Source organism: Pseudorhodoferax sp. LjRoot39, assembly GCF_964253035.1.
Classification (GTDB): Bacteria; Pseudomonadota; Gammaproteobacteria; order Burkholderiales; family Burkholderiaceae_C; genus Pseudorhodoferax.
On record NZ_CAXUQL020000001.1, the window covers coordinates 5995912 to 6053444 of the forward strand.

Consider the following 57533-nt stretch of genomic DNA (forward strand, 5'->3'; position numbering starts at 1 on the left):
GATCCGCCGCATGCTGCATCTGCTGGAGAACGAGCTCATGAGCACGATCCGCTGGCCCGACGAGGACCAGCTGGCCATGCTGCGCCAGCTCAACGAGGGCATGCGCAGGAGCGCTGCAGCCGGCGACGTGCGCAGCCTGATCGAGCTGAACCGGCAGTTCCACTTCCGCATGTTCAGCCTGTCGCCGAACAACCTGATCCTGGAAGAGGTGCGGCGGCTGTGGGCCATGGCCGAGCCGCTGATGTGGAACAAGTACGAGCGCGCCGACGACCGCGCGCGCACGCTGGACGAGCACGCCCGGCTGCTCGACGCGCTGGCCGCGCGCGACCGCGCACGCGCCGTCGCCGAGATGGAGAAGCACCGCTACAGCGCCGAGGCCGGCGTGCCGATCGAGCTGCCCGGTGCCGGGCCGGACCTGCCGGCCCGCGCGCGGGTTCAGCCAGCCTCGTAGAGCCGGCGCAGTTCGCGCTTGAGCAGCTTGCCGCTGGGGTTCTTGGGCAGCGCGTCGACGAAGTGCACGCGCTTGGGCACCTTGAAGTGCGCCAGCCGCGCGGAGGCCGCCGCGATCAGGCCCGCTTCGTCCAGTTCGCTGCCCGGGCGGCGCACGACCACGGCCGTCACGGCCTCGATCCACTTCGGGTCGGACAGGCCGATCACGGCAACCTCGGACACGCCCTCGATGGTGTAGAGCACCTCCTCCACCTCGCGGCTGGCCACGTTCTCGCCGCCGGTCTTGATCATGTCCTTCTTGCGGTCCACCACGGTGAGGTAGCCCTCTTCGTCGAGCACGCCGAGGTCGCCGCTGTGGAACCAGCCGCCCTCGAAGGCGGCGGCCGTGCGCTCGGGGTCGCGGTAGTAGCCGCTGAGCAGCTGCGGCGAGCGGTGCACGATCTCGCCGACCTGGCCGACCGCCACGTCCTGCATGGCGTCGTCGACCACGCGCGTCTCCACGTTCAGCGTGGCGCGGCCGGCCGAGCCGGCCTTGCGCAGCTGGTCCTCGGGCGACAGCACCGTGGCCACAGGCGCGATCTCGGTCTGGCCGTACAGGTTCCACAGCCGCGTGCCGGGCAGGCGGCGCAGGATCTCCTTGAGCACCTCCACCGGCATGATGGACGCGCCGTAGTAGCCCTTGGCCAGCGCCGACAGGTCGGTGGCATCGAACTGCGGCGCGCGCAGCAGGCCGATCCAGACCGTGGGCGGCGCGAAGAACGAGGTGATGCGCTCGCGCGCCATCAGCGCGAGCAGGTTGTCGGGCGTGGGCTTGCCCGTGATCACGTTGGTCGCGCCCACGTAGATGCAGGGGCCCAGGAACACGTCGAGCTGGGCGCAGTGGTACAGCGGCAGCGCATGCAGCACGCGGTCGCCCTGGGCGATCTCGGCGTCCACGAGGCAGCTCACGTACTCGGCGATCACGGCCGCGTGCGTGAGCATCGCGCCCTTGGGCCGCGACTCGGTGCCGCTGGTGTAGATGATCTGGGCCAGCGCATCGGGCTCCAGCGCCGGCTCCACCAGGGCCGCGGCGTCGGCCAGCAGCGCATCGAACGGCAGCAGGCCCGGCACGGCGTCGGACGCGTCCTCGGCCGGCAGCCAGACCCGGTGGCGCACGGCCGTGCCCTCGGCGGCCTGCAGCGCGACCGCGGCCGAGGCCGTGTCCACGCACAGCACGCTGGCGCCGGCATGGTCCAGGATGTAGCGCACCTCCTCGGCGTTCAGCATGAAGTTGACGGGCACCAGCACCGCGCCCAGCCGCGCCACCGCGTAGCGCAGCGCGGCGAAGGCGTGCGAGTTGCGCGAGACCACCGCGATGCGGTCGCCCGTGGCCACGCCCAGGCCGGCCAGACCGGCGGCCAGGTGGCTGCAAACGTCGTCGAACTGCGCATAAGTCCACGCCACCGCGCCGCAGCGGATGGCGGTGCGCTCGGGGTAGCGCCGGCGCGTGCGCCGCAACAGGTCGGCGATCGTGTGGCGGCGTGGGGAAATGGCGGGCATCGGCATGGGTCTCCTCGGAATGTGGGCGCCTGGGGCACCCGGTTTGAAAATCGGATGCTATTTTGAATTCAATTTCGCACGGCGGGCGCGCTCGACGGGTCCCCCGTAAGATCATCCGATGAGCACTACCCCTCTCGAGGTCCTGCCGCGCGACCTCTCAGCCTACCGCCAGGGCAACACCGGCGTCGACTACGTGCACCGCTTCGACTCGGGCAAGCCCGGCCCGCACGTGCTCATCAACGCGCTCACGCACGGCAACGAGATCTGCGGCATGGTGGCCGCCACGCACTTGCTGGACACCGGCGTGCGGCCGAAGATCGGCACGCTGACGGTGAGCTTCGCCAACGTGGCGGCCTATGAGAGCTTCGACATCGAGCGCCCTTTCGACAGCCGCCAGCTCGTGCACAACATGAACCGCATCTGGTCCAGCGACTGGCTGGACGGCGCCGAAGACAGCCCCGAGCTGCAGCGGGCCCGCGCGCTGCGCGGCGTGGTCGAGGCGGCCGACCACATCCTGGACATCCACTCCACGAGCCAGGCCGTGCCGCCGTTCTGGGTCTATCCGTCCTTCTCGCGCAATGCCGCCGTGGCGCTGGCCATCGGCTGTCCGGCCCTGCACCTGGTCATGCCGCGCGGCCTGGGCTCGGGCACGCCGCTGATCCAGTACGGCCCGCACGGCAGCGAAGGCCCGGGACCCGGCGTTGCGCTGGTGGCCGAATGCGGCCAGCACTTCCAGCAGGCCTCGTCCGACCTGGCAACCGCCGTGACGCTGGACTTCCTCGCGCATTTCGGCCTGGTCGATGCACCGGCCACGGCGCCGGCGCAGCCGCAGCTGCGCTTCGAGCTGCTGGAGACGCACCTGGTGCGCACCACCGACTTCCATTTCACGCGGCCACTGATCGGGCTGGAGAGCTTCGCGCAAGGCGAACTCATCGCCACCGACGGGCCGCACGCCATCGTCGCGCCCTGCAACGACTGCACGGTCTTCATGCCCACGCGCGAGCCCATCGTGGGGCGCGAGGCGGTCTACCTGACCAAGCCGCTGGACTGACGCGGCTAGCCAGCCAGGCCGACGAACAGGTTCTGCACGTCGTCGTTGGCGTCGATGGCGGCCAGGAAGGCCTCGACCTCTTCGAGCTCCGCGGCCGACAGGCTGGCCGGATCGATCGGGTTCTTGGCCTTGTAGCCGAGCTTGGCCGACAGCACCGTGAAGCCCTGGGCCGGCAGTGCGCGGCTGACCAGGTCCAGGTCGCCCGGGTCGGTCAGGAACAGCGTACTGCCCTCCTCGTGGCCCGGCTCGAAGTCCTGTGCACCAGCCTCGATGGCGGCCAGCTCGGGGTCGGCGCCGGGGGTGGCCGGTTCGGCCTCGACCATGCCCACATGGTCGAAGTCCCAGGACACCGAGCCCGAGGTGCCGAGCTGGCCCTTGCGGAACAGCACGCGCATCTCGGGCGCGGTGCGGTTCACGTTGTCGGTCAGGCACTCGACCATCACAGGCACGCGGTGCGGCGCGAAACCTTCATAGATCACATGGTCGAAGTGCACGGCCTCGCCGGTCAGGCCCGCGCCCTTCTTGATCGCACGGTCCAGCGTGTCCTTGGGCATGGAGGCCTTGCGCGCCTGCTCCACCACCAGCCGCAGCTTGGAATTGCCGGCCGGGTCGGCGCCGGCGCGTGCGGCCAGCATGATGTCCTTGGCGAGCTTGCTGAACAGCTTGCCCTTGGCGTTGGCGACGAGCTCCTTGCCCTTCGATTTCCACTGTGCGCCCATGTCGCATCTCCTTCAGGTTGGCGCATGCCGGCCTGACGCGGCATGCGAAAGCCCGCTATTAGGCCATGACCGGGGCCTCGTCCGGCTTTCAGCCCCGTTTCAGTTTCGCGCGGGCGGCCTCGGGATAATCCCTTGCAACGAGGACACCCCATGCGACTGCTTCTGGTCGAAGACGACACCATGATCGGCGAGACCGTGCTCGACCTGCTGCGGGCCGAGCACTTCGCCGTGGACTGGGTGCGCGACGGCGAGATGGCCGACACCGCGCTCAAGGCCGAGCGCTACGACCTCGTGCTGCTGGACCTGGGCCTGCCCCGGCGCGACGGCCTGGAGGTGCTGCGCGCGCTGCGTGCGCGCCAGGACACGGTGCCGGTGCTGATCGTGACCGCGCGCGACGCCGTGGCCGAGCGCGTGGCCGGCCTGAACGCCGGTGCCGACGACTACGTGCTCAAGCCCTACGATCTGGACGAACTGCTGGCCCGCATCCACGCGCTGATCCGCCGCGCCCACGGCCGCGCCGACCCCGTGGTGCGCTACCAGGACGTGGCGCTCAACCTGGTCACGCGCGAGGCCAGCAAGGCCGGCGAGCCCATCGTGCTGTCGGCGCGCGAATGGGCCGTGCTGGAGACGCTGATGGCCCGGCCCGGCGTGGTGTTCTCGCGCGCGCAACTCGAGGAAAAGCTCTACGGCTGGAAGGACGACATCAGCTCCAACGCGGTGGAGGTCTACGTCCACGGCCTGCGCAAGAAACTCGGGGCCGGCCTGATCCAGAACGTGCGCGGGCTGGGCTACCTGATGCCCAAGGAATGAACACCGCACGCCATTCGCTCCAACGCCGGCTGCTGGCCACCGTGATGACCGTCATCGTGCTGGCCGCCGCCGTGCTGGCCGGCACGGCCTGGCGCAGCGCGCTGCGCCAGGCCGACGAGATGTTCGACTACCACCTGCAGCAGATGGCCCACGCGCTGCGCGGCGGCCTGCCGCTGGCGCCGCCCGCGCAGGACGTGGACGGCAGTGACGAATACCTGGTGCAGATCTGGGGCCCGGACGGCGTGCAGCTGTTCCGCTCCGTGCCCACGCCCTTGCCGCCGCGTGCGGTGCTGGGTTTCTCCGACGCGCGGCTCGATGGCGTGCACTACCGCGTCTACAGCGTGCAGAGCCCCTACCAGACCGTCCAGATCGCCCAGAACCTGGACGCGCGCCAGGCCCGCGCGCGCGCGCTGGCCCTGCGCGCCACGCTGCCGATGGCGCTGATGGCGCCGCCGCTGATGCTGCTGGCCTGGTGGGGCATCCGCCGTTCGCTGGCGCCGCTGGCGCGCACGCGCGCCGAGGTCGCGGTGCGCGCGGCCGACGACCTCTCGCCGCTGCAGGGCACCGGCCTGCCCGACGAGGTGCTGCCGCTGGTGGACGAGATCAACGCGCTGTTCGGCCGGCTCGACCAGGCCTTCGCGGCGCAGCGGGCCTTCGTGGCCAATGCCGCGCACGAGCTGCGCTCGCCGCTGGCCGCGCTCAAGCTGCAGGCCCAGGCCGTGGAGCGCGCCGCCGACGACAGTGCCCGCGCCACCGCGCTGGCACGGCTGCAGCTGGGCATCGACCGCGCGATCCGGCTCATGCAGCAGCTGCTGCTGCTGGCGCGCCAGGAGGCCGCCGTGCAGGACGGCGCCCTGTTGCCGCCGCTGGCCCTGGCGCCGCTGGCGCGCCAGGCTGTGACGGACGCCCTGCCGCAGGCCCAGGCGCGCGGCATCGACCTGGGCCTGGAGACCGAGGGCGACGAGGCCACGCAGCCCACCGTGCGCGGCGACGCCGACGCGCTGGCCATCCTGCTGCGCAATCTGCTGGACAACGCCATCAAGTACACCCCCGAGGGCGGCCGCATCGACCTGGTGCTGGGCCCGCACGGCGTGGCCGTGCACGACAGCGGCCCCGGCATCGCGCCGGCCGAGCGCGCCCGCGTGTTCGAGCGCTTCTACCGCAGCCCCGATGCGGCGGCCGGCGGCAGCGGGCTGGGCCTGACCATCGCCCAGGCCATCGCCGAGCGCCACGGTGCGACACTGCGGCTGGACTCCTCCCCGCGCCTGGGCGGCCTGGCCGCCACGCTGCGCTTCGCGCCCGACCCCACCCCTGCATGACCGATACCGCTGCCGCGCCCCTGCCCTACGCCAACATCCGCATCGTCGAGTTCACCCACATGGTCATGGGGCCGACCTGCGGCATGCTGCTGGGCGACCTGGGCGCCGAGGTCATCAAGGTCGAGCCGCTGGAGGGCGACAACACGCGCCGGCTGCTTGGCGCGGGCGCCGGCTTCTTCCCTGCCTTCAACCGCAACAAGAAGAGCATCGCGCTGGACTTGAAGCAGCCCGAAGGCCGCGAGGCTGCGCTGCGCCTGGTGGCCACGGCCGACATCGTGAGCGAGAACTTCAAGCCCGGCACCATGGCCAAGCTCGGACTGGACTACGCCAGCGTGAAGAAGCTCAACCCGGGCGTGGTCTACGTGAGCCACAAGGGCTTCCTGCCCGGCCCCTATGCGCAGCGCACGGCGCTGGACGAGGTGGTTCAGATGATGGGCGGCCTGGCCTACATGACCGGCCGCAGCGGCGACCCGCTGCGCGCGGGCAGCAGCGTCAACGACATCATGGGCGGCATGTTCGGCGCCATCGGCGCCATGGCCGCGCTGCGCCAGCGCGAGCAGACCGGCCAGGGCTGCGAGGTGCAGTCCGCGCTGTTCGAGAACAACGTGTTCCTGGTCATGCAGCACATGATGCAGTTCGCCGCCACCGGCCGCGCGGCCGACCCCATGCCCAGCCGCATCTCGGCCTGGGCCGTGTACGACGTGTTCACGGTCAAGGACGGCGCGCAGATCTTCCTGGCCGTCGTCAGCGACAAGCAGTGGACGGTGTTCTGCCAGGCCTTCGGCCTGTCCGAGCTGCTGGCCGATCCGCGCCTGGCCAGCAACAACGACCGCGTGCTGGCGCGCGACTGGCTGATGCCCATCCTGCGCACGCATCTGGCCGGCCACAGCGCGGCCGAACTGGCGGCAGTGTTCGAGGCCCACGAACTGCCGTTCGCGCCGATCACCAAGCCGCAGGAGCTGTTCGACGATCCGCACCTGAACGCCAGCGGTGGTTTCGGCGAATTGCGCATGAACGACGGCCAGATGGCCAAGGTGCCGCTGCTGCCGCTCACGCTGGACGGGCAGCGGCCCGGCATCCGGCTGCAGCCGCCGGCCATCGGCGAGCATGGCGAGGCGCTGCTGCGCGAACTGGGCTACGGCGAAGCCGAGATCGCGGACCTGCGCGCGCGCCGCATCACGGCGGGCTGACGAACGCGCCCTGGCGCACCACGACGAAGTGCAGCGGCCGCCTGCTGTCGCCGAAGCGGTCGATGGCGATGGTGTGCTGCAGGCCCTGGTAGGGGCCGTGGCGCAGCACGGCGTCCTTGAGCGATTCGCCCTTCTCGGCGCGTGCCATGGCCTCGGCCAGCACGGTCACGGCGTCGTAGGCGCCGAGCGCACCGAAACCGGGCGCGCGGCCGTAGCGCGCCTGGTGCTCGCGGTAGAACGCCTGGTAGCGCGCCGAACGGTCGGACGGATCGTAGGGCAGGGCCGTCAGCAGGCCCTCGACCGCCTGGCCGCCCAGCTCGATCAGCGACTCGGTGGCGGCCCACTCGGTCGCGGCCATCGGCAGGCTGGAGCCCTGCAGGCGCACCTGCTGCGCCAGCCGCGCGGCGTCCGCGCCGCGGCCGATGAACAGCAGCGCATCGGCGGGGCGCCGCAGCAGGCTGCCGACCACGGCGGTGTACGAAAGCTCCGGGCCGGACACGAAGCCGGTCTCGGCCACCACCTGGCCGCCGCGGGCTTGCAGGCTGGTCCGCAAGGCACCCAGCCAGGGGCCGGAGTAGGCCAGGTTGGTCTCGTCGAAGGCCACGGCCACGCGCCGCTGGCCACGGCCGACCAGCACCTCGGCATAGGCGGCGGCCGAATCGGACAGCGCGCTGTTGAGCCGCACGAAGTGGTCGTCGCGCCCACCGAGTTCGGGCGCGTTGGCTGTGGGGCTCACCAGCAGCGTGCCGGCCGCGTCGGCCTGCGCCAGCACGGCCAGCACCTGGGTGCTCGTGAACGGGCCGATCATGGCCTCGGCCTGGACCGCGCGCAGCACCTCGGCCATGGCCTGCGACTGCGCCTTCTCGTACGGGATCTCGCGCACCACGAGCTCCAGCATGCGTCCGCGCACGCCGCCGGCGCGGTTGATGGCCTCGACAGCCAGCTGCGCGCCATTGCGCCCGTCCTCGCTGACGTTGAAGCCCTGGGCCGCCACGCCGCCGAGAAAGCCGATGCGGATCGGCGGCTGGGGACCGCAGCCCGCCAGGGCCGCACAGGCCAGCGCCAGGGCAGCGCTCGCCCGGCGCAATGGGTTCATGCCGGTTGCCATGGCGTTGGAGTGTCGTCGCAAGCGCTGTCCGGCAGGCGCAGCGCCGCGTTCGACGAGGCGAGCGCCTCGCTGCGCAGCGCCATCCCGTGACCCGGGGCCCTCATGCGGCAGCACCCGCGTGGCCGCCGCCCGGCCGTGGTCCCGGCGTGCCCGTGCGCGGCGCCACCTCGGGCAGGCGCAGCTCGAAGCAGGCGCCGACGCCCTCGGTGCTCCGCACCGTGAGCGTGCCGCCCAGCAGCTCGACCACGGCGTTCTGGCTGATGTGCAGGCCCAGCCCGGTGCCGCCGCGTCCCATGCGGGTGGTCATGAAGGGCTCGAAGATGCGGCCGATGTGCTCGGCCGCGATGCCGCGCCCGTCGTCGGCCACGCGCAGCCAGATCCGCCCGTCCTGGCCGCGTCCCGCCGTGATGCGCACCGTGCCGTGCGCGCGGCCTTCAAAGCCGTGCAGGACGGCGTTGTGGATCAGGTTGCCCAGCACCTGGCCCAGCGCGCCGGGATAGCTGTCCAGCCGCAGCCCGCTGGCCGCAACGTCGGTCTCGATCTGCCAGGCCTGGCCCGCGAAACTGGGCTTGAGCGTCACCACCATCTCGTGCACCACCTCGCCGAGCTCGAAGCTGCGCCGCTGCGCGCTCGTCTGGTCGACCGCCACCTGCTTGAAGCTGTGCACGAGTTCGGCCGCGCAGCGCAGCTTGCGTTCGGCCAGGTCCGTGCCCTGCGCCAGGCTGTCCACCAGTTGCTGCAGGTCGCCGCGGCGCACGCCGGACTGCGTCGCGGCCTGGAAGCTGCGCACGGCATCGGCCATGGCGTCGACCGCCGCCATGCCGTGGCCCAGCGGTGCGTTGAGTTCGGACGCCACGCCGGCCACCAGGCCGCCGAGCGCGGCCATCTTGTCGGCGCGCACGAGTTCGCCCTGGGCCGTGCGCAGCTGCCGCACCGTCTGCGACAGTTCGGCGTTGGCCTGCGCCAGGTCCGCCGTGCGCCGCTGCACGCGTTCCTCGAGCTGCTGGTTGAGCTCGCGCAGCTCCTGCTCGGCACGCCGCAGCGGCCCCACGTCCACCGAAGCCCAGATGCTGCGCAGGCCACTGGGCAGCTGCGCCAGCTTCGCATGCAGATGCACCTGCGTGGTCGTGCCGTCGCTGCGCCGCAGCCAGGCTTCGCCCATGCTCTCGCCCCGCTCCGCACTGCGGCGCAGCGCAGCCTCGTCCTTGCGCTCGACCAGCAGATCGAGTTCCGCGCCGGTGCGCCCGAGCACGTCCTCACGCCGGAAGCCGAACTCCTCGCACCAGGCCTGGTTGACATCGAGGATGCGGAAGTCGTCGGCCACATCGGTCACCCCCATCGGCACCGGCGAGGCATGGAAGATCGCCTGCGACTTGCGCTCGCGGGCGTGCACGGCGGCGGTCAGCGAACCCAGTTCATCGGCCAGCCGGTTGAACTCGGCCACGGAGCTGCGCGGCCAGGGCAGCGCGGCGTCGTCGCCGCTGGCGCTGCGGTCGGCCCGCGCGATGATGCGGTCCAGTGGCCGCGCAATGCGGCGCGCCCACAGGGGCGCGATCAGCAGCGCCACCACCAGCGCGCCGGCCCCGCCCACGGTGGCCGACAGCACGGTGTCGCGCACCTCGGGGTTGGCCCAGCCCGAAGGCACCCGGCCGATGAAGAACCAGCCGAGTGCCGGCGAGTACGACACCGTGGCGTGGAACCAGGTGCCTTCCAGGCGCATGCGCTCGGCCGGTGCCTGCCCCTGCAGCAGGGCCTGCATCAGCGGCAGGTCGTGGATGTTCAGCCTGCCGATGTCCACGCCGCCACGGCTGTCGGCCACCAGCGCACCGGTACGGTCCACCACCCAGATCGTGGACGAACGCGCCTCGGCCACGACCTGGATGGCGTCGAGCAGCGCGGCCAGCGGCAACTCGGCGATCAGCACGTCGCCGTGCGCATCGCGCTGGGCCACCGCCGCCGAGGGTTCGCCATTGAGCAAGGAGGGGTAGAGCACACTCCAGGACGCGTCCACCGGCCCGTTCAATGCCTGCAACAGCGGGTTGCCGGACATGTCGTTGCCCAGCAGGTCCTCGCGCTGTGGCCGCAACGGCGGCGGCAGGCCCACGGCCGTGATGCGGCCCTGGGCCGAGACGCGGTAGAGCGCGCGCAGCACGCCGCTGTCGCCACTGGCGCCAATGCCGCTGTCCAGAACGGCGGTGGCATCCGCTTGCGGCGCTGCGTCGATCACCTGTTCCAGCAGCGACAGCCGGCCGCGGTGGCGCTGCAGCAGCGATTCCAGGCGCTTGCGCATGGCCTCGACCGCGTGGGCCTGGGCGAGCCGGCTTTCGGCCTCGATGCCCGGTATGCGGTAAGCCAGCAAGGCCACCGCGACAAGTGCGAAGCTCAGCAGCGTGGCGGTCACCAGCATCGCAGCCAGGTGGCTGCGCAGGCGCAGGATGGGGCGGCGCCACGGTCCGGGCATGCGGCGTGTCATGGTGTCGTCTCGAAGCGCCCGTTGCGCACGATGCGGTGGAAGGCCTGGCGGTTGGCATCGCCGTAGCGGTCGAAGACGATGCTCTGCTGCACCCCCTGGTAGGGACCACAGCGCAGCATCGCGTCGCGCAGGGGTTCGTCGGGCGCGGCGCGCTGCAGCGTCTGCACGAGCACCGACACCGCGTCGTGCGCGGCGATGCTGCGGTAGCTCGGCAGCGTGCCGAAGCGCTTGCCATAGGCTCGGTGAAAGGCGAGGTAGCGCTCCGAGGTGTCGCCCACATCGGAGGCCGAGGCGACCAGCATGCCTTCCACCGCGCGCCCGCCGACCTCGAACAGGGCCGGGGTGTCGGCCCAGTCGGGTGCCGCCATCGGCAGACCCGCGCCGAGCTTGAGCGCCTGCTGGGCCAGGCGCGCGGCGTCCACGCCGCTGCAGGCGAACACCAGCCCGTCCGGCTGCGCCGCCAGCAGCTGGCGCACCAGCGCATGCGCCGTCGGCTGCGCGGACGCGCCGAACTCGGCATCGGCCACCACTTTCCCGCCGAGCCGGGCAAACGCAGCGCGCAGCAGCCCGCGCCAGGCGTCGCCGGCCCGGCTGCGCGTGTCGGTGGCCAGGGCCAGGCGGCGCAGGCCGCGCCCGTGCAGCCACTGGGCATAGTCGACCGCGCTGTCGCGCGTGCTGCGGTTCAGCCGCAGCAGGTGGTCGTCGCGCCCGGTGAGCGCCATGTCGGTGGAGATGGGGCACAACAACACCACCCGCGCCGCGTCGAACAGCGGCGCGATGCGGCCTGCCACGATGCTGGAGAAGGGCCCGATCACCAGGTCCACGCCCTCGGCCAACAGGGCCGCGGCCACTGCGTCCGCCTGCGCGGCGACGCCACGGGTGTCGCGCACCAGCATGTCCAGCCGGCGCCCCTGCACGCCACCGGCCTGGTTGGCCTGCTCGACGCCCAGCAGCACGCCGTTGGCACCGTCCTCGTTCAACCGGCCGAAGCGACCGCTCAGATCGAGCAGCACGCCGACGCGCACCGCGCGCCGGGGGCCGCAGCCGGCCAGCACCCACGGCGCGGCCGCGGCCGCGGCGAGCCAGGCACGGCGGCTTGCGCCAGCTGGCGGGGCGGTGGGCCTGCGCTGCCTCATGGGAGATCCACCACCTCGGATCCGGCCGGGCGCGGCGCCTGGACAGGCAGCCGCATCGCGAAGCAGGCCCCCTGGCCCAGCACGCTGTCCACCGTGAGGGTGCCGCCCAGCAGGTTGACGATGGCGTTGTAGCTGATGTGCAGGCCCAGGCCCGTGCCACCGCGCCCCATCCTGGTCGTCATGAAGGGGTCGAAGATGCGGTTCAGGTGCTCGGCCGCGATGCCGCGCCCGTTGTCGACCACGTGCAGCCAGATGCGCTGGTCGGACAGGGCCCCGGCCGTGATCCGCACCGTGCCGTGGCTGCGGCCGTCGAAGCCGTGCAGCACCGCGTTCTGGATCAGGTTGCCCAGGGCCTGGCCCAGCGCACCGGGATAGCTGTCCATGCGCAGGCCGGTGGCGGGCACGTCGACCTCGACGCGCCAGGGCTGGCGTGCGAACGTGGGCTGCAGGCTCACCACCATCTCGTGCACCACCTCGGCGAGTTCGAAGCTGCGCCGCTGCGCGCCGGCCTGGTCCGCCGCGGCCTGCCTGAAGCTGTGCACGAGTTCCGCGGCACGGCGCAGGTTGCGCCCGGCGATGTCGGTGCCCTGTGCGATGCTGTCGACCAGCTGGCGCAGGTCGTCGCGGCGCAACCCGGACTGCAACGCGGCCTGGAAGCTCCGCGTGGCATCGCCCATGGCGCTGACGGCCATCACGCCATTGCCCAGTGGCGTGTTGAGCTCGTGCGCCACACCCGCCACCAGGCTGCCGAGCGCGGCCATCTTCTCCGCCCGCACCAGCTCGCTGCGGGCCGAGCGCAGCTGCTCCACGGTCTGCGACAGCTCGGCATTGGCGCGCGCCAGCGCCGTGGTGCGACGTTGCACGCGTTCTTCGAGCTGCTGGTTCAGCGCGCGCAACTGCTGCGCCACGCGCCGGATCGGCCCGATGTCGATCAAGGCCCAGATCAGCCAGCGCTCGCCCGCCACTTCGAAGCGCTGGCCGAAGAACTGGGTCTGCATGCGCTCGCCATTGGCACGCCGCACCGTGCCTTCGCTGACGGTGCGGCTGCCCTGGCTCTGCCGGGCCAGCGCGTCACGCTCTGCTGCGGTGAACAGCCGCAGCTCGACGCCGGAGCGACCGATGGCATCCTCGCGGCGGAACTGCAGGGCCTGGCACCAGGCGTCGTTGACGTGCAACAGGCGGTAGCCCCGGTCGGCGTCGGTCACCGCCATCGGCACGGGCGAGGCGTTGAAGATCGCCAGGAACTCCAGCTCGCGTTCGCGCATGGCGGTGGCCATGCGGACCAGGTGGTGCGAAAGACGGTTGATCTCGGCCACCGATCCCTGCGGCCAGACCGTGTGGGTGGACTCGCCGCGCAGTGCGCCGGCAGCGCGCGCGACGATGTCCCGCAGCGGCCGGCCCAGGTAGCCGGCCCAGAATGGGGTCATCAGCAGCCCGATGCCCAGGCCGGCCAGGAAGGCCGCGCCCACCGCCAGCACCAGGCCGCGGATCTGCGGGTCCGCCAGCCCGGTGGGCGCATGGCCGACGAAGTACCAGCCCAGCGACGGCGAATGCGCGAACGCGACACGCATCCGACCGTCCGGGAACGCGAAGCTGCGCCCACCGGCCTGGCCCTGAACCACCGCCTGCATGAGCGGGCTGTTGCGGATGTTGACCTTGCCGACGTCCCGGCCTCCACCTGTGTCGGCGATCACCTCGCCGGCCTGGTCGACGATCCAGATCGCCGACGCCCCCGCGCCAGCGGCGGTCTCCACGGTGTCCAGCAGCATGCGAAAGGGCACCTCCGCGACCAGCAGCTCACCGCTCTGCGTGCGCAGTGCCAGGCCGGCCGTGAGCTGGCCGCTCAGCACCGAGAGGTAGCGGCCGCTCCAGGCCACGCCGGCGCGGTGGGCGAGCGCGCGGTACAGGCTGCTGGACGACAGATCGCTGCCCAGCAGGTCGGCGCGCCGCGGCCGCAGCGCGGGCGGCAGGCCGGCCGCCACCACCCGCCCCTCCCGCGACAGCCGGTAGGCCACGCTCAGCACGTCGCCCGCGCCCACCCCCTGGTCCAGCAGCGCATCGGGAGGCAGCGTCGTACCCCCTTCCAGCAGCGCGGCCAGCGCTTGCAGCCTGGCCTGCCGGTTGCCCAGCAGCACCTCCATGCGCGCCGCCATCTCGCCCACCTCGTGCTGCAGCGCCTGCCGGCTGGCGCTGTCGATGCGCGGAATGCGCCAGAGCAGCACGGCGCTGCCGGCCAGGACCAGCGTCAGCAGCATGCTCAGCATCAGCAGCACCGACAGATGGCTGCGCAGGGACCAGACCCCCCAACGACCGTGGACCAGCATCACAGGGGCTCGAAGCGGCCGTTGCGCACGACGCTGAAGAAGGCAGGCCGCGTACCGTCGCCGAAGCCGTCGAAGCGGACCGCGCCCTGCACGCCCTGGTAGGGCTGGTAGCGCAGCACGGCGTCGCGCGCCGATTCGCCGCGTCCGGCCTGGGCCATGGCCTGCGCCAGCACCAGCACCGCGTCGTAGGAGGCGATGGCGCTGTAGCCGGGCTGGCGGCCGAAGCGCGCCTGGTAGGCGTCGACGAAGCTGCGAAAACGCGGCGAGCTGTCGGCCCGGTCGTAGGCCTGCGCCACCAGCATGCCCTCGACGGCGCCGCCACCGAGTTCGAGCAGTGCATCGCTGGCAGCGATGGCGGCCATGGGCACGGGCCGCGGCTGCTTGGCCATCTGCTGTGCGATGAGCGCGGCGTCCATGCTGCTGGTGACGGCCACCAGGCCGTCGGGTGCGGCCGCGAGCGCCGTGCGCACCACGCCGTCGAGCGGGGCATGGGATGCCGGGCTGAATTCGGCATCGGCCACCACGCGGCCACCGAGCGCCGTGAACGCGGTGCGAAAGTCGTCGCGCCAGGCCACGTAGTAGGCGCGGTTGCCGGTGTCGGTGGCCAGCGCCAGGCGCCGGTGGCCGCGCAGGAGGAGCATGGCGGCGAGCGCCTGCGCGTTCTCGCGGGTGGTGCGGCTCAGGCGCACGAGGCCGTCGTCGCGCCCGGCCAGCGCGACCGAGGTGGCGACCGGGCTCAGCACCAGCACGTGCGCGGCGTCGATGGCCGGCAGCAGCGCCACCGCGGCCTCGCTCGCATAGGGGCCGATCACGGCGTCCACCGACATGCCCACGAGCGCCTGGAAGGCCTGCGTGGCCTGCTCGGCGCTGCTGCCATGGTCCTGCACGACGAGTTCGAGCGGGCGACCGCCGACGCCGCCGGCCTGGTTGCGCTGTTCGATGGCCAGCATGGCGCCGTTGCGTCCCTCCTCGCTGAAGCTGGCGACACGGCTTGTCAGCCCACCCAGGAAGCCGATACGGATGGCCGGCTTGGGCCCGCAGCCGGCCACGCACAGCGCGGCCAGCAGCGCTGCGAGCCGGTGGCAGGTCGTGCCGCCGCCCATCAGTGGCCTCCCCGTGCCAGCCGCCAGACGCCCAATGGATCGAAAGTCTTCATCGCGCCCACCACTGGTCATGCGGCCCACGGCTGCTCCTCCCGCGCGCGCGGTGCCCGCACTGGCAGGCGCAGCTCGAAGCAGGCCCCCTCGCCCGGCACGCTCTGCACGGTCAGCGTGCCGCCGAGCAGCGTCGTCACGGCGTTGTGGCTGATGTGCAGGCCCAGGCCGGTGCCGCCGCGGCCCATGCGGGTGGTCATGAAGGGGTCGAACACGCGCGCGATGTGCTCGGGCGCGATGCCCTTGCCATCGTCCGCCACGCGCAGCCAGACCGACTGGTCCTCGCCACGCCCGGCCGTGATGCGCACCGTGCCGGCGTCGCGGCCCTCGAAGCCATGCACGATCGCGTTCTGGATCAGGTTGCCCAGCACCTGTCCCAGCGCACCGGGGTAGCTGTCCAGCCGCAGGCCTTCGGCCGGCACGTCCACCTCGATGCGCCAGGGCTTGCGTGAAAAACTGGGCTTCAGGCTCACCACCATCTCGTGCACCACCTCGCCGAGCTCGAAACTGCGCCGCTGCGCGCTGGTGCGGTCCACCGCGACCTGCTTGAAGCTGTGCACCAGGTCGGCGGCCCGGTGCAGGTTGCGCTGGGCGATGTCGATGCCCTGCTCCACGCTGTCCAGCAGCTGCAGCAGCTCGCTGCGCCGGATGCCGGCGGCCATGCCGGCTTGGAAGCGGTGCACCGCATCGGCCACGGCGCTGACCGCCATGACGCCGTTGCCCAGCGGGGTGTTGAGCTCGTGGGCCACGCCGGCCACCAGGCCGCCCAGCGCGGCCATCTTCTCGGTGCGCACCAGCTCTTCCTGCGCCGCGCGCAGCTGCGCCACGGTGGCCGCCAGTTCGGTGTTGGACGCGGCCAGCGCCTCGGTGCGCTGCGCCACGCGCGCGCCGAGCTGCTGGTTGAGTTCGCGCAGCTGCTGCTCGACCCGGCGCAGCGGCCCGATGTCGACCGTGGCCCACAGCATCAGCTCCTGCGTCGCCAGCACCAGGCGCTGTGCGAACACCTTCACCTGGATCGGCGTGCCATCGCCGCGCCGCAGCACCGTCTCGTTCTGCAGGCGCGGCTGCTGCAGGCGCACCTGCAGGGCGTCGCCCTGCGCCGTCGACACCATGCCGATGTCCATGCCCGTGCGGCCCAGCACCTGCTCGCGGCGGTAGCGGAACTCGCGACACCAGGCCTCGTTCACATCCAGCAGGATGTAGCCGCGGCGTGCGTCGGTGACGCTCATCGGCACCGGTGCCGCGTTGAAGATCGCCAGGAACTTGTGCTCGCGCTCCATCAAGGCATTGGCCATCAGTTCCAGATCGCCGGACAGCTGGTTGAACTCCGCCACCCGGCCACGCGGCCAGGCGGCCTCGCCAGCCTCGCCGCGGGTCGCCTGCGCGGTGCGCTGCAGGATGCGCCGCAAGGGCCGTGTCAGCCGCTCGGACCAGAACGGCGCGACCAGCAAGCCCACCAACAGGCAGCCGGCGAAGGACAGGCCCAGGTAGGACACCAGCTGCTGCACCCGCGGATTGGCCCAGCCCTGCGGCGCGTGGCCGACGAAGTACCAGTCCAGCGCGCCGGAGTGTGCGATGGCCGCATGGTGCGTGCGGCCGCGGTGCACGAATGCGACCGCCCCTGCGCCGCCCGTCGGCTGCGTCTGCATGAGCGGCCAGTCGCGGATGTTCAACCGGTCCTGTTCGCGTCCACCGTCGGTGTCGACCAGCACGTCGCCGTGGCGGTCGACGATCCAGACCGAGGAGGCCCTGCGTCCAGCCGCGACCTGCACCGCGCGCAGCAGCGCCTGCGGGGACACTTCGGCGATCAGCACCTGCCCTTCTTCGTCGCGCACCGCCAGCCCCAAGGCGCGCAGGCCGGTCAGCACCGAACGGTAGCGCCCGCTCCAGAGCGGGCCGGAGCGTTGCGAAACCTCCTGGAACAGGCTGTTGGACGACAGGTCGCTGCCGACCAGGTCGGGCCGGCGGAACTGCCATTCGTCCAACAGGCCGGCGGCCTGCACCACCCCGGCGGGCGAGAGTTGGTAGACCGCCTCGAAGCGCAGGCCCGCGCGCAAGCCTTCGTCCAGCAGTGCATTGGCGGGGCCGGTCTCGACGCCGTGCACCAGCGCGTTCAGCAGCGCGAGCCGGCTTTGCGCGGTGCCCAGCAGCAGCTCCAGGCGCGCGGCGAGCTGCTCCACCTCGGCCTGCAGGTCGGCCTGGCTGTCGCGCTCGATGACGGGCAGCCGCGTGACCAGGATCGCCGAGCCGACCACGGCCACCGTCAGCAGCATGGTGGCGACCAGCAGCGCCGACAGCTGGGTGCGCATGCGCCAGGTGCGCGGGAGCGAGGCGGTCGTCACAGGGCCACCTCGGATTCGGTGGTCGTCGCGGTGCGCGGTGCCACCGATGCCAGCCGCATCTCGAACACGGTGCCTTGCCCCGGTGCGCTGTCCACCGTCAGCGTGCCGCCGAGCAGCTGGACGACGGCGTTGTAGCTGATGTGCAGGCCGAGCCCGGTGCCGCCCCGGCCCTTCTTGGTGGTCATGAAGGGATCGAAGATGCGGCCGATGAGCTCGGGCGGGATGCCGACGCCGTCGTCGGCCACGCGCAGCCGGATCGTCTGGCCCTCGCCGCGCTCGGCGGTGATGTGCACAGTGCCATGGTCGCGGCCGTCGAAGCCGTGGCGCACGGCGTTCTGGATCAGGTTGGCAAGGGCCTGACCCAGGGGGCCGGGGTAGCTGTCCAGCCGCAGGCCGTGCGCGGGCACGTCCACGACGATGCGGTAGGGGGTGCGCGAGAAGGTGGGGCGCAGGCTCACCACCAGCTCGTGCACGACCTCGCCGAGCTCGAAGCTGCGCCGCTGCGAACTGGTCTGGTCCACCGCCACCTGCTTGAAGTTGTGCACCAGGTCGGCCGCGCGGCGCAGGTTGCGCCCGGCGATGTCGCAGCCCTGCTCCAGGCCGTCGATCCAGTCCTGCAGCTGGACCCGGCGCAGGCCGGCCAGCATCGCTGCGCGGAAGCGGCGCGTCTCGTCGGCCACCGCGCTGACCGCCATGACGCCGTTGCCCAGCGGGGTGTTCAGCTCGTGCGCCACGCCTGCCACCAGCCCCCCCAGCGCGGCCATCTTCTCGGTCTGCACCAGTTCGGTCTGGGCCGAGCGCAGCTGCGCCAGCGTGTCGGACAGTTCCTCGTTGGCCGTGGCCAGCGCATCGGCACGCTGGGCCACGCGCGCCTCCAGGTCGTGGTTGAGCGCGCGCAACTCCTGTTCGACCGCGCGCAGCGGCCCGATGTTGATGCTGCCCCACACGACCAGGTTCTGGTCCTTGAAGCGCACCACGCGCCCGAAGGACTGGTAGAGCTTGACCTCGCCGCTCTTGCAGATGACCTCGGCCTCGCCGGCGAAGCTGCCATCCTCCAGCGTGCGCAGCAGCGCCTCGTTCCGCTGCGTCGAACTCCACATGCCCAGCTCCATCGAGTTGAGCCCGACCGCCTCGGCGCGGCTGTAACCCATCTCTTCGCACCACACGTTGTTGACGTCCAGGAAGCTGTGGGCGTCGTCCATGTCCGTCAGCACCATCGGCACCGGCGCCACGTTGAACAGGGCCTGGAGCTTGCGTTCGCGCTCCTGCACGGCATGGCCCATGGCTTCCAGGTCGCCGGACAGCCGGTTGAACTCGGCCACCGGCCCGCGCGGCCAGGGGCTGCCGCCTGCGCGGCCAGCCGTGTTCAGCGCGGCCCGCGTCACGATGGCGCGCAAGGGCCGCACCAGCCGGCCGGCCCAGAACGGCGCGACCGACAGGCCGACCAGCAGGCAGCCCAGGAAGCCGGCGCCGGCATACAGCGCCGTGCTGCGCACCTCGGGATGGCCCCAGCCGCGCGGCATGCTGGCGATCACATACCAGCCCAACGTCGGTGCCGGCGCCAGCGCCGCCTGCATGGGGCGCCGCTCGAACTCGAAGTCGGCAGGCACTGGCCGGCCCTGCAACGCGGCCTGCAGCAGCGGCCAGTTGTGCAGGTTCAGCCGGCCCATGTAGCGGCCCTCGGTGTCGGCGAGCACCTCGCCGCTGCCATCGACCACCCAGACCATCGCAGCGTCCTCGCCGGCGACCGAACGCAGGTCGTCCAGCAGCACCGCCGGGGGCACCTCGCCGATCAGCACGCGGCCGTTCGCGTCGCGGTGCGCCACCCCGACGACCAGGGCGCCGGACAGGGCCGACAGCAGGCGCCCGCTCCAGGCCGTGGGCTGCCCCGCGCTGACGGCCTTGAACAAGGCGTTGGACGACAGGTCGCTCCCCACGAAGTCCTGCGCGCGGCCACCGGCCTGCGGCGCCAGGCCGACCGCCTCGACCCGTCCGCGCGGCGACACCAGGTAGACGGCGCGGAACAGCCGGTCGCCGCGCAGGTTGGCCGCCAGCAGGTTGCCCGCCTGCTCCGGCGTGCGGCCGCGCAGACGGCTGGCCATCAATTCCAGCCTGGCCTGGCGCGCCCCCAGCAGCAGCTCCAGCCGTTCGGCCACGTCGTGCACCTCGTTGCTCAGGGCCTGCAGGCTGGCGCGCTCGATCTGCGGCACGCGCCAGAACACCATCACGGCGCTGACCACGGCGAAGGTCAGCACCATGGTCGTCAGCAGCAGCGCGAACAGGTGGTAGCGCAGGCTCCAGACCCGCCCGGAGCGCATCACAGCGGCTCGAAACGGCCGCCGCGCACGACGACGAAGTACGGACGGCGCACCATGTCGCCGAACCGGTCGAGCACGATGGGCTGCTGCAACCCGTCGTAAGGCCCGTGGCGCAGCACGGCCTGCTTGAGCGGCTCGCCTCTGCTGCGGCGCGCCTGCGCCTGCACCAGCACGGTGACGGCATCGTGCGAGAGCACGGCGTGGTAGCCCGGCTGGCGGCCGAAGCGGGCCTGGTAGGCATCGACGAAGCCGAGGTAGCGCGGCGCACGGCTGCTGCGGTCGTGCAGCTGGCCGACCACGATGCCCTCCACCGCCTGGCCGCCCAGCGCAATGAGGGCCTCGCCTCCGGCCCCCTCGGCCACGGCGACCGGCAGTTCAGCGGCCTGCTTGCGCGCCTGCACGGCCAGACGCACGGCGTCCACGCTGCCGCAGGCGAAGACCATGCCGTCGGGTTGGCTGTCCAGCAGCGCACGCACGACGTCGCCGTAGGCGGTGGACGCGTCGGAGGCGAAGCCCTGTTGCGCCGTCAGCACGCCGCCCAGGGCCAGGAAGGCGGCGCTGAAACCGTCGCGCCAGGCCATGGCGTACAGGCCGTTGCGTGTGTCCGTGGCGGTGGCGACGGCCAGCCGGCGCTGGCCGCGCTTCCACAACAGTTCGGCGTAAGCGCGCGTGAGTTCGCGCGTGGATGGGCTGAGCATCACGAAGGCATCGTCCTGGCGCGTCAGCACCGAGGCCGTGGCGGTGGGACTGAGCATCAGCACGCCGGCCGTCTCGGCCAGCGGCAGCAGCTCCTGCACGACCTGGCTGGAGAACGGCCCGATGGTGGCCTGCACCCCGGCCGCCACCAGCGCCTGCAGGGCACTGCGGGCGGCCTGCGCATCGTCGCCGTTGTCCTGCACCAGCAGTTCCAGCAGTTGGCCGCCGATGCCACCGGCCAGGTTGGCCTGCTCCACGGCCAGCATGGTGCCGTTGCGCCCGTCCTCGCTGGTGACCGCAGCGCGCCCCGACAGGCCCGCCAGGAAGCCGAGCTTGATCGGCACCGGGCGGCTGCAGCCGCCCAGCGTGGCCATCGCGCCCATGCCGGCGAGCAGGGTGCGGCGTCTCACGCCCCGCCTTGGCGTTCGCCCAGCCAGGCGGTGAAGGCGTCCAGCGGCATGGGCTTGCCGTACAGGTAGCCCTGCACCTCGTCGCAGCCGAGCTGGAGCAGGGCCTGGGCCTGCGATGCGGTCTCCACGCCCTCGGCCAGCACCTGCATGCCCAGGCGGTGGCCCAGCGGCACGATCATCTCGGCGATGCGGGCGGTGGCGTCGCCCGAATCCAGTGCAGTGATGAAGGCCCGGTCGATCTTGAGCCGGTCGGCCGGCAGCCGGTCCAGGTAGGACAGCGAGGAGAAGCCCGTGCCGAAGTCGTCGATCGCCACCGCGATGCCGCGCGCCTTGATCTGCTCCAGCAGGGCCGAGACACGCTCGATGCCCATCACGGCGACCGATTCGGTGATCTCCAGCTCCAGGCTGTCGGCGGGCAGCGCAGCCTCGCGCAGCGCGGCGTCGACCCCGGCCAGAAACTGTGGCTGCGCGAACTGCAGCGGCGAGACATTGACCGCCATGCGCAAATCGGCCTGGTCCTGGCGCAGGCGCGCCAGCGCGCGCAGCGCCGTGCGCAGCACCCAGTGGCCGATCGGCACGATCAGGCCGGACTGCTCGGCGACCGGAATGAACTCGGCCGGCGAAATGAAGCGCCCATCCTCGGTGCGCCAGCGCATCAGCGCCTCGGCACCGACCACGCGGCCGCTGGCCAACGCCAGCTGCGGCTGGTAGACGACGAACAGGTTCTCGCGGTCGAAAGCCTGCTGCAGGCCGTGCAGCAGCCGCGTGCGCTCGCGCGTGGCCACGCCGACCTCGGCGGTGTAGGTGTGGATGTGGCCCTGGCCGGCGCTCTTGGACTGCTTGAGCGCGATCAGGGCGTTCTTGAACATGTCCTGGCCGCTGCCGGTGTCGGCATCGCTCGGCGCCAGGCCGATGGAGAAGGACACGGGCCGCGCCACGCCTTCGACCGCGTACGCCGGCTCCAGCAGCGCAGCCAGCCGGGCCGGCTCCAGTGCCGCGCGCGCGCCCCAGATGCCGAACGTGTCCCCGGCCACGCGCGCCAGCAGGCATTGCTGCGGCAGGCCCTGCGCGAGCCGCCGCGCGATGGCCTGCAGCAGCAGGTCGCCGTAGGCGTAGCCGAACATGTCGTTGGTCTCGGCGAAGCGGTCGATGTCCAGCAAGGCCAGCACCTGGCCCGCGCCGTGACCCGCGCGAACCTCCCGGTCGATGTGCTGCAGCAGCGCGAGCCGGTTGGGCATGTCCAGCAGCCGGTCCTTGAAGGCGTACTCGCGCAGGCGCGCCAACAGGTCGATGTTCGAAGCCGACAGCGCGATGTTGGCGCAGAACACCTGGAGCAGCCGCGCATCCACGTCGCGCAGCGGCGTGCCGGCGCGCACGAAGGCAGCGAAGTCGTTGCCGTCGCGGCCCGCGAAGAACAGCGTCAGGTGGTGCGGCTCCAACACGTTGCTGCGCTCGGCCAGTGCACGGGCCAGGCTGTCGGCGACCACGCGGTCGCCGATGTCGGCGATGTCCCGGTCCATCAGCTCGGCGAAGGCACCGGCGGCCGCGATCACGGTGTGGTGCGTTGCCGCGTCGTCGTCGGCCGTGCGGCGCGAAGCGCAGACCAGGCCCTCGGGCTGCACGCCGATCAGGCTCGCGATCTGCGTGATCACGCCCTCGGCAAAGGTGCGCAGGCCCTGCTCGGCCAGGAACTGGTTGCTGGCCTCGATGATCTTCTCCAGCCCGCGACGGCTGGCGTCCAGCCGCCGCAACTGGTCGTAGGAGCGGATCGCCGCCGTCAGCGCCGTGTAGAGCTTGACGCGCGTGAGTTCGCTCTTGGTCTTGTAGTCGTTGATGTCGTAGCGCCGGATGGTGTCGATCTCGGGCGCATGGCCAGGCTGGCCGGTGCGCAACACGATGCGCACATGGTCCAGGCCGAGCTCGCCCCGGATCCGGCCCACCGTCGCCAGGCCCGCCTCCTCGCTTTCCATGACCACGTCGAGCAGGATCACCGCGATGTCGTGCTCACGCGCGAGCAGTGCAACCGATTCCGCCCCGGAGTAGGCATGCAGCAGTTGCAGCGGCCGGCCCTCGATCTCCATGCCACGCAGGCCGAAGGCCGTGCTCTCGTGCACATCGGCATCGTCGTCGACGACGAGGATGCGCCAGGGTGTGGCGTCCTGTGGTGTCTCCGGCGCGGACGGGGCACCGTCCTCCACGAATTCCAGTAGTTCTTGATCGTTCATGTCAGGCCTTGCACAGGGTACACAGGCGTACTGCTTTGCAACAAAGTGCACGATTGCATCAAGACTCCTTGATACACGTCAGCTGCTAGTTCTGACAGTAAGGACATGAAACGGTACACAAGCCGTTTAAGCCTGAACTAAGGCTGGGTCCTCATCATTTCGGACATCCCCAACCCACCTGAAGGATGGACACCATGGACCCGAGATTCAGCCAGTTTTCCGTGAAAAATTCCCGCCTTGTGCTGGCCCTGTTGGCCGCCGGAGCCATCGGTGGCGCCGGTGTCGGCTTGGTCCGCACCGAAACGGCGCATGCAGCCGCAACACCAATAGTTACAACTGCAACACCTGTATCTGTTGCGCTTCCGGACTTCGCACAGATCACGCGCCAGTACGGCCCGGCCGTCGTCAACATCAGTGTGACCGGCACGGCCGACCCGGCCGATGCCGACGAGCGCGCCGCGCAGCGCGACGACCCGTTCGGCAACGACCCCTTCTTCGAATTCTTCCGCCGCTTCCAGCAGCCCGGCCAGGGCCCGCGCCAGGGCCGTGCGCCGCGCGAGGAGGCCCCGCTCGTGCGCGGCCAGGGCTCGGGCTTCATCGTCAGTGCCGACGGCACCATCCTGACCAACGCCCATGTGGTGAAGGGCGCCAAGGAGGTCACGGTCAAGCTGACCGACCGGCGCGAGTACCAGGCCAAGGTGCTCGGCGCCGACCCGCGTACCGACATCGCCGTCCTCAAGATCGACGCGAAGAACCTGCCCGTGGTGAAGATCGGATCGCCCGCCGACCTGCAGAGCGGCGAATGGGTGCTGGCCATCGGCTCGCCGTTCGGCTTCGAGAACACCGTGACGGCCGGCGTGGTCAGCGCCAAGGGCCGCTCGCTGCCCAGCGACAGCGCGGTGTCCTTCATCCAGACCGACGTGGCCGTGAACCCCGGCAACTCCGGCGGCCCGCTGTTCAACACGCGCGGCGAGGTGGTGGGCATCAACTCGCAGATCTACAGCCGCACGGGCGGCTACCAGGGGGTGTCGTTCGCGATCCCGATCGACCTGGCCGGCCGCATCCAGCAGCAGATCGTGCAGCACGGCAAGGTCGAGCATGCGCGGCTGGGCGTGGCCATCCAGGAGGTGAACCAGACGCTGGCCGACTCGTTCAAGCTGGACAAGCCCGAGGGCGCGCTGGTGGCCAGCGTCGAGAAGGGCAGCCCGGCCGAGAAGGCCGGCCTGCAGCCCGGTGACGTGATCCGCGCGATCGACGGCAAGACCATCGTGGCCTCGGGCGACCTGCCGGCGGCGATCGGCCTGTCGGCCCCTGGCGAGACGGTCAGGCTGGACGTCTGGCGCAAGGGCAGCGCGCAGGAGATCCGCGCCAGGCTCGGCGGCGCCAAGGACCAGGCCGTGGCAGCGGCCACACCCGACGCCGCGGCGCAAGGCCGGCTGGGTCTGGCGCTGCGCGCGCTGCAGCCGCAGGAGCGCCAGGCTGCGGGCGTGGCCGAAGGCGGCCTGGTGGTCGAGCAGGTCGGCGGCGCCGCAGCCCGCGCCGGCGTCGAGGCGGGTGACGTGTTGCTGGCCATCAACGGCACGCCGGTCAGCAGCACCGAGCAGGCGCGCGCCGCCGTGGCCAAGGCCGACAAGTCGGTGGCGCTGCTGATCCAGCGCGGCGAGGACAAGATCTTCGTGCCTGTACGTCTGGGTTGACCTTCGGGTTGACGCCTGAGAGATGCTGTAGGCCGGCGACTACGTGCACCAGCGCCCCCCGCCGCGCGCGGGCGGGGCACCGGCCGGCAGCATCGTCGACGCCTTGGCCCGAGCATGCATGCACAACACCACAGGAGAGCCCCATGACCCTGCCCGACCGCCCCGCCGAGCCCACGCCATCCCGTCCTGCCCACACCGACAGCGCGCTCGAATCGCTGGGCAAGGCCATCACCGACCCGGTGCGCGAGTCGGCCGGCGAGACCGACGAAGCGACCCGCCAGGCACGCGCGCACGCGCAGGTCAGGGCCGACGCCGAAGCCGCACGCGAAGCCGAAGCCGAGGCCAGGGAGCGCGCCGAAGAAGAGCGTGCCCGGGTGCACAAGCAGCCGCCGCCTTCGCCCGTGCAGGGCCGCTGAGTCTGTCGCCTCTACCATCGCGCCATGTCCACACCCTACACCTCCGACGAACCCGGCCGCGCCGAGGTCGATGCCATGCGCGGCCCCGTGCTGCTGGAATTCGGCGACAACTTCTGCGGCTTCTGCCGCGCCGCCCAGCCCGCCATCGCGCGCGCGCTCGAAGACCGGCCCGGTGTGCGCCACATCAAGATCGCCGATGGCCGGGGCCGTCCGCTGGGTCGCTCGTTCGGCGTGAAGCTCTGGCCCACGCTGGTGTTCCTGCAGGACGGCCGCGAGGTCGAGCGGCTGGTGCGCCCCGTCGATCACCATCCGGTGGCCAAGGCCTTGCGGGCCCTGGCCGACAGCCCAGCTTAAGCTCCGGTCGGCCCCGCTGCCGGGGCATGTCGAAGCTGCCGAGAACTTTCCATGACCGCTGAAGAAACCCGGGCCATCTTGTCGCTGGCCCTGATGGCCGCCTTTGTCGATGGCGACAAGCACGAGCGCGAGCGCGCCGAGATCCGCCGCATCGCCGACAACCTGAGCCAGGCCGACGGCGTGCACCTGCCCTCGCTGGTGCAGGACGTGCTCATGAAGCGCGTGCAGTTGGCCGGCATTGCCGCTGCGCTGCCTGGCGCCGACGCGCGCCAGCTGGCCTACGAGATGGCCGTCTGCGTCTGCGATGCCGATGGCCTGCACTCGCCGGCCGAGTTGCGCTTCCTCGAAGAGGCCAAGGCCGCGCTCGCGCTCGCGCCCGGCGCGGCCGACGGCTTCCTGCAGCAGGCCGATGCCGTGGCAGCCGCGCCGCTGGTGACCGCCGATGCAGCCCCTGCGCCTGCCCGATCCACGGTGGACGAAGCCGCGCTCGACAAGAGCATCCTGAACGCCGCCATCCTCAACGGCGCGCTGGAACTGCTGCCCGAGAGCCTGTCGACCATGGCCATCATCCCGCTGCAGATGCGCCTGGTGTTCAACATCGGCAAGTCGCATGGCTACCAGCTGGACAGCGGCCACATCAAGGACTTCCTCGCCACCGTGGGCGTGGGCCTGACCTCGCAGTACCTGGAACAGGCCGGCCGCAAGCTGCTGGGCGGCCTGCTCGGCAAGCTGGGCGGCGGGCTGCTGGGCGGCGTCGGCAGGCAGGCCGTCAGCTCGGGCATGAGCTTCGCCACCACCTACGCGCTGGGCCATGTGGCCAAGCGCTACTACGCGGGCGGCCGCGTGCTGTCCACCCAGTTGCTCAAGGACAGCTACGCCAGCCTGACCCAGCAGGCCCAGGGCCTGCACCAGCAGTACCTGCCGCAGATGCGCGAGCAGGCGCGCACGCTGGACGCCGCCAAGGTCATGGCCCTGGTCCGCGGAAGATAGAGACTACCCCCCCGGGCGGCTTCGCCGCTCCCCCCTTCTGCTCCGCGGCCTCCAGTACCGCGCCACGTCCGGCCTCGTCGACAGTGCGCGCGCGAATGTTCAGCGCAGGGCCACGGCGTTGCGCGCCGCGTCGGCTTCGGCGATCCGGAACGCCGCCACCATCTCGATGAGCCGGCCGGCCTGCTGGCGCAGGCTTTGCGCGGCGGCCGTGGACTCCTCCACCAGCGCGGCGTTCTGCTGCGTCATCTGGTCCAGCTCACCGACGGCGGTGTTGACCTGCGCGATGCCCTGGCTCTGCTCGCGCGCTGCTGCGGAGATCTGCGCCATGGTGTCGGACACGCGCTGCACGCCGGCCACGATCTCCTGCATCGAGCCACCGGCCGCCTGCACCTGGCGCGTGCCGGCATCGACGCGCTCCACGCTCGCGCCGATCAGGTCCTTGACCTCGCGCGCCGCCGCCGCGCTGCGCTGCGCGAGGTGGCGCACCTCGCCCGCCACCACCGCGAAGCCGCGCCCCTGCTCGCCGGCGCGCGCGGCCTCCACCGCCGCATTGAGGGCGAGGATGTTGGTCTGGAACGCGATGCCGTCGATGGTGGCGATGATGTCCACGATGCGGTGGCTGCTGGCATTGATCTCGCCCATGGTCGCCACCACCTCGGCCACCACCGCGCCGCCACGCCGCGCCGCGTCCGCGGCGGTGGTCGCGAGCTGGTTGGCCTGCACCGCGGCGTCGGCGCTCTGGCGCACCGTGGCGGTCAGCTGGTCCATGGAGGTGGCGGTCTGCTGCAGGTTGGAAGCGGTCTGCTCGGTGCGGCCCGACAGGTCGGCATTGCCGGCCGCCACCTCGCCCGAACTCACGCCGATGGCGTCCGAGGTCTGGCGCACTTCGCCGACGATGGCCGCCAGCGACTGGCGCATCTGCTCCAGTGCACCCAGCAGTTCGGCCAGCTCGTCGGTGCCGTCCTGGCCGGCGATGCGCTGCGTGAGGTCGCCGGCCGCGATCGCCTGGGCCAGGTCGCGCGCCTGCACGATGGGCGCGGTGATCGAGTGCGAATTGGCCAGCGTCGCCGGCACCACGGCCACCACGACCACGGCCAGCACGGCGCCGAAGAGCCACTGCACGCGCTGCGCCGTGGCCCCGAAGTCCGCGCGCGTCTTCTCGATGCCGCGTTCGATCGCCTGCTCCATCGCATCGACCTCGGCCATCGCGGCCTCCATGCGCTGCTTGGCCGGTTCGAGCAGCCGGTCCGGCGTGGCCAGGCCATCGTGCGTGCCGGCCTGCACCTGGTCCAGCACCGGCCCGGCCGCGGACGCATAGGCGTCCAGGCCTTCGCGGGCACCGCGTGCCGCCTGCTGCACGGCGCCGGCCGCGCTGGCGGCCAACACATCCAGCGCGGCGCGGGCCTGGCGCAGCGCATCGGTCCACTGGCCGCGCTGCCGGGCCGCGCGCGCGGCGTCCGCGAAAGCGGCCAGCACATCCTTCTCCTGCCGGCGCGCCAGGTGCATGGCGGCGCGCAGATCGCCCAGCGCTGCGAGTTCCTGCGCGCCCTCGGTCATGAAGCGCAGGCTCTGCGTCTGCAGCTGCTGCTGGCCGACCAGGGCGGCGGCGGCGATCAGCGCGAACAGGCCGAGCACCACGACGATGGCGGCACGCATGCGCAGGCGGATGGAAAAGCGGCGCATGAGCTGGATGGGCGAAAGCACGCAAGAACTCCTTTGGAAGCACTGAACTGTGAGGGGATGGCTGGCCTGCGACGGGACGCGGCAAGCATAGGTGCGCAGCCCACGCAGGCCTGTGCTATACGTGCCATCCATGCCGCCGAAACCACCGTTCACGCTGAATCTGCGCAGCTACGGCCTGGCCGCGGACGAACACCGCCACACGCATGCCCAGCTGGTGCTGCCGCTGGCCGGCCGCCTGCTGCTGGACATCGGCGGCCGCGAGCGCCTGCTCGGCCAGGGCCAGGCCGCCTTCGTCGAGACCGGCATGCGCCACACCCAGGTGTCCCACGAGCGTAACCAGGCGCTGATCCTGGACCTTGATGCGCATCAAATGCCGCTGCCGCTGCTGGAGCGGCTGGCCGCCCAGCCCTACCAGTCCATCGCGCCGGCGGCCTGGCGGCTCATCGACTACATGGGCCTGGTGCTGCAGGGCGGCCCGGCCACCACGGGCCAGCTGCAGCACTGGGTGCCGCTGCTGCTGGACCAGCTCGGCCAGCAGGCGCCGCGCGCGGTGTCGCGGCTGGGCGCGCTGCTGGCCAGGGTGCAGGCCGAGCCCGGTGCACCGTGGACGGCCGAGCGCATGGCGCAGGAAGTCCACCTGAGCGCGAGCCGGCTGCACGCGCTGTTCCGCAGCGAGCTCGGCAGCACGCCTGCGGCCTGGCTGCAGCAGCAGCGGCTGGAGCAGGTGCGCGCATGGCTGGTCGGCACCGACCGGCCCATCGCCGAACTGGCACTGGCGGCCGGCTACGCCGACCAGAACGCGCTGACGCGCGCCATGCGGCGCGCCACCGGCAGCACGCCGGCCGCGATCCGGCGCGCGGCGCGAGACGCGGCCTAAAAGACAGCAGCCACGGCCGAGACGGCCGGTGGCCCGCCGCGCCACAGTGCGGTCATGGTTTCTTCCCATTCGTCCACCGCGGCCCAGGGCACCTGGACCGGCATCCTGTGCGGCATGGCCGCGGGCGCCCTGTGGGGCCTGGTGTTCCTCGCGCCGGAGCTGGCGCACGGCTTCACGCCGCTGCAGCTGACGGCCGGCCGCTTCCTGGCCTATGGCCTCTTCGCCGGCGCGCTGCTGCTGCCGCGCCGGCGCCGGCTGGCCGCGCAGCTGGGCCGGGCCGACTGGGGCCTGCTGGCGCGCCTGGCGCTGCTGGGCAACACGCTGTACTACGTGCTGCTGGCAAGTAGCGTGCAGCAGGGCGGCATCGCCATGACCTCGCTCGTGATCGGCTTCCTGCCCGTGGCGGTCACCGTGATCGGCAGCCGCGCGCAGGGCGCGGTGCCGCTGCGCCGGCTCATCCCCTCGCTGCTGTGCGGGCTGGCCGGCATCGTGTGCATCGGCTGGCAATCGTTGGGCGGTGGCGCCGCGGCCTCACCGGTGGGCTTGCTCTGCGCGGTGGGCGCATTGGCCTCGTGGACCGCCTATGCGGTCGGCAACGCGCGCGCGCTGGCGCAGCGGCCGCAGGTCTCGGTGCAAGACTGGAACCTGGCCACGGGCGTGGTCACCGGCGCACAGGCCTTGCTGCTGCTGCCGTTCGCACTGTTGCTGGATGCGCGCACGCACGCCAGCGCCGACTGGCTGCGCCTGGCCGGCGTGGTGGTAGGCGTGGCGCTGGCCGCGTCCATGGTCGGCAACGCGCTGTGGAACCGCATGAGCCGGCTGCTGCCGCTGACCATGGTGGGCCAGATGATCCTGTTCGAAACCCTGTTCGCCTTGCTCTACGGCTTCCTGTGGGAATGGCGCACGCCGCGCACGGCGGAATGGCTGGCCATGGCCTGCGTGGCTGCCAGCGTGCTGAGCTGCGTGCATGCGCACCGCCAGCCCGCGCCCAGCCGCTATGCTGCGGCCGCATGAACGCACCGACCGACCACGCCTTCGCGCAAGCCAAGACCCTGTTCCTCGATGCCGTGGGCCTGACCGAGGCGGGCCGGCACGCCGAGGCCGAAACCCGGCTCGAAGCCGCAGCGGCCCTGGTGCCGGACCGGCCCTCCACCCTGCTGAACCTGGGCGTGGTCCGGCTGCGCCTGGGCCGCCCCGGCGACGCGCTGCGCGCGCTCGATGCCCTGGCCGCAGTGGAACCTGCCAACCCGGCCGGCCGCTTCCAGCGCGCACTGGCCTTGAACCAGCTCGGCCGCCACGCCGAAGCGCTGGCGCTACTGGACGCCCTTCTGGCCGACCACCCGGCCACCGCCGCCGCCCACCAGCTGCGTGGGCAGACGCTGCAGGCGCTGGAGCGCCATGCCGACGCCCTGCCCGCCTACGAGCGTGCGCTCGCACTCGACCCCGGCCTCGCCGAAGCCAGCCTGCTGCTGGGCCAGTTGCTGCGCGACCTGCAACGCCCGGCCGCCGCGCGCGCCGCCTTCGAGCAGGCCCTGGCCAGCGGTGCCGATGCCGCGCTGTGCCGCTACTTCCTGGCCGGCCTGGGCGCTGGCGCAACACCCACCAGCGCCCCGCAGGCCTATGTGCGCGGCCTGTTCGACAGCTACGCCGACGACTTCGAGCCGCACCTGCTGGATGTGCTGCGCTACCGCGCCCACGAGGCCGTGGCGCAGGCGGCGGCTGCGGCCCTGGCCGGCACAGCGGTGGACACCGCACTCGACCTGGGCTGCGGCACCGGCCTGTGCGGCCCCCTGCTGCGCCCGCTGACACGCCGCCTGCACGGCCTGGACCTCTCGCCCACCATGCTGGCGCAGGCCCGCACGCGCGGCTGCTACGACCAACTGGTGCAGGCCGACCTCGCAGCCCACCTGCAGGAGACACCCGAACGCTACGGCCTCGTGGCGGCCGCCGACGTGTTCATCTATGTCGGCGCGCTCGAGGCGGTGTTCGCGGGCCTGCGGCGCGTGCTGCAGCCCGGCGGTGTGTTCGCGTTCTCCGTGGAGTTGTCCGACGGCGAGGCGCTGCAGTTGCGGCCCAGCCTGCGCTATGCCCACGGCGTGGCCCCTCTGCGCACGCTGGCCGCACAGCACGGCCTGGAGATCGTGCAGGAGAAGACCCTCGTGTTGCGCGAGGACCAGCGCCAGCCCATCCAGGGCCTGGTGCTGTGCCTGCGCGCGCGCGGCACGGCCAGCACGGCTTGAGCGCGGAACATCCGGGCGCGGGCAGACTCCATCGCCAGTCCCGCCCGCGCCACAACAGCCGCCCGCAGGTGCGTCCGTCCCTTCATCCGACCCTTTGCCCAGGAGAGCCTCGATGACCATTGCACGCAGATCCTTCCTCGCTGCCGCGCTCGGCGCCGCCAGCATCGGCCCGCAGGCCTGGGCGCAATCCGGCGGCAGCGGCTACCAGCCGCAGGTCGGCCAGGGCGGCAAGGACGTGGTGTGGGTGCCGACCTCGCAGGCCCTGGTCGACCGCATGCTGGACATGGCCGGGCTCACGCCGCAGGACCGGCTGGTCGACCTGGGCTCGGGCGACGGCCGGCTCGTGATCACGGCGGCCAAGCGCGGCGCGCAGGCGCGTGGCATCGAATACAACCCCGACATGGTGGCGCTGTCGCGGCGCGCCGCCGAAGCCGAGGGCGTGGCGGCCCGCGTGCGCTTCGAGCAGGCCGACATCTTCGCGTCCGACTTCTCCGAAGCCACCGTGGTCACGCTGTTCCTGCTGCCCAACCTCAACATGCGGCTGCGGCCCACCCTGCTGAACATGCCGGCCGGCACGCGCGTGATGTCCAACTCCTTCACGATGGAGGACTGGGAGCCCGACGATTCGTTCAACGTGGTCGAGGGCTGTTCGGGCTACTGCAATGCGCTCAAGTGGGTGGTGCCGGCCAAGGTCGGCGGCAACTGGCAGCTGGGCGGCGAACGGCTGGTGCTCACGCAGAGCTTTCAGAAGCTGGAGGGCCGGCTGGGCGCGAATGCGCCGCTGGCGGCGGCGCGGCTGGATGGTGCGGCCATCCGCTTCACGGCCGGCGGACGGACCTACACAGGGCAGGTCGCAGGGAACGCGATGCGCGGCACCGTGGACGGCGCCGCCTGGACGGCCACGCGCGTGGCGGGCTGAAGCTTCAGGCCGTTGCGGGCTGCTGCTGCGACTGGCGCTGCGGCGCCACCGCCTTCTCCGCCACCGCGTTGCGCGCCGACAGGTTGATCGGCGCGGCCGTCGGCAGTCCGTCGAAATCCGTCCATTGGTGGCGCTCGAAGTCGTAGAGCTTACAGGTGCGCAGCGTGCGCAGCATCGAGAACAGCGACAGCGGCTCCACCACCAGCCGGTTGCCCAGCAGCGCGTTCATGCGCTTTTGCGCCGGCAGCAGCAGGTAGCTCGGGATGCCATGGTGCGCATGGTGGGCGGCATGGCAGTAGACGTTGTTGACCATCTTGCTGAACCAGTCCGGCGTGGTCAGCACGGTGGAGCACAGCTCGGGGGCGTAGTCGCCCGAACGCGCGATGTCGCCCTTGAACCAGGGGATGTTGGGGTGCGTGTGCATGAGGTAGAGCGTGGCGCTGCTGATCCAGAAGTGCAGCATCAGCGGGCCGAACCAGCCCAGCAGCACGGCCGTTCCGGCATCGACGGGCGCGATGCGCGGCGCCACCAGCGCCAGGAAGGCCACCATGCCGCCATGGAACAGCATGAGCGGCACGGCATAGGCCATGGACACGCCGCGCTGCTCCTGCGGCGTGCGCACGTTGGGCCACACGCGCGTGGGGATCCAGCGCACCAGCCAGTAGACGAACAGGCCGAACACATTGGGCGCGCGACACAGGCGCTCGGCCAGCTGCTGCAGCGGGCTCAGCGCGTCGTACTCGGCCTTGGAGAACGGGCGGTAGAAGTCGAAGTGGTCACCGTTGGTGCGCGGGTGGTGCACATGGTTGTGGTCGTGCGTCCACATGCGGTAGTTCTGCACCGAGGGCACGCCCAGCGCCAGCGCCGCGATCCAGTTCCAGCGGCGGCTGGCGAACAGCGTGCGGTGCGATGCGTCGTGCGCCAGTGTGTACATGGAGGTCAGCCGGATGCCCAGCAGCACGCTGGCCAGGATCTTCCAGCCCATGGCGGGCGCCAGCAGCACGGCGGCCCACAGGCCCCAGTACAGCGCACCGTCGCGCAGCAGCAGCAGCGCGCCGCTCTTGTTGCGCGGCGTGGCAAAGACGGACAGCTCGCGGATCAACTGCCCCCGCGAGATCGCAGGTGGCGTGGCGGACAACGGCGCGGCGGTGGATCGCATCGGAACTCCCTGTAACTTGTTGTGACACGAGCCTGGGATTTGAGCCCGCCCCGCCCAGACCAAAGCGCCGATAAACCGGGGAAAAGCCGCCTGTCTCGGAAAATGCTGCAGCGCAACAACTTCGGCTACCATTGCCGCTGGAGAGAACAAGCACGTGGGCAACGACCAAGCCTTTGCCGAGTTGGGCCTGCCCAACGACGCCAGCGAATCAGAGATCAAGGCCGCCTGGCGCCGGCTGGCGTCGCGCTGGCATCCGGACCGCAATGCCAGTGCCCAGGCCGTGGCGCGCATGCAGCGCATCAACCAGGCTTTCGAAGCGATCCAGCGCGCGCGCCAGGGCGGCGACGGTGCTGCGGAGCCTGCTGCCGCGCCTGAGCCTGCGCCGCCGGCCGAGCCAGCGCGGCCGGCCCATCCTCCGATCCACCGCAAGCTCAAGCTCACGCTGGAAGAGGCCGCGGCCGGCTGCATCAAGGCGCTGCGCGGCAAGTTCACGCCCACCTGTCACCACTGCGAAGGCCTGGGCCACCGCGTGCTGGGCAGCCGCTGCAGGCGCTGCCGCGGCAGCGGGACCTTCGTGCGCCCTTCTGCCTGGTTCGGCTGGCCCGGCCAGCCCGAGGACTGCGAGGACTGCGCCGCCACGGGCATCGCGCGCGAGCATTGCGCGCCCTGCGAAGGCAGCGGCACGCTGGCCGAACAGGAATACGAAGTGCAGGTGCGCATCCCTCCTGGCGTGCGTGAGGGCGACCTGCTGCATGTGGCGGCGCGCCGCGCCCCGGCCGACCTGGAAGTGCAGGTGGCCGTGGCACCACACCCGCTGTTCACGCTGCAAGGCGACGGCAGCCTGCACTGCAAACTGCCGGTCGATGGCTTCGCCTGGATGGCCAACCGCGCTGTGACCGTGCCCACGCTGGACGGTGTGCAGACGCTGGCGCTGCAGCGCGACCGCCAGCGCTACGAGCTGCCTGGCCTGGGTTTTCCGCTGCGGCACAGCGGCCCGCGCGGTGTGCAGCTGGTGGAGATCGAACCCGTTTTTCCCGAGAAAGTCAGCACCGACCAGAACATCCTGCTCGACCAGCTGATCGCCAGCCACGCCAGCACCGATCCACGGTTGGCCGAGTGGCAGCGCACGCTGCGCGCACGCGAGCGCAAGCGGCCACGCAGCTGAGCTAACCTCGGCGGCCAAAAAGAAGGACCGCCAGCGTGACGCTCAAACCCCTGCTCTCCACCCTCCTCCTCGCAGCCCTGGCCGCGCCTGCCGCCCAAGCGCTGCAGATCACCGCCGTCACGCCCCAGGGCGAAGTGGCCCAGGCGCGCCAGGTCGTCCTGCGCTTCGACCAGGATGCCACGCGCTTCGGCGACGCGCGTGCCGCCGCGCCGGCCACGGTGCGCTGTGCCGACGAGGCCGCCGGCCGCGGCACAGGCCGCTGGAACAACGCGCGCGAATGGGTCTGGCAGTTCGAGAACGACCTGCCACCCGGCCAGCGCTGCGAGGTGGCGGCCAACACCAGCCTGGAACTCACGGGCCGCACGCGCTTCACCTTCCAGACCGGCGGCCCCGTGGTGCGCAGCACCTGGCCCTACGGCGGCCAGGTCGACGAGCAGCAGTTCTTCGTGCTGCGGCTCAATGGCCCGGCCACGCTGGACAGCGTGCGCGCCAACGTCTGGTGCGCGGTCGAGGGCATCGGCGAGCGCGTGCCCGTGCGCCTGGTCGAGGGCGCCGAACGCGCCGCGCTGCTCAAGGCCCGCCACCTGGAGCAGGAGTCCGCCAAGTCGCCGCTGGCCGTGCAGACCCTGGCCTGCAACCGGCGCCTGCCGCCCTCTGCCGACCTGCAGATCGTCTACGGCCCTGGCGTGGCCACGCCCAGCGGCGTCGCCAACCGCGTGGAGAAGCGCTTCGACTTCAAGGTGCGTGAGCCCTTCACGGCCAGCTTCAGCTGCGAGCGCGAGAACGCCCAGGCCGACTGCCTGCCGATCCGCCCGCTGCGCCTGCAGTTCACGGCGCCGCTGTCGCGCGAGCAGGCGCAGGCGATCCGCTTGCAGGGCGGTGGCCGCAGCATCGCCCCGCAGATCGACGACAGCACCGACGCCCTCATCGACGGCCTGCGCTTCGACCCGCCTTTCACGGAAAGCACCGACTACCAGCTGACGCTGCCGGCCAAGCTGCGCGACGCCTCCGACCGGCCGCTGGAGAACGCCGACAGCTTCCCGCTCGCGGTGCGCACGGGCGCCATGCCGCCACTGGCCAAGTTCGCCTCCAGCCCCTTCGGCATCGTCGAGCGCCTGGCCGAGCCCGACGGCCCGCCGCTGCTGCCCGTGACCGTGCGCCGCATCGAGGCTGCCCCCGGCGTGGGTGCGCTGCGCATCGCCGACGGCCAGGTGGCCACGCTGCGTCCGCAGAGCGACGCCGAGATCCTCGCCTGGTGGCGCAAGGTGCAGCGCTACGACCGCTTCCAGGTCGAGCGCAAGCAGGCCGCGGCCGATCTCAAGCAAGCGCTGCCGCGCGTGGTCGATCCCGACCAGAAGGGCTGGGTGCAGTCGCGCATGCTGTCGCTGCTGGCCGGCCAGAACGGCGTGCAGCAGCTCAAGCTGCCGGCCGCGGACAGCAGCGACGCGCGTCCCTTCGAGGTGGTCGGAATCCCGATGGCGCCGGGCTTCCACGTGGTCGAGATCACCTCGCGCCAACTGGGCCACGCCCTGCTCGACGAACGCTACGGCCCCGAGCGGACCATGGTCGTGCGCACGGCCGCGCTGGTCACCAACCTGGGCGTGCACTTCAAGCTCGGCCGCGAGAACGCGCTGGCCTGGGTCACGGCGCTGGACAGCGGCAAGCCCGTGGCCGGCGCGCGCGTCGTCGTCAACGACTGCCGCGGCCGTGAAGCCGCCAGCGGCCAGACAGATGCCCAGGGCGTGGTGCAGCTCCAGGGCCTGTCGCCCGAGCCACCGTCTTGTGCGCAGGACGAAGCCGCCGCCGCCTGGTTTGTCACGGCCCGCGCGCGCGGCGCCGATGGCGTGGACGACCTGGCCTTCACCTTCAGCGACTGGAACCGCGGCATCGAGCCCTGGCGCTTCGACCTGCCGACCAGCCAGGAGGTGGCGCCCGATCTGCGCGCCCACACCATCCTGGACCGCACGCTGCTGCGCGCCGGCGAGACCGTGGGCATGAAGCACCTGCTGCGCACCGAGACCAGCGCCGGCCTCGCGCCGGCCGCCTGGCGCCCAGCCACCCTGCGCATCACCCACGTGGGCAGCGGCCAGCAGTTCGAGCAGCCGCTGGCCTGGCGCGACTCGGCCACGGGCGGGCGCAGCGCGCAGAGCAGCTTCAAGCTGCCGCCCGCGGCCAAGCTCGGCGAGTACCAGATCGAACTCGTGGGCATCGACCAGGAGGCCGAGCGCAGCCTGGCGTCGGGTCGCTTCCGCGTGGAGGAGTTCCGCCTGCCCGTCATGGAAGGCCGCGTCACACCCGCCACCAGCGGTCCGCTGGTGCAGCCCGGCGCGCTGGCCGCGAATGTGCAGGTCAACTACGTGGCCGGCGGCGGCGCGGCCAGGCTGCCCGTGGAGGTCTCGGCGCTGCTGCGCGAACGCTGGCTGCAATTCGACGGCTATGACGCCTTCAGCTTCGCGCCGCCGCGCGACCGGCGCCAGGGCAACTCCGATGAGGGCGAGGAGGAATCCGAGGCCAGCAACGGCCCGCGCGTGATCGCCAACAAGCTGCCCGTGACGCTGGACGCCCAGGGCGCGGGCCGCGTGGCGCTGCCCGAGATTCCCGCAGCCCCGCGCGCACAGGAGCTGCTGCTCGAAGCCCGCTACGCCGATCCGAACGGCGAGATCCAGACGCTGCGCGGCACGCACACGGTCTGGCCGGCCGGCGTGGTCGCCGGCCTCAAGACCGAGGGCTGGGTCTCGGCGCGCGGCAAGGTGCAGCTGCAGGCGCTGGCGCTGGACCTGGCCGGCAAGCCCAAGGCCGGTGTGGCGCTGGACGTGCGCGCCCAGGCCCATGTGGCCACGACCAGCCGCAAGCGCATGGTCGGCGGGTTCTACACCTACGACACCAAGCGCGAGACCAAGGACCTCGGCAGTGTCTGCAGCGGCAAGAGTGATGCGCGCGGCCTGCTGCTCTGCGAGGCCCAACTGGGCCAGAGCGGCGAGGTCGAGCTGGTCGTGACGGCCAAGGACGAGGCCGGCCGCAGCGTGCAGGCGGCCAGCTCGGTCTGGGTCACGCGCCAGGGCGAACTCTGGTTCGGTGGCGAGAACCACGACCGCATCGACCTGCTGCCCGAACAGCGCGAGCTGCAACCCGGCGACACCGCCGCGCTGCAGGTGCGCATGCCGTTCCGCCAGGCCACGGCGCTGGTCACCGTCGAACGCGAAGGCGTGCTGTGGCACGAGGTGGTGGAACTCAGCGGGCAGGACCCGACGCTGCGCCTGAAGGTGCAGGAAGGCTGGGGCCCCAACGTCTACGTCAGCGCGCTGGTACTGCGCGGCCGGCTGCGCGAAGTCCCCTGGTACTCGTTCTTCACCTGGGGCTACAAGGCGCCACGCAGCTGGTGGAGCGCGTTCTGGAACGGCCGCAACGAAGTGGTGGCGCCGAGCGCGATGGTCGACCTGTCCAAGCCCGCCTTCCGGCTCGGCGTGGCCGAACTCAAGGTCGGCACGCGTGCGCACCGCATCGATGTGCAGGTGCAGCCCGACCGCACGAGCTACCAGGTGCGCGAGCGCGTGCAGGTGCGCATCACGGCCAAGCTGCCCGACGGCAAGCCGGCCGCGGGCGCCGAGGTGGCGCTGGCCGCGGTCGACCAGGCGCTGCTGGAGTTGGCGCCCAACGACAGCTGGGACCTGCTGGGCGCCATGCTGCAGCGCCGCGCCTGGGGCGTGCAGACCGCCACGGCGCAGATGGAAATCATCGGCCGACGCCACTACGGCCGCAAGGCGGTGCCGGCCGGCGGAGGCGGCGGCCGCAACCCCACGCGCGAGCTGCTGGACACGCTGCTGCTGTGGAACCCGCGCGTGCAGCTCGATGCACAGGGGCAGGCCACGGTGGAGGTGCCGCTCAACGATGCTTTGACCACCTTCCGCATCGTCGCCGTGGCCGACAGCGGCCAGGCCTTGTTCGGCACCGGCCAGGCCAGCGTGCGCACCACGCAGGACCTGCAGATCATCAGCGGCCTGCCGCCGCTGGTGCGCGAGGACGACCGCTTCCGCGCCCAGTTCACCTTGCGCAACACCACGGCCAAGGCCATGCGGGTGGAGTTCAAGCCGCGCGCCACACTGCTCGAGCTGGCGCCGCAGACCATCGAGATCCCGCCGAACGAGGCGCGCGAGGCGACCTGGGACGTGGTGGCGCCGACCCAGCTCGCGCACACGCGCGCCGAGGCCATCCTGTGGGAGGTCGAAGCGCGTGACCTGTCGGGCAACGCGCGCGACGCGCTCAAGGCCAGCCAGCGCATCGTGCCAGCCGTGCCGATCACCGTGCAGCAGGCCTCGCTGGTGCAGATCGACGGGCCGTTCACACAGTCCGTGCAGCCGCCGGCCCAGGCCCTGGCCACCAACGGCAAGCCGCGCGGCGGCCTCTCGCTGGCCCTCCAGCCGCGCCTGGCCGACGGCCTGCCCGGCGTGCGCGACTGGTTCCAGCGCTACCCCTACAGCTGCCTGGAGCAAAGTGCCAGCCGCGCGCTGGGCCTGGAGGACGAGGCCCTATGGAAGGGCGTGGTGGCGCAGCTGCCCACCTACCTGGACAGCGATGGCCTGGCGAACTACTTCCCGCCGCGCGACGGCGAGGCCGCACGCGGCAGCGACACGCTGACGGCCTACCTGCTGGCCGTGAGCCACGAAGCCGCTGCGCTGGACCCGCGCTTCGCGCTGCCCGAGGCACAGCGCCGCCAGATGGAGGACGGCTTGCTGGCCTTCGTCGAGGGCCGCCTGCAGCGCAGCTTCTGGAGCCCGCGCGCCGACCTGGACGTGCGCAAGCTCGCGGCACTGGAGGCCTTGTCGCGCACGGGCCGCGCACAGGGCCGCATGCTGTCCAGCCTCACGCTCGCGCCCGAGCAATGGCCCACGCATGCGCTGCTGGACTGGCTGCAGATCCTGCAGCGCGTGCAGGACGTGCCGCAGCGCGCCCAGCGGCTGGAGCAGGCCCAGCAGTTGCTGCGCACGCGGCTCGCGTTCTCGGGCACGCGCGTGGGCTTCTCCACCGAGCAGGGCGACGCCTGGTGGTGGCTGATGGCCAACACCGACGCCAATGCCGCGCGCCTGCTGCTGGCGGTGCAGGGCGAGGCCGGCTGGCAGGCCGACATGGGTCGACTGGCCAGCGGCCTCATCGCGCGCCAGCAGCGCGGCGCCTGGCAGACCACCACGGCCAACCTGTGGGGCAGCCTGGCGCTGCGCAGGTTCTCGGCCAAGTACGAGGCCGATCCCGTCAGCGGCAGCACGCGCGCCCAGCTCGGCAGCGAAAACGTGCGCGCCGACTGGCCAAGCAAGGGTGCGCCACCGGCCCAGTTCCTGCCGTGGCCCGGCACGTCGGCAGCCACCCTGCAGGCCACGCACGAAGGCAGCGGCAAGCCCTGGCTCACGCTGCAGTCGCTGGCCGCGGTGGAAGTGAAAACCCCGTTCGACGGCGGCTACCGCATCGGGCGCGAGGTCGTTCCCGTCGAGCAAGCCAGGCCCGGCCGCTATACACGCGGCGACATCCTGCGCATCAAGCTCACGGTGACGGCCGCGCAGGACATGAGCTGGGTCGTGTTGTCCGACCCGGTGCCGGGCGGCGCCACCATCCTGGGCAGCGGCCTGGGCCGCGATTCCGCCATCGCCACCCAGGGCGAGCGCAGCAAAGGCAACGCCTGGCCGGCCTTCGAGGAGCGCGGCTTCGAAGCCTTCCGCAGCTACTACGGCTTCCTGCCCAAGGGCGAGGTCCAGACCAGCTACACGGTGCGGCTCAACAACGTGGGCGAGTTCGCGCTGCCGCCCACGCGCGTGGAGGCGATGTACGCGCCCGAGATGTTCGGCGAGCTGCCGAATGCGCGCTTGAAGGTGGAGGCGCCGTGAAGAGGATGTGGTTGGCCGTGCTGCTGGCGTGCACAAGCACGCTGGCGTTTGCCCTGCCCTCCTACGACGAGGTGCGCACGGCGCACCGGCCGTCGGAAACCCTGGTGCTCGCGCGCGATGGCCAGCTGCTGCAGCGCGTGCGCACCGACGCCTACGTGCGGCGCGGCCCCTGGGTCGCGCTGGCCGACATCTCCCCCGCGCTGCGCACCGCCCTGGTCCTGAGCGAAGACCGCGCCTTCTGGCAGCACAGCGGCGTGGACTGGCGCGCCGTCTCGGCCGCGGCCTGGGCCAACCTCTGGAACCAGCGCACGCGCGGCGCCTCCACGCTGACCATGCAGCTGGCCGGCCTGCTGGACGAGGACTGGCGCGTCGGCCCGGGCGGGCGCAGCGTGGGCCAGAAGCTGGGCCAGGCCGTGGCCGCCCAGCGGCTGGAGCGCAGCTGGCGCAAGGACCAGATCCTGGAGGCCTACCTGAACCTGGTGCCGTTGCGCGGAGAGATCGTCGGCATCGATGCGCTCGCGCGCAGCCTGTTCGGCAAGGCGCCGCACGGGCTGGACGCGCGCGAAGCCGCCATCGCCGCGGCCCTGGTGCGCGGGCCGAACGCGGCACCGGCCGTGGTCGCGCGCCGCGCCTGCACGGTGCTCAAGGACAGCACCGGTGCGGCCGACTGCGCCGGCCTGGAGCTGCTCACGCTGGGCGCACTGCAGCGCCGCAGCTGGGCCGCCAGCGAAGGCATCGCGCCGCACCTGGCGCGCCGGCTGCTGCACGAGGACAGCACCGGCGCGCCCAGCCTGCGCAGCAGCCTGGACGCCGGCCTGCAGCGCTTCGCCCAGCAGCAACTGGCCCAGCACCTGCGCGAGCTGCGCGGGCGCAACGTGCAGGACGGCGCGCTCGTGGTGCTGGACAACGCCAGCGGCGAGGTGCTGGCCTGGGTCGGCTCCTCGGGCACGCTGTCCCGCGCGGCCGAGGTCGACGGCGTGCTCGCACTGCGCCAGCCCGGCTCCACGCTCAAGCCCTTCCTGTATGCCCAGGCCATCGCCGAGGGCCGGCTCACGGCCGCCTCGCTGCTGGAAGACGCACCCACCCACATCGCCACGCCGGCCGGCCTGTACATCCCGCAGAACTACGACCGCCGCTTCAAGGGCTGGGTCTCGGTGCGCACGGCACTGGCCTCCTCGCTCAACGTGCCCGCCGTGCGCACGCTGGTGATGGTCTCGCCCGATGCCTTCGCGCGGCAGCTGCAGGCCCTGGGCCTGGCGCTCGCCCACGGCGGCGACTACTACGGCACCAGCCTGGCCCTGGGCAGCGCCGAGGTCTCTCTGCTGGCGCTGACCAACGCCTACCGCGCACTGGCCAATGGCGGCCACGCCGGCCCCGTGCGCCTGCAGCCCGGCCCGCGGCCCGCGCCCGGCCCGGCCGTGCTCGATGCGCGCGCGGCCTTCATCGTCGGCGACATCCTGGCCGACCCGCTCGCGCGCGCCATGACCTTCGGCACCGACAGCGTGCTGGCCACGCGCGGCTGGGCGGCCGTGAAGACCGGCACCAGCAAGGACATGCGCGACAACTGGGCCATCGGCTGGTCCGAGCGCTACACCGTGGGCGTGTGGGTCGGCAACGCGGGTGGCGCGGCGATGTGGGACGTCAGCGGCACCAGCGGCGCGGCGCCGATCTGGGCCGCGCTCATGCAGCAGCTGCACCGTGCGGTGCCCAGCCGTGCGCCGCGTGCGCCGGCCGGCGTCGAGCAGGCCGCCGTGCGTTTCGGCGATGCGCTGGAGGCGCCACGCCGCGAATGGTTCCTGCCCGGCACGGCGCAGCCGCTGTTCGCGCTGGCCGGCACCCAGGACGACCGCGCCGCCACGCCGCGCATCCACGCGCCCGTGGACGGCAGCATCGTCGCGCTGGACCCCGACATCCCGCCCGCCCACCAGCGCCTGCAGTTGCGTGCCCAGGGCGCCGATGCCCGCTGGCGCATGGACGGCCGGCCGCTGGGCCGCGGCCAAGAACTGGCCTGGCTGCCGTGGCCGGGCCGGCACCGGCTGCAGCTGGTCGATGCGTCGGGCGCCGTGCTCGACGAGGTGCGCATCGAGGTGCGGGGGGCGGCCGTCAAAGGGCGGTGAGGCGCGACACGCGGCGCAGTGCCTCGCACACCGCGCCGCGCACACCGGAGATTCGATCCTGCCTGTGCGCGTTCAGGCCGATGGCGCGTCGCCCGCTGTCACCTGCCGCAGGCAATCGATCAGCAGCATCGCCGCGGGCGTGCGCACGCGCGAGCGCAGCGTGATGATGCCCACCGGTGGCAATTCGATCGGCACCTTGAGCGGCAGCACCTTGACCAACCCTTCGCGCTCGAAGTGCCGGGCCACCCCCTGCGCGAGAAACCCCACGGCCGGCCGCTCGCGCACGAAGGACAGCGTGACCAGGAACGAGGCCGTCTCCACGATGTCCGCCGGCGGCGCGAGCCGGTGCTTGTAGAACATCTGCTCCAGCTTGATGCGCGAGGACGCCCAGGGCGGCGGCACCACCCAGGGCTGGTCCGTGAGGTCGCGCCAGTGCGGCTTGGCGACGCCGGCCAGCGCATGGTCGGGCCGCACGACGATGGCCATGGGCTCGCGGTACAGCGCCTCGGTCTCCAGGTCCGGCGAGGCATAGCCCGGCTCCAGCCGGCCGACGAACAGGTCGAGCTCGCCCACGCGCAGGCGCGGCAACAGGCGTGTGAGGTCTCCCTCCTCGGCCAGCACGGTCGTCAGCGCCGAACGTGCCTTCAGCAACTGCACCGCCTGCACCAGTGGCCCCGGCGTGGCGACCACCATGGCGCCCACGGTCACGCGGCCGGCGCCGCCGCTGGCCACGGCAGCGATCTCGTCCTGCGTGCGCGCGTAGTCGGCCAGCACCGAGCGCGCGAAGCGCACCACCGTGAAGCCGTAGGCGGTGGGCTCGGTACCACGCGTGGAGCGCACGAACAGATCCAGGCCGAACATGCGCTCGATCTCTGCCAGCGTCTTGGACACCGCCGGCTGCGTGACCGACAGGAACTCCGCCGTGCGGCCCAGGTGGCGGAACTGGTCGAGCGCCACCAGCAGCTGAAGATGCCGCAGCTTGAGGTTGGAACGCAGGACGCGGTCGATGTCGGCCATCCGGCAAGCATAACCTCCAGGCTATGAAGATAGTCCTCTATCTCATTGGATTGGAATCCTTGAAGTGACCACAATCCGCAGCTCCCACGAACCGCACTGCATGGAGACAAGATGAAAACTTCCCGCCGCCAACTGGTGCTCGGCTCCCTGGCCGCCGCACTGCCGCTGTCCGCGCTGCGCAGCGCCCATGCCAGCACCTTCCCCGAGCGCCCCATCACCTTCATCTGCCCCTGGCCGGCCGGCGGCACGGCCGACCAGTCCATGCGCGCGCTGTGCCAGGTGGCCAGCACGGTGCTGGGCCAGGCCATCGCGGTGGAGAACCGCGCCGGCGCCTCCGGCATGATCGGCGCCAAGGCTTTGGCCTCGGCCCGGCCCGACGGCTACACCATCGGCCAGATCCCGATCTCGGTCACGCGCTTCTCGCAGATCGGCACCTTGCAGGCCGACCCGCGCAAGGACTACAGCTACCTGGCCCGCACCTCGGGCCAGACCTTCGGCGTCGCCGTGCCGGTGGATTCGCCGTACAAGACGCTCGCGGAGTTCGTGGCCTTCGCCAAGGCCAATCCGGGCAAGCTGACCTACGCGCATGCCGGCCTCGGCGGGGCGACGCACGTGGGCATGGAGGAGTTCGCATCCGTGGCCGGCATCCAGCTGACCAACGTGCCCTACAAGGGTGGCGCCGAGGCGCTGCAAGGTGTTCTCGGCAAGCAGGTCGATGCGCTGGCCGACTCCAGCTCCTGGGCGCCGCATGTGGAGGCTGGCAAGTTGCGCCTGCTGGCCACCTGGGGCGAGCAGCGCACGCCGCGCTTCAAGGACACGCCCACCCTCAAGGAGTCGGGCTACAACGTGGTCGTCGATGCGCCCAACGGCATCGGCGCGCCCAAGGGCCTGGACCCGGCGATTGCCGCGAAGCTGCGCGATGCCTTCCGCCAGGCCGTGGCCAGTGCCGAGTTCAAGGCGGTCGCGGACAGAATCGACGCGCCCGTGCTGTACCTGGACGGCCCCGACTACGAGAAGTACGTGAACCAGGTCTACCAGCGCGAAACCGTGCTGATCGACAAACTCAAGCTGCGCGAACTCCTGCGCGGCTGATCCGCTGCTCCACCACACCATGACCCACGACCCTGGCTCCCTGCTGCTGCACCTGCATCCCAACGACAACGTGCTCGTGGCCAAGGCGCCGCTGGCGCTAGGCCAGGATCTCGCGCAATTCGGCGTACGCACGCGCGCCCAGATCCCCGCCGGCCACAAGATCGCCGCGCGCCGCATCGCGGCCGGCGAGCCCGTGCGCAAGTACGACACCGTGATCGGCGTGGCCACGCGCGACCTGGAACCCGGCGACTACGTGCACACCCACAACATCGCGCTGGTCGACTACTACCGCGACCCGGCCTTCGGCACCGACGTGCGGCCCGTGGACTACCTGCCCGAGGACCAGCGCGCGACGTTCCAGGGCTTCGTGCGCGCCGACGGGCGCGTGGGCACGCGCAACTTCATCGGCATCCTGTCGTCGGTGAACTGCTCGGCCACGGTCATCAAGAACATCGCCGCGCACTTCACGCCCGAGCGGCTGGCGGCCTTCCCGCACGTGGACGGCGTGGCCGCGTTCGCGCAGACCAGCGGCTGCGGCATGTCCTCGCCCAGCGAGCACTTCGACGTGCTGCGCCGCACGCTGGCCGGCTACGCGCGCCACCCCAACCTGGCCGGCGTGCTGATCGTGGGCCTGGGCTGCGAGCGCAACCAGGTCGACGGCCTGGTCGATTCGCAGGGGCTGGAGCGCGGCAGCTTGATGCGCACCATGGTCATGCAGGACGTGGGCGGTACGCGCGCCACCATCGCGGCCGGCATCGCGGCCATCGAGGAGATGCTGCCGGCGGCCAACGCCGCGCGCCGCAGCACGGTCAGCGCCTCCCACCTCAAGATCGGCCTGGAGTGCGGCGGCTCGGACGGCTTCTCGGGCATCACTTGCAATCCCGCGTTGGGCGCGGCCATGGACATCCTGGTGCGCCACGGCGGCACGGCCATCCTGTCGGAGACGCCCGAGATCCACGGCGTGGAATTCATGCTCACGCGCCGCGCCGTCACGCCCGCCGTCGGCCAGAAGCTGCTGGACCGGCTGGCCTGGTGGGAGCGCTATGCCGCGGGCCAGAACGCGCAGTTCAACGGCGTGGTGGGCCACGGCAACCAGGCCGGCGGCCTGGCCAACATCTTCGAGAAATCGCTGGGCTCGGCCATGAAGGGCGGCACCACCCCGCTGCAGGCCGTCTACGAATACGCCGAACCCATCACCCAAAGCGGCTTCGTGTTCATGGATTCGCCGGGCTACGACCCGGTGGCCTCCACGGGCCAGATCGCCAGCGGCGCCAACCTGATCTGCTTCACGACCGGGCGCGGCTCCATGTTCGGCAGCAAGCCCGCACCGACGATCAAGCTGGCCAGCAACACGGCCATGTACACCCGGCTCGAAGAAGACATGGACATCAACTGCGGCCTGATCCTCGACGGCGAGCTGAGCGTGCCGCAGATGGGCGAGCGCATCTTCCAGCAGATCCTGCGCCATGCGTCCGGCGAACAGACCAAGAGCGAAGGACTCGGCTTGGGCGACCACGAATTCGTGCCCTGGCACCTGGGCATCGTCAGCTGAACTCTTCCCCCACATGAACCTGAACCTGACAGACACCACGCTGCTGCGCAGCGCCAACTTCATCGCCGGCCAGTGGCGCGAGGCCAGCGGCCCGCGCCTGGCCGTGACCGACCCGGCCACGGGCGCCCTGATCACCGAGGTGCCCGATTCGGGCGCCGACGAAGCGCGCGCCGCCGTCGATGCGGCCCACGCTGCCTTCGCCAGTTGGCGCAAGGTCCCGGCCAAACAGCGCGCGCAGACCGTGCGCCGCTGGAACGATCTGGTCCTGGCCCACCAGGACGACCTCGGCCGCCTGATCTCGCGCGAACAGGGCAAGCCGCTGGCCGAAGGCAAGGGCGAGGTGGCCTACGCCGCGAGCTACATCGCCTGGTTCGCCGAAGAGGCCACGCGCATGAACGGCGAGGTGATCCCCGCGCCGCTGCCGGGCCGGCGCATGTTCGCGCTCAAGGAGCCGGTCGGCGTGGTGGCCGCCATCACGCCCTGGAACTTCCCGGCCGCGATGATCGCGCGCAAGATCGCGCCGGCCCTGGCAGCAGGGTGCACCGTGGTCTGCAAGCCCGCCGAAGACACGCCGCTGACCTCGCTCGCGCTGGTGCACCTGGCCGAGCAGGCGGGCGTGCCGGCCGGCGTGCTCAACATCGTGACGGCCTCGCGCGAACGCACGCCCGAGGTGGTGGACGTCTGGCTGGACGACGCCCGCGTGCGCAAGATCACCTTCACGGGCTCCACGCCCGTGGGCAAGCACCTGGCGCGCCGCTCCGCCGACACCCTCAAGAAGCTCTCGCTGGAGCTGGGCGGCAACGCCCCCTTCATCGTGTTCGAGGACGCCGACCTGGACGCGGCCGTGGACGGCCTCATGGCCTCCAAGTTCCGCAACGGCGGCCAGACCTGCGTGTGCCCCAACCGCGTGTTCGTGCACGAGAAGGTGCACGACGCCTTCGCCGACAAGCTGGCCACGCGCGTGGCGGCGCTCCAGGTCGGCCCGGCCACGGATGCGGCCTCGCAGATCGGGCCGATGATCAACGCACGCGCGGTCGAGAAGATCGCGCGCCATGTGCAGGACGCACGCGCGCGCGGCGCCAGCGTGCTGACGGGCGGCAAGCTGCTGCCGGACCTGGGGCCCACCTACTACGCGCCCACGGTGTTGACGGGCGCCGACGCCAGCATGGCCTGCAGCTGCGAGGAAACCTTCGGCCCCGTGGTGCCCATCACACGCTTCGCATCCGAAGCAGAAGTGATCGCCGCAGCCAACGCCACGCCCTTCGGCCTGGCCGGCTACTTCTACAGCCAGGATGTGCGCCGCATCTGGCGGGTGGCCGACGCCTTGGAGACCGGCATCGTCGGCATCAACGAAGGCGCGATCTCGGCCGAGGCCGCGCCCTTCGGCGGCGTCAAGGAATCGGGCTACGGCCGCGAGGGCTCGGTGCACGGGCTCGAGGACTACCTGCACACCAAGTACATCTGTCAGGGCCAACTGGATTGAGCATGACCGCATTCAAACAAGCCCTGGCCGCGCGCCAGGCCCAGGTCGGCCTGTGGCTGTCCATGGCCACCCCGTACTCGGCCGAGGCCTGCGCCACGACCGGCTTCCAATGGCTGCTGATCGACGGCGAGCATGCGCCCAACGACGTGCGCAGCACGCTGGCGCAGTTGCAGGCCGTGGCGCCCTACGGCGCCCAGCCGGTGGTGCGCGCCGTCGAGGGCCAGACCGCGCTGATCAAGCAGCTGCTGGACATCGGCGTGCAGAACCTGCTGGTGCCCATGGTCGACACGCCCGAGCAGGCGCGCGCGCTCGTGGCCGCCACGCGCTACCCGCCCGAGGGCGTGCGCGGCGTGGGCGCGGCCGTGGCACGCGCCTCGCGCTGGGGCGCACGGCGCGACTACCTGAACGAAGCCAATGGCGAGATCTGCCTGCTGGTGCAGGCCGAAACCGCGACGGCGCTGAAGAACCTGGATGCCATCTGCGCCGTCGACGGCGTGGACGGCGTGTTCATCGGCCCGGCCGACCTGGCCGCATCCATGGGCCAGCGCGGCAACCCGGGCCACCCCGCCGTGCAGGCCGCCATCGAGCAGGCCATCACCACCATCGTCGCGAGCGGCAAGGCGGCCGGCACCCTGACCGGCGACGCCGCTCTCGCGCGCCGTTACCTGGAACTGGGCGCGACCTTCGTCGCCGTCGGCATCGACATCACGCTGATGGTGCAGGCCGCGCGCAAGCTCTCGGCCGACTTCGGCCTGGGCGCCGCCCCGGCCCCCGCCCCCCGCGGCAACGCCTACTGACCACACCACGAACACCATGAGCATTCAGAAGAAGACGCTGCGCATCGCCAGCATTCCCGGCGACGGCATCGGCCAGGAAGTCATGCCCGAGGGCCTGCGCGTGCTGGAAGCCGCCGCCAGCCGCTTCGGCTTCGAGTTGCAGGTCACGCCCATCGCCTGGGCCAGCTGCGATTACTACCAACAGCACGGCCAGATGATGCCGGACGACTGGAAGGCCCAGCTGCAGCCGCAGGACGCGATCCTGTTCGGCGCGGTCGGCTGGCCCGCCACCGTGCCCGACCATGTGTCGCTGTGGGGCTCGCTGCTGAAGTTCCGGCGCGAGTTCGATCAGTACATCAACCTGCGGCCCGCCCGCCTGTTCGAGGGCGTGCCCTGCCCGCTGGCCGGGCGCAAGGCCGGCGACATCGATTTCTACATCGTGCGCGAGAACACCGAGGGCGAATACACCAACCTGGGCGGCACCATGTACCCGGGCACGGAGCGCGAGATCGTGATCCAGGAATCGGTGTTCAGCCGCTTCGGCACCGACCGCGTGCTCAAGTACGCGTTCGAGCTCGCGCAGTCGCGCCAGCGCAAGCACCTGACCGTGGCCACCAAGAGCAACGGCATCGCGATCAGCATGCCCTGGTGGGACAGCCGCGCCGACGCCGTGGCCCAGGCCTACCCCGGCGTGACGGTGGACAAGCAGCACATCGACATCCTGACCGCGCGCTTCGTGCTGCAGCCGCAGCGCTTCGACGTGGTGGTGGCCAGCAACCTGTTCGGCGACATCCTGTCGGACCTGGGGCCGGCCTGCACCGGCACCATTGGCCTCGCGCCCTCGGCCAACCTGAACCCCGAGCGCAGCTTCCCCTCGCTGTTCGAGCCCGTGCACGGCTCGGCGCCCGACATCTTCGGCCAGAACATCGCCAACCCCATCGCCATGGTCTGGTCGGCCGCGCTGATGCTGGACTTCCTGGGCCAGCGTGAGGCGCACGACGCCATCGTGCGCGCCATCGAGCAGGTGCTGCGCGAGGGGCCGCGCACGCGCGACCTGGGCGGCCAGGCTTCGACCACCGAGCTCGGCCAGGCGTTGGCGGCCGCCGTCGCGACAGCCTAAACGGGCCTGCGCGGCCGCGCCTGCCCGCCCAGCTGCGCCGTGATGGCCGCAGCCTCGGCCGCCATGGCCTGCACCACCTCGGGCACGCGGCTGGCCGGCATGCGCGCCGTGACGGTGGCCACGGCGATGCCGGCGATGGTGCGGCCCTCGGCGTCGCGCACCGGCACGGCCACGGCGCGCGAGCCGGGCACCACGCCCACGGCCGCGAAGGCATGGTCCTGGCGGCGCACGCGGGCGGCGCGGCGCAGCAGCTCGTCGGGGTCGATCTGCATGGCCAGCAGGCGCTGGCGGTTGCGCTGCACCACCTCGCGCATCTCGTCCTCGGGCAGCGAGGCCAGCAGCACCAGGCCGCTGACGCCCACGCCCAGCGGCCGGCGCGCGCCCACCTCGATCGACAGCACCTTGACCGGGTAGCTGCCCACGCAGCGCGCCAGACACACCGAATCGTCGCCGTTGCGGATGGTCAAGAAAGTGGTGTCGCCCAGCGACTCGCCGAGCGCGCGCAGATGCGGCTCGGCCAGGCCGCGCAGCGGAAAGCGCGCGCGCCGCGCCAGGCCCAGCAGCGCGACCTCGCCACCGATGAGGTAGCGCCGCGTGGCCAGGTCCTGCTCGCAGGCGCCCTCCTCGACAAGCACGCGCAGGATGCGGTGCGCCGTCGGCCGGTTCAGCCCGCAGGCACGCACCACATCGACCAGGCGCACGCCCAGCTCCTGGCCCGCCGCCACGATGCGCAGCACGGCCAGCGCGCGGCGGATGCTCTGCGCGCCATCGGTGCTGCGGGTGGGCGCCTCAACGCTCACGGCATCTCGGCTTTCGCCGTCTGCGGCACGGCGCGCAGCGTGACGATCTCGCCCAGCGTCGCGTAGTTCGGCCCGCCGATACGGCAGACCGGGTCGAGCTCCTTCGTCTGCACCTTGCCGTCGCGGTACAGGCTGTCACGCAGATGGAACATGGTGATCTCGCCGACGATGAACTCGGCCCCGGTGGTGCCGAACTCGATCACGCGGTCGAGCCTGCACTCCATGGCCACGGGCGCGTCGCGCAGGCGCGGCGTGCGCACCGTCGTGCCAGGGGCCGTGGCCAGCCCCAGCAGTTCGGCCTCGCTGACGTCGGGCGCGTGCTCCACGCTGCTCTCGTGGATGGCGTGCAGCTGGCCGCTGTGCCCGATGTTGACGACGAACTCGCGCATGGCGTGGATGTTGGCGCCCGTATCCTTGCGCGCGCCACGCTTGCGGCCGATGTTCACGCCCAGCATGGGCGGCTTGTTCGACACGAAGGTGAAGCACGAGAACGGCGCGAGGTTGACCACGCCGTCCTCGTTCAGCGTGGTGATCCAGGCGATGGGCCGCGGCACGACCACGCCGGACAACAGGCGGTAGGTGGCTTCGGGCGTGAGGGATTCGGCGGTGATCTGCATGCGCTGGATGTCTCGTTGGATGGGATGGCCGCATTGTCCGGATGCAGCGCACCGTGCGGTGAGGCCCACATCGTGCAAACGTCCATAGTGTGGAACAAATTCGAGTTATTGCGTTGCAGCAAATCCAGCCCGCTCCGTAGAGTCCAGGCCATGCGACGCCACCTCCGGCGCCGTTGCCGCCTTTGCACAAACACATGGAGAGACATCACATGAAAGCCCTGACCCTGCTGGCCGCCACGGCCATCGCCTTCGGCCAGTTCGCCGCCCCTGCCCAGGCCCAGGCCTGGCCCGACAAGCCCGTGCGCCTGGTGCTGCCCTACCCGCCCGGCGGCAACGTCGACAGCGCCGCGCGCGTCATCAGCGAGCAGTTGCAGCAGGTCTTCAAGCAGCCCTTCATCGTCGACAACAAGCCCGGCGCGGGCGGCCTCATCGCGGGCGAGCACGTGGCCAGATCGGCCCCCGACGGCACCACCTTCTTCATGGGCGCCAACGGCCCCATCCTGTTCTCGCCCATCATCTTCCGGCGCGCGGCCTACGACTGGAAGAAGGACTTCACGCCGGTGGGCTCGGTCTCGTTCACGCCGCTGCTGCTGCAGGTCAACCCCAAGCTGCCGTACAAGACCTTCGCCGAGTTCCTGGCCGCGGCCAAGCATGCGCCGGGGCGCATCACCATGGCCTCGCCCGGTGCGGGCACGACCAACCACCTCGTCAGCGAGTACCTGCAGAGCGCCACGGGCGCCAAGTGGACCACCGCCCACTACAAGGGCAACGCACCGGCCACCACCGACCTGCTGGGTGGCCAGGTGGACTTCAACTTCGACCAGCTGTCCGTGGCGCAGCCCTTCATCGCGCAGGGCCGCACGCGCGCGCTGGTCGTGACCTCGGCCAAGCGGCTACCGAGCCTGCCCGACGTACCCACCTTGGCTGAATCGGGCTTCCCGGGCTTCAGCGCCGAGACCTTCACGGGCGTGATGGCGCCGGCCGGCACGCCCAAGGACATCGTCGTGAAGTTCTCGGGTGCGCTGCAGAAGATCCTGGCTGACAAGGCCGTGCAAGACAAGTTCGTGAACCTGGGCGCCGAAGCGCGCGGCATGACGCCCGAGCAGTTCGGCCAGTTCCTCGCCAAGGAGGATGCCCAGTGGACCAAGGTCATCCAGCAATCCAACATCAGTGCAGAGTGAACATGGACAACACCCGCCTCCCACGTGAGGCCCCGACGGGCCGCACCAGCATCTACGTCGAGGGCTTCAGCCACAAGAACCCGATCCCTGCGGGCTGCCGCATCGGCCCGCTGCTCATGAGCGGCAGCATCCAGGGCAACGACCCGGTCACGGGCAAGCCAGCCGCCACCATCGAGGCGCAGTGCCGCTTCATGCTGGACAACGTGCGCCGCATCGTCGAGGCCGCGGGCGGCAGCACGGACGACGTCGTCAAGCTCACGGTCTGGATGAAGGACCGCACGCAGCGGCCCGCGCTCAACGCACCCTGGCTCGAGATGTTCCCGGACGCCGCCACGCGCCCGGCACGCCACACCATGCAAGCCGACCTCGACATGGGCAAGCTCATCGAGTGCGACTTCACCGCCTACATCGCCTGACCATGCCCGACTACCTGCCCTTCGACCCGCACCCGCGCGCTCCGAGCCCGCTGCCGCCGGCCCTGGCCTGCGACAGCCAGTTCCATGTGTTCGGTCCGCCCGAGCAGTACCCCGTGCGCCCCGGCGCGGCCTACACCATGCCGACCGCGACCTGGCAGGTCGCCCAGGCCCTGCACCGCACCCTGGGCATCCAGCGCGGCGTGATCGTGCAGGCCACGACCTATGGCGCCGACCACACGGTGGTGCTGGACGCGCTGGCCGGCCTCAACGGCAAGGGCCCGCGCCACTACCTGGCCTGTGCCAACGCCGCCGTGCTGAGCGAGCGCGACGATGCCTACCTGCACAAGCTGCACGACGCCGGCGTGCGCGGGGCGCGCTTCACGCGTGCGGGCCTGGGCATCAGCCTCCTGCCTGCCGAGCAGCAGCGCGCCTTCGACCGCTGCCGCGAAATGGGCTGGTACGTGAAGGTGCAGCCCGAGGCCAGCGGCATCGCCGAGCAGATCGCCGCCTTCGAGCACCTGGAGATCCCGGTGCTGATCGACCACATGGGCCGACCCGACCTGGCCCGGGGCGAGGCCGACCCGGGCCTGGCCAAGCTCGTCGAACTGCTGGGCCGCGGCAACTTCTGGGTCATGCTGTCGCTGTCGGAGAAGACCTCCCAGGCCGGCTTCCCCTGGGACGACGTGCTGCCGCTCGCGCGCCGGCTGATCCGCGCCGCGCCGGAGCGCTGTGTCTGGGGCAGCGACTGGCCGCACCCGGTCTCGGTCAAGCAGCCACCCAACGAGGGCGACCTGCTGGAACTGGTCTACCGCTTCGCACCCGACGCCGCCACGCTGCACAAGCTGCTGGTCAGCAATCCCGCCACCTTCTTCGGCTTCGACACCCCATGAAACTCGTCACCTTCCGGTCCCAGGGCGCCGTGCGCTGGGGCGCCGCCATCGACGGCGGCATCGTCGACCTCACGCGCCGCCTGCCCGGCATCGCCTCGGTCAAGGCCCTGCTCGAAGGCGGCGCGGATGCGCTGCAGCAGACGCGTGCCGCGCTGGCCGGCGCACAGCCTGACCTGCGGCTGTCCGACGTGCAACTGCTCGTGCCAGTGCAGCAGCCCGAGAAGATCCTGTGCATCGGCGTGAACTATGCGCACCGCAACGCCGAGTACAAGGACGGCAGCGCGCTGCCGCAGCACCCCAGCATCTTCGTGCGCTTTCCCGACTCCTTCGTCGGCCATGGCGAGGCGCTGCTGGCGCCGCCCGAGTCGCAACAGCTGGACTACGAGGGCGAGATCGTCATCGCCATCGGCCGCAGCGTGCGCCGCGCCGCCTCGCGCGAGGAGGCGCTGGCCGCCATCGGCGGGCTGACCATCATGAACGAGGGCACCATCCGCGACTGGGTGCACCACGCCAAGTTCAACGTCACGCAGGGCAAGAACTGGCAGGGCTCGGGCGCCATCGGCCCCTGGATCGTCACGGCCGACGAGTTCGCCGCAGGCTACGACAGCCTGCACCTCACGACGCACGTGAACGGCGAGCTGCGCCAGGACGACACCACGGCCAGCCTGATGTTCGACTTCGCGCACCTCATCACCTACCTGTCGACCTTCATCACGCTCAAGCCGGGCGACCTGATCGCCACCGGCACGCCGATCGGCGCCGGCATCCGCTTCGACCCGCCGCGCTTCCTCAAGGCCGGCGACCGCGTGGAGGTCACGGTGGACGGCATCGGCACGCTGTCCAACCCCGTGCGCGACGAGGAGGTGGCGCGATGAGCCTGGACACCGCCACCGTCGAGGCCATCGCGGCGCAGCTGCAGCAGGCCGAGGAGACGCGCCAGCCCTGCCCCATCGTCTCGCTGCAGCACCCGGGCATGCAGATCGAGGACGCCTACGCGGTCCAGGCCGCCTGGATGGCGCTCAAGCAGCGCGCGGGCCGCCGCGTGAAAGGACACAAGATCGGCCTGACCTCCAAGGCCATGCAGCGCGCGGTGGGCATCGCCGAGCCCGACTTCGGCGTGCTGCTGGACGACATGTTCTTTCGCGACGGCGCGGTGGTCCCCACGGACCGCTACCTCGCGCTGCGCATCGAGGCCGAACTGGCCTTCGTGCTCGACAAACCGCTCTCTGGCCCGGACTGCACGCTGTTCGACGTGCTCGACGCCACGGCCTATGTGACGCCAGCGCTCGAGATCCTGGACGCCCGGATGCACCGCGTGGACCCGGCCACGAAGAGGCCGCGCACGGTGCTGGACACCATCTCCGACAACGCCGCCAACTGCGCGCTGGTGCTGGGCGGGCGGCCGTTCAAGCCGCAGCTCGTCGACGCCGACATGCGCCGCATCGGCGCCATCGTCAGCAAGAACGGCGAGGTCGAGGAGACCGGCCTGGCGGCCGGCGTGCTGAACCACCCGGGCTACGGCATCGCCTGGCTGGCCAACCGGCTGCACCGCCACGGCGTGACGCTGCAGGCCGGCGAGGTGGTGCTGGCGGGCTCCTTCATCCGGCCGATCGAGGTCGCCAAGGGCGATACCATCGTCGCGGACTATGGTGACTTCGGCACGGTGTCGTGCCATTTCGGATGAACAAAAGCATGGGCAATCCCTTCAAGGCCGCACTGGCCGCCGGCCAGCCGCAGATCGGGCTGTGGCTCTCGCTGGCCGAGGCGTACACGGCCGAGATCTGCGCCACGGCCGGCTTCGACTGGCTGCTGGTCGACGGCGAACACGCGCCCAACGACCTGCGCGGCATCCTCGCGCAGCTGCAGGCCGTGGCGCCCTACCGCGGCCAGCCCGTGGTGCGCGCGGTGGAAGGCAGCACGGCGCTGGTCAAGCAGCTGCTGGACATCGGCGCGCGCAACCTGCTCGTGCCCATGGTCGACACGGCCGCGCAGGCCCGCGCCATGGTGGCCGCCACGCGCTATCCGCCCGAGGGCGTGCGCGGCGTGGGCTCGGCCATCGCGCGCGCGTCCCGCTGGAACACCCGTACCCGCTATCTGGACGAGGCCAATGCCGAGGTCTGCCTGCTGGTGCAGGCCGAGACCGCCACGGCACTGCGCAACCTGGAGGCGATCTGCGCCGTCGACGGCGTCGATGGTGTGTTCATCGGCCCGGCAGACCTGGCCGCTTCCATGGGCCACCGCGGCAACCCAGGCCACCCCGAGGTGCAGGCCGCCATCGAGAACGGCATCGCCACCATCGTCGCCAGCGGCAAGGCCGCCGGCATCCTGACGGGCGATGCAGCGCTTGCACGCCGCTACCTGGCGCTGGGCGCGCGCTTCGTGGCGGTCGGTGTGGACGTGAGCCTGCTGGCCCAGGCCACGCGCCAACTGGCGGCGGACTTCGGTCTCGGCCAGAACGGCACGCCAGGCGACCGCTCCGGCTACTGAGGCGCGACTGGACCCGGCCCAGCGGCGGCCGGTTCACGTGGCCCGGCGGCACCTGTATGCAGTCCAAAAAGCCTGGAGAACTGTGCGAAAGTCATCACATCGGGCGGATTGGCCACCGCATATGTGTGAAATAAGAGCGAGTTGCTTCCTATAGTGGCGCAGCCGCTGCGCCAGCGCAGCCCTTCCATCCAGCCAGGCCCCAGGGGATGCCGACCTCTCCGCTTTCGCCGCCACCCAGCCCGCCGTTCGGCATGGCCACGCTCGAGCTCGTGTGCCTGGCACTGGTGTTTCTGCTGACCTTGGCGGCGACGGTCGCATGGCGGCAGTGGCGTGCGCTGCGCGCCGCTCGCCGCGCGTCGCCGCAGCCGGGCGAGGCGGCCGAGGCGCTGCGGCAACGGCAGGCCGCCGATGACGCCACCGCGCGCACCATCGAGAGCTTGCGGACGGCCGCCCTGCACGCCCAGCAGCGCGAGACCCTGTATGCCTCGCTGATCAACAGCATGCCTGGCGCGGCCTACCGCTGCACCGCCGATGAGAACTGGACCGTGTTGTTCATCAGCGAAGCGGTGCAGGCGCTGTCGGGCTGGTCGCCGGCCGACTACCTGGCCTCGCCCGAATTGCTGCGCGAACTGGTGCACCCGGATGACCATGCACGCGTGACGGCGGAGGTGCAGGCCGCCATCGATGCCGACCGCAGCTACACGCTCGAATACCGCGCCGTGCACCGCGCCGGCCACAGTTTCTGGGCCTGGGAGCGCGGCAAGGCCGTGCGCGATGCCACGGGCCGCGTGCTGTGGCTGGACGGCGTGGTGGTGGACATCAGCGAACGCAAGGCCATGGAGCAGGCGCTGCGCGACGCCAAGGACCGCGCCGAACAGGCCGTGGCGGCCAAGACCACGTTTCTTGCCAACATGGGTCACGAGGTGCGCACGCCGCTGAACGCCATCATCGGTTTCTCCGAGATCGTGCTGCGCAACGAGCTCGACACGCTGCAGCGCCAGTACGTCTTCAAGGTGCGCCAGGCCGCCACCGCGCTGCTGCGGCTCATGAACGACATCCTGGACATGGCCAAGCTCGAACGCAGCCAGTTGCAGTGCGAGACGGCCGACTTCTCGTTGCGCGCCCTCGCGCAGGAGGCCCTGGCCATCCAGCACGCGGCGGCCGAGCGCAAGGGCCTGGCGCTGCGGCTGGACACCGAGCCCGGCATGGCCGATGCCTTTCGCGGCGATGGCGCACGGCTGCGCCAGGTGCTGGACAAGCTGCTGGACAACGCCGTCAAGTTCACCGAACAGGGCACCGTGCGGCTGCAGCTGGCGCGCCAGCAGGGCCAGGTGCTGCTGGCCGTGCA

General features: G+C 71.5%; 44 protein-coding genes (2 of these 44 only partly in view). 28 read left to right on the forward strand and 16 right to left on the reverse strand.

The window, feature by feature from the left end:
• Positions 1-451, forward strand: the 3' portion of a protein-coding gene (locus ACSQ4M_RS28040; RefSeq protein WP_436192663.1) for a GntR family transcriptional regulator. It extends 269 nt beyond the left edge of the window; the window shows 451 of its 720 coding nt (coding positions 270-720); its start codon lies beyond the left edge, outside the window; the stop codon is at positions 449-451.
• Here ACSQ4M_RS28040 and ACSQ4M_RS28045 read toward each other — a convergent pair.
• Complete coding sequence (locus tag ACSQ4M_RS28045; protein ID WP_436192664.1) at positions 436-1995, reverse strand: acyl-CoA synthetase; 1560 nt, start codon at positions 1993-1995, stop codon at positions 436-438. The genes ACSQ4M_RS28040 and ACSQ4M_RS28045 overlap by 16 nt on opposite strands.
• A 112-nt stretch (positions 1996-2107) precedes the next feature.
• On the opposite strand from ACSQ4M_RS28045, the gene ACSQ4M_RS28050 reads away from it, so the two are divergent.
• Positions 2108-3040: a succinylglutamate desuccinylase gene (locus ACSQ4M_RS28050; RefSeq protein ID WP_436192665.1), complete on the forward strand. Its 933-nt coding sequence runs from the start codon at positions 2108-2110 to the stop codon at positions 3038-3040.
• A gap of 5 nt (positions 3041-3045) precedes the next feature.
• On the opposite strand, the gene ACSQ4M_RS28055 is transcribed toward ACSQ4M_RS28050, so the two are convergent.
• The gene (locus ACSQ4M_RS28055; RefSeq protein WP_436192666.1) at positions 3046-3759 is read right to left on the reverse strand and encodes a YebC/PmpR family DNA-binding transcriptional regulator; all 714 of its coding nucleotides are present in this window, start codon (positions 3757-3759) and stop codon (positions 3046-3048) included.
• A gap of 150 nt (positions 3760-3909) precedes the next feature.
• Between ACSQ4M_RS28055 and ACSQ4M_RS28060 the strand changes: the two genes are divergently transcribed.
• From ACSQ4M_RS28060 to ACSQ4M_RS28070, 3 genes are read left to right on the forward strand one after another with little or no spacing between them, the layout of a single operon-like run.
• Entirely contained in the window at positions 3910-4569 is a 660-nt protein-coding gene (locus ACSQ4M_RS28060) for a response regulator (protein WP_436192667.1), read from the forward strand.
• Entirely contained in the window at positions 4566-5888 is a 1323-nt protein-coding gene (locus ACSQ4M_RS28065) for an ATP-binding protein (protein ID WP_436192668.1), read from the forward strand. Before ACSQ4M_RS28060 ends, ACSQ4M_RS28065 begins: the two co-directional genes overlap by 4 nt.
• Positions 5885-7078 carry a CaiB/BaiF CoA transferase family protein gene (locus ACSQ4M_RS28070; RefSeq protein WP_436192669.1) on the forward strand — a complete coding sequence of 398 codons (1194 nt, stop codon included), beginning with the start codon at positions 5885-5887 and terminating at the stop codon, positions 7076-7078. Before ACSQ4M_RS28065 ends, ACSQ4M_RS28070 begins: the two co-directional genes overlap by 4 nt.
• Here the strand turns inward: ACSQ4M_RS28070 and ACSQ4M_RS28075 are convergent.
• The 9 genes from ACSQ4M_RS28075 to ACSQ4M_RS28115 all read right to left on the reverse strand — a co-directional run bounded on the left by ACSQ4M_RS28075 (position 7065) and on the right by ACSQ4M_RS28115 (position 23264).
• Positions 7065-8174 (reverse strand): ABC transporter substrate-binding protein, encoded by a 1110-nt coding sequence (locus tag ACSQ4M_RS28075; protein WP_436192670.1) that lies wholly within the window; start codon positions 8172-8174, stop codon positions 7065-7067. The two genes, ACSQ4M_RS28070 and ACSQ4M_RS28075, sit on opposite strands and share 14 nt — an antisense overlap.
• Before the next feature lie 112 nt (positions 8175-8286).
• Positions 8287-10659 carry a sensor histidine kinase gene (locus tag ACSQ4M_RS28080; RefSeq protein ID WP_436192671.1) on the reverse strand — a complete coding sequence of 791 codons (2373 nt, stop codon included), beginning with the start codon at positions 10657-10659 and terminating at the stop codon, positions 8287-8289.
• The gene (locus ACSQ4M_RS28085) at positions 10656-11795 is read right to left on the reverse strand and encodes an ABC transporter substrate-binding protein (RefSeq protein ID WP_436192672.1); all 1140 of its coding nucleotides are present in this window, start codon (positions 11793-11795) and stop codon (positions 10656-10658) included. Before ACSQ4M_RS28085 ends, ACSQ4M_RS28080 begins: the two co-directional genes overlap by 4 nt.
• On the reverse strand, positions 11792-14119 hold the full coding sequence (locus tag ACSQ4M_RS28090) for an ATP-binding protein (RefSeq protein ID WP_436192673.1): 2328 nt from the start codon (positions 14117-14119) through the stop codon (positions 11792-11794). The genes ACSQ4M_RS28085 and ACSQ4M_RS28090 overlap by 4 nt, the downstream gene beginning before the upstream one ends.
• Positions 14119-15222 carry an ABC transporter substrate-binding protein gene (locus ACSQ4M_RS28095; protein WP_436192674.1) on the reverse strand — a complete coding sequence of 368 codons (1104 nt, stop codon included), beginning with the start codon at positions 15220-15222 and terminating at the stop codon, positions 14119-14121. The genes ACSQ4M_RS28090 and ACSQ4M_RS28095 overlap by 1 nt, the downstream gene beginning before the upstream one ends.
• Before the next feature lie 68 nt (positions 15223-15290).
• Positions 15291-17615, reverse strand: coding sequence for a sensor histidine kinase (locus ACSQ4M_RS28100; RefSeq protein WP_436192675.1), 2325 nt, complete (start codon positions 17613-17615; stop codon positions 15291-15293).
• On the reverse strand, positions 17612-19933 hold the full coding sequence (locus tag ACSQ4M_RS28105) for a sensor histidine kinase (protein ID WP_436192676.1): 2322 nt from the start codon (positions 19931-19933) through the stop codon (positions 17612-17614). Before ACSQ4M_RS28105 ends, ACSQ4M_RS28100 begins: the two co-directional genes overlap by 4 nt.
• Positions 19933-21039 carry an ABC transporter substrate-binding protein gene (locus ACSQ4M_RS28110; RefSeq protein WP_436192677.1) on the reverse strand — a complete coding sequence of 369 codons (1107 nt, stop codon included), beginning with the start codon at positions 21037-21039 and terminating at the stop codon, positions 19933-19935. The genes ACSQ4M_RS28105 and ACSQ4M_RS28110 overlap by 1 nt, the downstream gene beginning before the upstream one ends.
• Positions 21036-23264, reverse strand: a complete 2229-nt coding sequence (locus tag ACSQ4M_RS28115) for a GGDEF/EAL domain-containing response regulator (RefSeq protein WP_436192678.1) — start codon at positions 23262-23264, stop codon at positions 21036-21038. The genes ACSQ4M_RS28110 and ACSQ4M_RS28115 overlap by 4 nt, the downstream gene beginning before the upstream one ends.
• 194 nt (positions 23265-23458) lie before the next feature.
• Here ACSQ4M_RS28115 and ACSQ4M_RS28120 point away from each other — a divergent pair, with 194 nt between their 5' ends.
• From ACSQ4M_RS28120 to ACSQ4M_RS28135, 4 genes are all read left to right on the forward strand, one after another.
• Entirely contained in the window at positions 23459-24961 is a 1503-nt protein-coding gene (locus ACSQ4M_RS28120) for a DegQ family serine endoprotease (protein WP_436192679.1), read from the forward strand.
• Between the two features lie 143 nt (positions 24962-25104).
• A complete protein-coding gene (locus ACSQ4M_RS28125) occupies positions 25105-25377 on the forward strand; it encodes a hypothetical protein (protein ID WP_436192680.1) in 273 nt (90 codons plus the stop codon).
• A gap of 24 nt (positions 25378-25401) precedes the next feature.
• Positions 25402-25731 (forward strand): thioredoxin family protein, encoded by a 330-nt coding sequence (locus tag ACSQ4M_RS28130; protein WP_436192681.1) that lies wholly within the window; start codon positions 25402-25404, stop codon positions 25729-25731.
• A gap of 51 nt (positions 25732-25782) precedes the next feature.
• Positions 25783-26721, forward strand: a complete 939-nt coding sequence (locus ACSQ4M_RS28135; protein WP_436192682.1) for a YcjF family protein — start codon at positions 25783-25785, stop codon at positions 26719-26721.
• Between the two features lie 99 nt (positions 26722-26820).
• Here the strand turns inward: ACSQ4M_RS28135 and ACSQ4M_RS28140 are convergent, their stop codons facing one another.
• Positions 26821-28425, reverse strand: a complete 1605-nt coding sequence (locus ACSQ4M_RS28140; RefSeq protein WP_436192683.1) for a methyl-accepting chemotaxis protein — start codon at positions 28423-28425, stop codon at positions 26821-26823.
• Positions 28426-28534: 109 nt separating this feature from the next.
• Between ACSQ4M_RS28140 and ACSQ4M_RS28145 the strand changes: the two genes are divergently transcribed.
• From ACSQ4M_RS28145 to ACSQ4M_RS28160, 4 genes are all read left to right on the forward strand, one after another.
• The gene (locus ACSQ4M_RS28145; RefSeq protein WP_436192684.1) at positions 28535-29281 is read left to right on the forward strand and encodes an AraC family transcriptional regulator; all 747 of its coding nucleotides are present in this window, start codon (positions 28535-28537) and stop codon (positions 29279-29281) included.
• A gap of 54 nt (positions 29282-29335) precedes the next feature.
• Positions 29336-30295, forward strand: a complete 960-nt coding sequence (locus tag ACSQ4M_RS28150; protein WP_436192685.1) for a DMT family transporter — start codon at positions 29336-29338, stop codon at positions 30293-30295.
• Positions 30292-31521, forward strand: a complete 1230-nt coding sequence (locus ACSQ4M_RS28155) for a tetratricopeptide repeat protein (RefSeq protein WP_436192686.1) — start codon at positions 30292-30294, stop codon at positions 31519-31521. Before ACSQ4M_RS28150 ends, ACSQ4M_RS28155 begins: the two co-directional genes overlap by 4 nt.
• A gap of 112 nt (positions 31522-31633) precedes the next feature.
• A complete protein-coding gene (locus tag ACSQ4M_RS28160) occupies positions 31634-32440 on the forward strand; it encodes an SAM-dependent methyltransferase (protein ID WP_436192687.1) in 807 nt (268 codons plus the stop codon).
• Positions 32441-32444: 4 nt separating this feature from the next.
• Here ACSQ4M_RS28160 and ACSQ4M_RS28165 read toward each other — a convergent pair whose 3' ends face one another.
• On the reverse strand, positions 32445-33599 hold the full coding sequence (locus ACSQ4M_RS28165) for a fatty acid desaturase family protein (RefSeq protein ID WP_436192688.1): 1155 nt from the start codon (positions 33597-33599) through the stop codon (positions 32445-32447).
• 154 nt (positions 33600-33753) lie between these two features.
• Between ACSQ4M_RS28165 and ACSQ4M_RS28170 the strand changes: the two genes are divergently transcribed.
• From ACSQ4M_RS28170 to pbpC, 3 genes are read left to right on the forward strand one after another with little or no spacing between them, the layout of a single operon-like run.
• Positions 33754-34764, forward strand: coding sequence for a DnaJ C-terminal domain-containing protein (locus ACSQ4M_RS28170; protein WP_436192689.1), 1011 nt, complete (start codon positions 33754-33756; stop codon positions 34762-34764).
• 35 nt (positions 34765-34799) lie between these two features.
• Positions 34800-40637, forward strand: coding sequence for an alpha-2-macroglobulin family protein (locus tag ACSQ4M_RS28175; protein WP_436192690.1), 5838 nt, complete (start codon positions 34800-34802; stop codon positions 40635-40637).
• Between the two features lie 5 nt (positions 40638-40642).
• On the forward strand, positions 40643-42754 hold the full coding sequence (gene pbpC, locus ACSQ4M_RS28180) for a penicillin-binding protein 1C (RefSeq protein ID WP_436194079.1): 2112 nt from the start codon (positions 40643-40645) through the stop codon (positions 42752-42754).
• A 72-nt stretch (positions 42755-42826) separates the two neighbouring features.
• On the opposite strand, the gene ACSQ4M_RS28185 is transcribed toward pbpC, so the two are convergent.
• Entirely contained in the window at positions 42827-43771 is a 945-nt protein-coding gene (locus ACSQ4M_RS28185; RefSeq protein WP_436192691.1) for a LysR substrate-binding domain-containing protein, read from the reverse strand.
• Between the two features lie 111 nt (positions 43772-43882).
• On the opposite strand from ACSQ4M_RS28185, the gene ACSQ4M_RS28190 reads away from it, so the two are divergent.
• From ACSQ4M_RS28190 to ACSQ4M_RS28210, 5 genes are read left to right on the forward strand one after another with little or no spacing between them, the layout of a single operon-like run.
• Positions 43883-44863, forward strand: a complete 981-nt coding sequence (locus ACSQ4M_RS28190) for a tripartite tricarboxylate transporter substrate binding protein (protein ID WP_436192692.1) — start codon at positions 43883-43885, stop codon at positions 44861-44863.
• Between the two features lie 19 nt (positions 44864-44882).
• Positions 44883-46415: a UxaA family hydrolase gene (locus ACSQ4M_RS28195; protein WP_436192693.1), complete on the forward strand. Its 1533-nt coding sequence runs from the start codon at positions 44883-44885 to the stop codon at positions 46413-46415.
• A 13-nt stretch (positions 46416-46428) separates the two neighbouring features.
• On the forward strand, positions 46429-47898 hold the full coding sequence (locus ACSQ4M_RS28200) for an NAD-dependent succinate-semialdehyde dehydrogenase (RefSeq protein ID WP_436192694.1): 1470 nt from the start codon (positions 46429-46431) through the stop codon (positions 47896-47898).
• Positions 47899-47900: 2 nt separating this feature from the next.
• Complete coding sequence (gene hpaI, locus ACSQ4M_RS28205; protein ID WP_436192695.1) at positions 47901-48695, forward strand: 4-hydroxy-2-oxoheptanedioate aldolase; 795 nt, start codon at positions 47901-47903, stop codon at positions 48693-48695.
• 16 nt (positions 48696-48711) lie between these two features.
• A complete protein-coding gene (locus ACSQ4M_RS28210; RefSeq protein ID WP_436192696.1) occupies positions 48712-49794 on the forward strand; it encodes a tartrate dehydrogenase in 1083 nt (360 codons plus the stop codon).
• On the opposite strand, the gene ACSQ4M_RS28215 is transcribed toward ACSQ4M_RS28210, so the two are convergent.
• Entirely contained in the window at positions 49791-50594 is an 804-nt protein-coding gene (locus ACSQ4M_RS28215) for an IclR family transcriptional regulator (protein ID WP_436192697.1), read from the reverse strand. The genes ACSQ4M_RS28210 and ACSQ4M_RS28215 overlap by 4 nt on opposite strands.
• Positions 50591-51211: a flavin reductase family protein gene (locus tag ACSQ4M_RS28220; RefSeq protein WP_436192698.1), complete on the reverse strand. Its 621-nt coding sequence runs from the start codon at positions 51209-51211 to the stop codon at positions 50591-50593. Before ACSQ4M_RS28220 ends, ACSQ4M_RS28215 begins: the two co-directional genes overlap by 4 nt.
• Positions 51212-51420: 209 nt before the next feature.
• Here ACSQ4M_RS28220 and ACSQ4M_RS28225 point away from each other — a divergent pair, with 209 nt between their 5' ends.
• The 7 genes from ACSQ4M_RS28225 to ACSQ4M_RS28255 form a co-directional block, all read left to right on the forward strand.
• Positions 51421-52392: a Bug family tripartite tricarboxylate transporter substrate binding protein gene (locus ACSQ4M_RS28225; RefSeq protein ID WP_436192699.1), complete on the forward strand. Its 972-nt coding sequence runs from the start codon at positions 51421-51423 to the stop codon at positions 52390-52392.
• 2 nt (positions 52393-52394) lie between these two features.
• Positions 52395-52808 (forward strand): RidA family protein, encoded by a 414-nt coding sequence (locus ACSQ4M_RS28230; RefSeq protein WP_436192700.1) that lies wholly within the window; start codon positions 52395-52397, stop codon positions 52806-52808.
• A gap of 2 nt (positions 52809-52810) precedes the next feature.
• Entirely contained in the window at positions 52811-53698 is an 888-nt protein-coding gene (locus tag ACSQ4M_RS28235) for an amidohydrolase family protein (protein WP_436192701.1), read from the forward strand.
• A complete protein-coding gene (locus ACSQ4M_RS28240; RefSeq protein WP_436192702.1) occupies positions 53695-54573 on the forward strand; it encodes a fumarylacetoacetate hydrolase family protein in 879 nt (292 codons plus the stop codon). The genes ACSQ4M_RS28235 and ACSQ4M_RS28240 overlap by 4 nt, the downstream gene beginning before the upstream one ends.
• Positions 54570-55382, forward strand: a complete 813-nt coding sequence (gene hpaH, locus ACSQ4M_RS28245) for a 2-oxo-hept-4-ene-1,7-dioate hydratase (RefSeq protein ID WP_436192703.1) — start codon at positions 54570-54572, stop codon at positions 55380-55382. The genes ACSQ4M_RS28240 and hpaH overlap by 4 nt, the downstream gene beginning before the upstream one ends.
• 8 nt (positions 55383-55390) lie before the next feature.
• Entirely contained in the window at positions 55391-56185 is a 795-nt protein-coding gene (gene hpaI / locus ACSQ4M_RS28250) for a 4-hydroxy-2-oxoheptanedioate aldolase (protein WP_436192704.1), read from the forward strand.
• A 206-nt stretch (positions 56186-56391) separates the two neighbouring features.
• On the forward strand, positions 56392-57533 hold the 5' portion of the coding sequence (locus ACSQ4M_RS28255; protein ID WP_436192705.1) for an ATP-binding protein. 526 nt of this gene lie beyond the right edge of the window; the window shows 1142 of its 1668 coding nt (coding positions 1-1142); the start codon lies at positions 56392-56394; the stop codon falls past the right edge of the window.

Excerpts from the sequence above, each read along its gene's own strand:
- ACSQ4M_RS28045 (WP_436192664.1), bottom strand. The coding sequence starts at position 1,995 with ATGCCGATGCCCGCCATTTCCCCACGCCGCCACACGATCGCCGACCTG.
- ACSQ4M_RS28050 (WP_436192665.1), top strand. The coding sequence starts at position 2,108 with ATGAGCACTACCCCTCTCGAGGTCCTGCCGCGCGACCTCTCAGCCTAC.
- ACSQ4M_RS28055 (WP_436192666.1), bottom strand. The coding sequence starts at position 3,759 with ATGGGCGCACAGTGGAAATCGAAGGGCAAGGAGCTCGTCGCCAACGCC.
- ACSQ4M_RS28060 (WP_436192667.1), top strand. The coding sequence starts at position 3,910 with ATGCGACTGCTTCTGGTCGAAGACGACACCATGATCGGCGAGACCGTG.
- ACSQ4M_RS28065 (WP_436192668.1), top strand. The coding sequence starts at position 4,566 with ATGAACACCGCACGCCATTCGCTCCAACGCCGGCTGCTGGCCACCGTG.
- ACSQ4M_RS28070 (WP_436192669.1), top strand. The coding sequence starts at position 5,885 with ATGACCGATACCGCTGCCGCGCCCCTGCCCTACGCCAACATCCGCATC.
- ACSQ4M_RS28075 (WP_436192670.1), bottom strand. The coding sequence starts at position 8,174 with ATGAACCCATTGCGCCGGGCGAGCGCTGCCCTGGCGCTGGCCTGTGCG.
- ACSQ4M_RS28080 (WP_436192671.1), bottom strand. The coding sequence starts at position 10,659 with ATGACACGCCGCATGCCCGGACCGTGGCGCCGCCCCATCCTGCGCCTG.
- ACSQ4M_RS28085 (WP_436192672.1), bottom strand. The coding sequence starts at position 11,795 with ATGAGGCAGCGCAGGCCCACCGCCCCGCCAGCTGGCGCAAGCCGCCGT.
- ACSQ4M_RS28090 (WP_436192673.1), bottom strand. The coding sequence starts at position 14,119 with ATGCTGGTCCACGGTCGTTGGGGGGTCTGGTCCCTGCGCAGCCATCTG.
- ACSQ4M_RS28095 (WP_436192674.1), bottom strand. The coding sequence starts at position 15,222 with ATGGGCGGCGGCACGACCTGCCACCGGCTCGCAGCGCTGCTGGCCGCG.
- ACSQ4M_RS28105 (WP_436192676.1), bottom strand. The coding sequence starts at position 19,933 with ATGCGCTCCGGGCGGGTCTGGAGCCTGCGCTACCACCTGTTCGCGCTG.
- ACSQ4M_RS28115 (WP_436192678.1), bottom strand. The coding sequence starts at position 23,264 with ATGAACGATCAAGAACTACTGGAATTCGTGGAGGACGGTGCCCCGTCC.
- ACSQ4M_RS28120 (WP_436192679.1), top strand. The coding sequence starts at position 23,459 with ATGGACCCGAGATTCAGCCAGTTTTCCGTGAAAAATTCCCGCCTTGTG.
- ACSQ4M_RS28125 (WP_436192680.1), top strand. The coding sequence starts at position 25,105 with ATGACCCTGCCCGACCGCCCCGCCGAGCCCACGCCATCCCGTCCTGCC.
- ACSQ4M_RS28130 (WP_436192681.1), top strand. The coding sequence starts at position 25,402 with ATGTCCACACCCTACACCTCCGACGAACCCGGCCGCGCCGAGGTCGAT.
- ACSQ4M_RS28135 (WP_436192682.1), top strand. The coding sequence starts at position 25,783 with ATGACCGCTGAAGAAACCCGGGCCATCTTGTCGCTGGCCCTGATGGCC.
- ACSQ4M_RS28145 (WP_436192684.1), top strand. The coding sequence starts at position 28,535 with ATGCCGCCGAAACCACCGTTCACGCTGAATCTGCGCAGCTACGGCCTG.
- ACSQ4M_RS28150 (WP_436192685.1), top strand. The coding sequence starts at position 29,336 with ATGGTTTCTTCCCATTCGTCCACCGCGGCCCAGGGCACCTGGACCGGC.
- ACSQ4M_RS28155 (WP_436192686.1), top strand. The coding sequence starts at position 30,292 with ATGAACGCACCGACCGACCACGCCTTCGCGCAAGCCAAGACCCTGTTC.
- ACSQ4M_RS28160 (WP_436192687.1), top strand. The coding sequence starts at position 31,634 with ATGACCATTGCACGCAGATCCTTCCTCGCTGCCGCGCTCGGCGCCGCC.
- ACSQ4M_RS28165 (WP_436192688.1), bottom strand. The coding sequence starts at position 33,599 with ATGCGATCCACCGCCGCGCCGTTGTCCGCCACGCCACCTGCGATCTCG.
- pbpC (WP_436194079.1), top strand. The coding sequence starts at position 40,643 with ATGTGGTTGGCCGTGCTGCTGGCGTGCACAAGCACGCTGGCGTTTGCC.
- ACSQ4M_RS28185 (WP_436192691.1), bottom strand. The coding sequence starts at position 43,771 with ATGGCCGACATCGACCGCGTCCTGCGTTCCAACCTCAAGCTGCGGCAT.
- ACSQ4M_RS28190 (WP_436192692.1), top strand. The coding sequence starts at position 43,883 with ATGAAAACTTCCCGCCGCCAACTGGTGCTCGGCTCCCTGGCCGCCGCA.
- ACSQ4M_RS28195 (WP_436192693.1), top strand. The coding sequence starts at position 44,883 with ATGACCCACGACCCTGGCTCCCTGCTGCTGCACCTGCATCCCAACGAC.
- ACSQ4M_RS28200 (WP_436192694.1), top strand. The coding sequence starts at position 46,429 with ATGAACCTGAACCTGACAGACACCACGCTGCTGCGCAGCGCCAACTTC.
- hpaI (WP_436192695.1), top strand. The coding sequence starts at position 47,901 with ATGACCGCATTCAAACAAGCCCTGGCCGCGCGCCAGGCCCAGGTCGGC.
- ACSQ4M_RS28210 (WP_436192696.1), top strand. The coding sequence starts at position 48,712 with ATGAGCATTCAGAAGAAGACGCTGCGCATCGCCAGCATTCCCGGCGAC.
- ACSQ4M_RS28220 (WP_436192698.1), bottom strand. The coding sequence starts at position 51,211 with ATGCAGATCACCGCCGAATCCCTCACGCCCGAAGCCACCTACCGCCTG.
- ACSQ4M_RS28225 (WP_436192699.1), top strand. The coding sequence starts at position 51,421 with ATGAAAGCCCTGACCCTGCTGGCCGCCACGGCCATCGCCTTCGGCCAG.
- ACSQ4M_RS28230 (WP_436192700.1), top strand. The coding sequence starts at position 52,395 with ATGGACAACACCCGCCTCCCACGTGAGGCCCCGACGGGCCGCACCAGC.
- ACSQ4M_RS28235 (WP_436192701.1), top strand. The coding sequence starts at position 52,811 with ATGCCCGACTACCTGCCCTTCGACCCGCACCCGCGCGCTCCGAGCCCG.
- ACSQ4M_RS28240 (WP_436192702.1), top strand. The coding sequence starts at position 53,695 with ATGAAACTCGTCACCTTCCGGTCCCAGGGCGCCGTGCGCTGGGGCGCC.
- hpaH (WP_436192703.1), top strand. The coding sequence starts at position 54,570 with ATGAGCCTGGACACCGCCACCGTCGAGGCCATCGCGGCGCAGCTGCAG.
- hpaI (WP_436192704.1), top strand. The coding sequence starts at position 55,391 with ATGGGCAATCCCTTCAAGGCCGCACTGGCCGCCGGCCAGCCGCAGATC.